This is a genomic window from Staphylococcus sp. GDH8C109P (genome assembly GCF_017893405.1).
Taxonomy (GTDB): domain Bacteria; phylum Bacillota; class Bacilli; order Staphylococcales; family Staphylococcaceae; genus Staphylococcus; species Staphylococcus cohnii.
Genome location: NZ_JAESMX010000009.1, coordinates 576,716 through 621,658 on the forward strand (window position 1 = coordinate 576,716; position 44,943 = coordinate 621,658).

Annotated in this window: 33 protein-coding genes and 1 riboswitch (1 of these 34 running past the window's edge); of the genes, 11 read left to right on the forward strand and 22 right to left on the reverse strand. The window is 33.3% G+C overall.

Translation table 11 applies throughout. The features are described from left to right. Positions 1-294, forward strand: the 3' portion of a protein-coding gene (locus KA867_RS04510; RefSeq protein WP_210137142.1) for an NADPH-dependent FMN reductase. It extends 273 nt beyond the left edge of the window; the window shows 294 of its 567 coding nt (coding positions 274-567); its start codon lies off the left edge, out of view; the stop codon is at positions 292-294. A gap of 194 nt (positions 295-488) precedes the next feature. Here the strand turns inward: KA867_RS04510 and KA867_RS04515 are convergent, their stop codons facing one another. The 11 genes from KA867_RS04515 to KA867_RS04565 form a co-directional block, all read right to left on the reverse strand. Continuing rightward, positions 489-13,304: a GA-like domain-containing protein gene (locus KA867_RS04515; protein ID WP_210137143.1), complete on the reverse strand. Its 12,816-nt coding sequence runs from the start codon at positions 13,302-13,304 to the stop codon at positions 489-491. Between the two features lie 289 nt (positions 13,305-13,593). Beyond that, entirely contained in the window at positions 13,594-14,580 is a 987-nt protein-coding gene (locus KA867_RS04520) for a choloylglycine hydrolase family protein (RefSeq protein ID WP_210137144.1), read from the reverse strand. 127 nt (positions 14,581-14,707) lie between these two features. Beyond that, entirely contained in the window at positions 14,708-15,241 is a 534-nt protein-coding gene (gene nrdG / locus KA867_RS04525) for an anaerobic ribonucleoside-triphosphate reductase activating protein (RefSeq protein ID WP_210137145.1), read from the reverse strand. Beyond that, positions 15,238-17,088 carry an anaerobic ribonucleoside-triphosphate reductase gene (gene nrdD, locus KA867_RS04530; protein ID WP_210137146.1) on the reverse strand — a complete coding sequence of 617 codons (1,851 nt, stop codon included), beginning with the start codon at positions 17,086-17,088 and terminating at the stop codon, positions 15,238-15,240. Before nrdD ends, nrdG begins: the two co-directional genes overlap by 4 nt. A gap of 165 nt (positions 17,089-17,253) precedes the next feature. Beyond that, complete coding sequence (locus KA867_RS04535; protein WP_210137147.1) at positions 17,254-18,252, reverse strand: ThiF family adenylyltransferase; 999 nt, start codon at positions 18,250-18,252, stop codon at positions 17,254-17,256. Further along, positions 18,252-19,019: a thiazole synthase gene (locus tag KA867_RS04540; RefSeq protein WP_210137148.1), complete on the reverse strand. Its 768-nt coding sequence runs from the start codon at positions 19,017-19,019 to the stop codon at positions 18,252-18,254. The genes KA867_RS04535 and KA867_RS04540 overlap by 1 nt, the downstream gene beginning before the upstream one ends. A gap of 1 nt (position 19,020) precedes the next feature. Beyond that, a complete protein-coding gene (thiS, locus tag KA867_RS04545; RefSeq protein ID WP_019469161.1) occupies positions 19,021-19,221 on the reverse strand; it encodes a sulfur carrier protein ThiS in 201 nt (66 codons plus the stop codon). Between the two features lie 44 nt (positions 19,222-19,265). After that, on the reverse strand, positions 19,266-19,853 hold the full coding sequence (locus KA867_RS04550; protein ID WP_210137149.1) for a thiamine phosphate synthase: 588 nt from the start codon (positions 19,851-19,853) through the stop codon (positions 19,266-19,268). Positions 19,854-19,927: 74 nt separating this feature from the next. After that, positions 19,928-20,041: riboswitch (TPP riboswitch) on the reverse strand. A gap of 152 nt (positions 20,042-20,193) precedes the next feature. Further along, entirely contained in the window at positions 20,194-21,681 is a 1,488-nt protein-coding gene (gene xylB / locus KA867_RS04555) for a xylulokinase (protein ID WP_210137150.1), read from the reverse strand. A gap of 326 nt (positions 21,682-22,007) precedes the next feature. Continuing rightward, positions 22,008-22,931 (reverse strand): AEC family transporter, encoded by a 924-nt coding sequence (locus KA867_RS04560; RefSeq protein ID WP_210137151.1) that lies wholly within the window; start codon positions 22,929-22,931, stop codon positions 22,008-22,010. Positions 22,932-23,218: 287 nt separating this feature from the next. Beyond that, complete coding sequence (locus KA867_RS04565) at positions 23,219-23,389, reverse strand: hypothetical protein (protein ID WP_210137179.1); 171 nt, start codon at positions 23,387-23,389, stop codon at positions 23,219-23,221. A 642-nt stretch (positions 23,390-24,031) separates the two neighbouring features. Between KA867_RS04565 and KA867_RS04570 the strand changes: the two genes are divergently transcribed. Further along, positions 24,032-24,853, forward strand: coding sequence for an AraC family transcriptional regulator (locus tag KA867_RS04570; protein ID WP_210137152.1), 822 nt, complete (start codon positions 24,032-24,034; stop codon positions 24,851-24,853). A 49-nt stretch (positions 24,854-24,902) separates the two neighbouring features. Here KA867_RS04570 and KA867_RS04575 read toward each other — a convergent pair whose 3' ends face one another. The 3 genes from KA867_RS04575 to KA867_RS04585 all read right to left on the reverse strand — a co-directional run bounded on the left by KA867_RS04575 (position 24,903) and on the right by KA867_RS04585 (position 27,498). Continuing rightward, a complete protein-coding gene (locus KA867_RS04575) occupies positions 24,903-25,469 on the reverse strand; it encodes a DUF4064 domain-containing protein (protein WP_210137153.1) in 567 nt (188 codons plus the stop codon). Between the two features lie 121 nt (positions 25,470-25,590). Further along, a complete protein-coding gene (locus KA867_RS04580; RefSeq protein WP_210137154.1) occupies positions 25,591-26,043 on the reverse strand; it encodes a MarR family winged helix-turn-helix transcriptional regulator in 453 nt (150 codons plus the stop codon). 21 nt (positions 26,044-26,064) lie between these two features. Next, entirely contained in the window at positions 26,065-27,498 is a 1,434-nt protein-coding gene (locus KA867_RS04585; RefSeq protein ID WP_210137155.1) for a YhgE/Pip domain-containing protein, read from the reverse strand. Between the two features lie 308 nt (positions 27,499-27,806). Between KA867_RS04585 and KA867_RS04590 the strand changes: the two genes are divergently transcribed. Together KA867_RS04590 and KA867_RS04595 are read left to right on the forward strand one after the other, a co-directional pair. Then, complete coding sequence (locus KA867_RS04590) at positions 27,807-28,985, forward strand: hypothetical protein (protein WP_210137156.1); 1,179 nt, start codon at positions 27,807-27,809, stop codon at positions 28,983-28,985. A gap of 12 nt (positions 28,986-28,997) precedes the next feature. Then, positions 28,998-30,215 carry a metal-dependent hydrolase family protein gene (locus tag KA867_RS04595; protein ID WP_210137157.1) on the forward strand — a complete coding sequence of 406 codons (1,218 nt, stop codon included), beginning with the start codon at positions 28,998-29,000 and terminating at the stop codon, positions 30,213-30,215. A 101-nt stretch (positions 30,216-30,316) separates the two neighbouring features. Here KA867_RS04595 and KA867_RS04600 read toward each other — a convergent pair whose 3' ends face one another. Next, positions 30,317-30,787: a peptide-methionine (S)-S-oxide reductase gene (locus tag KA867_RS04600; RefSeq protein ID WP_210137158.1), complete on the reverse strand. Its 471-nt coding sequence runs from the start codon at positions 30,785-30,787 to the stop codon at positions 30,317-30,319. A gap of 136 nt (positions 30,788-30,923) precedes the next feature. Here KA867_RS04600 and KA867_RS04605 point away from each other — a divergent pair, with 136 nt between their 5' ends. Both KA867_RS04605 and trhO read left to right on the forward strand, forming a co-directional pair. After that, a complete protein-coding gene (locus KA867_RS04605) occupies positions 30,924-31,142 on the forward strand; it encodes a hypothetical protein (RefSeq protein ID WP_040030347.1) in 219 nt (72 codons plus the stop codon). A gap of 297 nt (positions 31,143-31,439) precedes the next feature. Further along, positions 31,440-32,387, forward strand: coding sequence for an oxygen-dependent tRNA uridine(34) hydroxylase TrhO (gene trhO, locus KA867_RS04610; RefSeq protein ID WP_210137159.1), 948 nt, complete (start codon positions 31,440-31,442; stop codon positions 32,385-32,387). Positions 32,388-32,744: 357 nt separating this feature from the next. On the opposite strand, the gene KA867_RS04615 is transcribed toward trhO, so the two are convergent. The 3 genes from KA867_RS04615 to KA867_RS04625 form a co-directional block, all read right to left on the reverse strand. Then, positions 32,745-33,584: a YitT family protein gene (locus tag KA867_RS04615; RefSeq protein ID WP_210137160.1), complete on the reverse strand. Its 840-nt coding sequence runs from the start codon at positions 33,582-33,584 to the stop codon at positions 32,745-32,747. Positions 33,585-33,954: 370 nt separating this feature from the next. Further along, positions 33,955-34,665: a transglycosylase family protein gene (locus tag KA867_RS04620; protein ID WP_210137161.1), complete on the reverse strand. Its 711-nt coding sequence runs from the start codon at positions 34,663-34,665 to the stop codon at positions 33,955-33,957. Between the two features lie 570 nt (positions 34,666-35,235). After that, complete coding sequence (locus tag KA867_RS04625; RefSeq protein ID WP_210137162.1) at positions 35,236-35,964, reverse strand: transglycosylase family protein; 729 nt, start codon at positions 35,962-35,964, stop codon at positions 35,236-35,238. Positions 35,965-36,402: 438 nt separating this feature from the next. Between KA867_RS04625 and KA867_RS04630 the strand changes: the two genes are divergently transcribed. Next, positions 36,403-37,071, forward strand: coding sequence for an RluA family pseudouridine synthase (locus KA867_RS04630; protein WP_210137163.1), 669 nt, complete (start codon positions 36,403-36,405; stop codon positions 37,069-37,071). 131 nt (positions 37,072-37,202) lie between these two features. Here KA867_RS04630 and KA867_RS04635 read toward each other — a convergent pair whose 3' ends face one another. Further along, positions 37,203-37,865: a transglycosylase family protein gene (locus KA867_RS04635; protein ID WP_119535476.1), complete on the reverse strand. Its 663-nt coding sequence runs from the start codon at positions 37,863-37,865 to the stop codon at positions 37,203-37,205. Between the two features lie 390 nt (positions 37,866-38,255). Further along, complete coding sequence (locus KA867_RS04640) at positions 38,256-38,762, reverse strand: YfiT family bacillithiol transferase (RefSeq protein WP_210137164.1); 507 nt, start codon at positions 38,760-38,762, stop codon at positions 38,256-38,258. A 299-nt stretch (positions 38,763-39,061) separates the two neighbouring features. Between KA867_RS04640 and KA867_RS04645 the strand changes: the two genes are divergently transcribed. Then, entirely contained in the window at positions 39,062-40,588 is a 1,527-nt protein-coding gene (locus tag KA867_RS04645) for an SLC13 family permease (RefSeq protein ID WP_210137165.1), read from the forward strand. A 154-nt stretch (positions 40,589-40,742) separates the two neighbouring features. On the opposite strand, the gene fadH is transcribed toward KA867_RS04645, so the two are convergent. Next, a complete protein-coding gene (gene fadH, locus KA867_RS04650; RefSeq protein ID WP_210137166.1) occupies positions 40,743-41,507 on the reverse strand; it encodes a 2,4-dienoyl-CoA reductase in 765 nt (254 codons plus the stop codon). A 501-nt stretch (positions 41,508-42,008) separates the two neighbouring features. On the opposite strand from fadH, the gene lqo reads away from it, so the two are divergent. From lqo to KA867_RS04665, 3 genes are all read left to right on the forward strand, one after another. Continuing rightward, positions 42,009-43,499, forward strand: a complete 1,491-nt coding sequence (gene lqo, locus KA867_RS04655; protein ID WP_119535479.1) for an L-lactate dehydrogenase (quinone) — start codon at positions 42,009-42,011, stop codon at positions 43,497-43,499. A 225-nt stretch (positions 43,500-43,724) separates the two neighbouring features. Further along, positions 43,725-43,826 carry an SE2200 family small protein gene (locus KA867_RS04660; RefSeq protein WP_019469251.1) on the forward strand — a complete coding sequence of 34 codons (102 nt, stop codon included), beginning with the start codon at positions 43,725-43,727 and terminating at the stop codon, positions 43,824-43,826. Between the two features lie 143 nt (positions 43,827-43,969). Beyond that, complete coding sequence (locus KA867_RS04665; RefSeq protein ID WP_210137167.1) at positions 43,970-44,179, forward strand: helix-turn-helix domain-containing protein; 210 nt, start codon at positions 43,970-43,972, stop codon at positions 44,177-44,179. 179 nt (positions 44,180-44,358) lie between these two features. On the opposite strand, the gene KA867_RS04670 is transcribed toward KA867_RS04665, so the two are convergent. Then, positions 44,359-44,943 (reverse strand): ABC-ATPase domain-containing protein (locus tag KA867_RS04670; protein ID WP_245355910.1); only part of this gene is annotated, 585 nt, incomplete at its 5' end.

The following is a 44,943-nucleotide window of genomic DNA, read 5'->3' on the forward strand; positions in this document are numbered from 1 at the left end:
TTTGATTTACTACCAGTTAATGCATTTAAAGATAAAATAGTAAGCATACTTGCAACTGCTGGATCGCCAAAACATTATCTCATTCCTGAAACACAACTAAAACCAATATTAGGTTATATGAAGGCACATATCATGCAAACTTATGTATTTATAGAAGAACGTGATTTTTCAAATGGTGAGATTGTAAATGATGACATTTTATTCAGGTTAGATGATTTAGTTTTATCTACATTACGTACTTCAAAAGCATTTACACAAGTTTTAAAAGAAGAAGAAAATCAATATGACTTCTAAATCGTTACTATCAATCTATTAAATTTAACAATTATATTTAAAGACTTATTTTGTTTACATGATTGAGAACAAAATAAGTCTTTTTTATTACTACATATAATTAATTTTCATTAAAAAAGCACTTTGGAGATTAGACTTTAATCTAATCATTCCAAAGTGCTTATAAATTCAATGAAACATTTTAAGTTTCAAACTTAATGTTCTGTGTTTTTATCACTTTTTAAATATCTTCTATAAATCATCATTAATCCTAAAATTCCAAACAGAATTTCGAATGCATAAGGATTCTTTTTGTCTAATCCAGTATACGGTAAATTCATATTGAAGTTATTTTCATTATTTAGATTTTTAAATGATTTTTTATTTAATACTTCAAGGTTGTGACGATTATTTTGAACATTAAATTGATTTGAATTTATGCCTAGCGATTTACTATTTATAGTCGCTTGTTCGTCATTTTCAAAATGACTTGTATTATGTTTATCTTTCACTTTCTCCGCATCCAATGTCTGTTTCTCACCTAATATACTGTTACTATCTTTATCATTTACTTTTGTCACTGCTGTGATTTTATCTAATTTAGTCTGTAATTCATTAATATTTGCTGTACCGCTTGGTAAGTTACTTATTTTTTCTTTTGCAATTCGTCTTAATGAATCCAATTTTTCAATTAGTTTGTCTAAATCAGCTTGCTCACTAGGCGTAATCAGACCATCTTTTCTAATCTCTTTTATCTTATTAATAATTTTTGTTTGTGCATTTTTAGCGTCTGCAATTGCTTTTTTGGCTTCTGATACTTGTTTTGTATCTTGAACACCATTACTATCTGCGTCGTTCACTTCTGGCGACGTTGCAGATACAATTTCGTCTAATCTTCTTTGCAATTCTGCTTTATCTGCAGTTCCATTCGGTACTTTGGCTAGCTTATCTTTCGCTGCTTGTTTTTCTTTATCTAATTTTTGAATCAACTTATCAATTTCTGCCTTTTCTTTTGGAGTTACTAGGCCATCTGATGTAATATCTGCCAACTTAGTATCCACTGCTGTTTTTGCTGATTCTGCCGCTTTGATTGCTTTATTTACCTCTGATACTTGTTTTGTATCTTGAACACCATTACTATCTGCATCGTTCACTTCTGGTGACGTTACAGAAGTAATTTGATTCAATCTTGTTTGTAACTCTGCTTTATCTGCTGCGCTGTTCGGTACTTGGGCTAGCTTATCTTTCGCCGCTTGTTTTTCTTTATCTAACTTTTGAATCAACTTATCGATTTCTGCTTTCTCTTTTAGATTTACTAAGCCATCTGATGTAATATCTGCCAGTTTAGTATCTACTGCTACTTTTGTTGTTTCTGCTGCTTTGATTGCTTTTTCTGCCTCTGATAATTGTTCTGCATCCAGGACACCATTGCTATCTACATCGTTCACTTCTGGTGATGTTACAGAAGTGATATTGTCTAATCTTCTTTGTAACTCTGCTTTACCTGCTATGTTGTTCGGTACATTGTCCAATTTCTCTTGGGCTGCTTGTTTCGCTGTCTCTAATGTTTGAATTAACGCATCTACTCCAGCTTTTTCATTCGGTGTTATTAAGCCATCGGATATGATTTCAGTTAATTTATTATCTACTGTTGTTTTGACTTGTTCGGCTACTTTGATTGCTTTTTCTGCCTCTAATAATTGTTCTGTATCCAAGACGCCATTACTATCTACATCGTTCACTTCAGGTGACGTTACGGAAGTGATATTGTCTAATCTTCGTTGTAACGCATCTTTACCTGTTGTGCTGTCCGGTACAGCATTCAATTTTTCTTTTGCTGCTTGTTTTATTACTTTCAGTCCCAAGATTAGTCTATCGATTTCCGCTTTTTCACTCGGAGTCACTAAACCATCAGCTGTGATTTCAGAAAGCTTTGTATCCAATTTTTCTTTTACTTGTTCCGCATCCTCTATTATATGAGATGCTATTAACAATTGTTGTGTGTCTAACACACCATTGCTATCTGCATCATTTACTTCCGGTGATACTACGGATGGGATATTATCTAGCCTTGTTTGTAGATCATTTTTACCTGCAGTGCTGTTTGGTATACTATCTAATTTTTCTTTCGCTGTTTGTTTTGCGGCTTCTAAAGTTTGAATTAACGCATCTACGTCTGCTTTTTCATTTGGAGTTACCAAACCATCAGCTGTGACTTCAGTCATTTTATTATCCACTAATGTTTTGACTTGTTCGGCATTTATCACTGCTTCAGTCGCTTCTGACAATTGCTCTGTATCTAACACACCATTGCTATCCGCATCGTTTACTTCTGGTGATACTACGGATGTTATTTGGTCTAATCTTCTTTGCAACACATCTTTACCTGCTGTTCCGTCTTGTACCTTATCTAATTTTTCTTTTGCTACTTGTTTTGCAGTCTCTAATGTTTGAATTAACTGATCTACTTCAGCTTTTTCGTCTGGTGTTACTAAACCATTTGATGTTACCTCGGACACCTTAGTATCTACCGCTGCTTTTGCTTGTTCCGCATCCTCTATTGCCTTGCCAGCTTCCGAAATGTGTTGGCTATCTACATTACCGTCACTATCTACATCATTCACTTCTGGTGATACTACGGATGCAATTTGATCTAATCTATTTTGTAACTCTGTTTTACCTGCTGTGCTATTCGGTACACTATCTAATTTCTCTTGTGCTGCTTGTTTCACTGTTTCTAATGCTTGGATTAGCGCATCTACTTCGGCTTTTTCGTCTGGAGTTACTAAGCCATCGGATGTTACATCTGCCACTTTTGTATCCACTGCCGTTTTTGCCTGTTCGGCATTCACTACTGCTCGCGTTGCTTCGGACAGTTGATCAGTATCTAAGACGCCATTACTATCTGCGTCTGTTACTGTTGGTGAAACTGCTGATGTGATTTGACTCAACCTTGTTTGTAATGCATCTTTTCCAGTTGTACTATTCGGCACACTATCTAGCTTGTCTTTTGCCATTTCTTTTGCAGTTTCTAATGTTTGAATTAGCGCATCTACTTCTGCTTTTTCGTCTGGAGTTACTAATCCGTCTGATGTTACATCTGTTAATTTCGTATCTACCGAAGCTTTCGCTTGTTCAGCATTAGCCACCGCTTGTGATGCTTCGGACAATTGTTCTGTATCTAACACGCCGTTACTATCTGCATCATTCACTTCTGGTGACGTTACAGATGTGATGTTGTCCAATCTTGTTTGTAACTCATCTTTTCCTGCAGTGCCGTTTGGTACACTGCCTAGTTTTTCTTTCGCTGATTGTTTTGCAGTTTCTAATGTTTGGATTAATGCGTCTACTTCGGATTTTTCATCAGGTGTTACTAAACCATCTGATGTTACTTCGGCTAATTTATTATCCACCGCTGTTTTTGCTTGTTCCGCATTCTCTATTGCTTTGTCTACTTCAGAAACATGTTGATTATCTATGTTACCGTCACTATCTACATCATTCACTTTTGGTGATACTACGGATGGTATTTGATTCAATCTATTTTGTAACTCTGCTTTACCTTCTGCGTTGTTCGGTACACTATCTAGTTTCTCTTGCGCTACTTGTTTCGCAGTTTCTAATGTTTGAATTAACGTATCTACTTCTGCTTTTTCATTTGGAGTTACCAGACCATCTGCTGTGATTTCAGTTAATTTCGTATCCACCGATGTTTTTACTTGTTCAGCATTTGTCACTGCTTGCTCTGCTTCTGACAATTGGTCTGTATCTAACACTCCATTACCCTCCGCATCATTTACTTCTGGTGATGTTACTGATGCGATGTTGTCCAATCTTGTTTGTAAAGCTGTTTTACCGGCTGTACCGTTTGGTACACTATTGAGTTTTTCTTGCGCGGTTTGTTTCTCTATTTCTAATGTTTCAATTAACGCGTCTACTTCTGCCTTTTCATTCGGTGTTACTAAGCCATCCGATGTTACATCTGTTAACTTCGTATCTACTGTTGTTTTTGTTTGTTCAGCATTTGTCACTGCTTGAGACGCTTCGAATAATTGATCAGTATCTAAGACTCCGTTACTATCTGCATCATTTACTTCTGGTGATGTTACTGATGCGATGTTATCTAATCTTGTTTGTAAGTCATCTTTACCCACAGTATTGTTTGGCACATTGTCTAGTTTTTCTTTTGCTGCTAGTTTCGCAGTTTCTAATGTTTGAATCAATGCATCTACGTCTGTTTTTTCGTCAGGTGTCACCAGGCCATCTGATGTTACATCTGTTACCTTATTGTCCACTGCTGTTTTCGCTTGTTCCGCATTCATCACAGCTTGAATTGCTTCAGACAATTGATCTGTATCTAAAACTCCATTACCATCCACATCATTTATTTCTGGTGATGTTACTGATATGATATTATCTAATCTTGTTTGTAAATCAGTCTTGCCTGCGGTACCACTTGGTACGCTATTTAGCTTATCTTGCGCTGCTTGTTTTGTAGTTTCTAATGTTTGGATTAACGCATCTACTTCGGATTTTTCGTCTGGTGTTACTAAACCATCCGATGTTATATCTGCTAATTTATTATCTACAGCCGTTTTCGCTTGTTCAGCGTTTGCTACCGCTTGCTCTGCCTCGGACAATTGGTCTGTATCTAAGACTCCGTTACCATCCGCATCATTTATTTCCGGTGACGTTACTGAAGTGATATTATCTAATCTTGTTTGTAAATCTGTTTTACCTGCGGTACCACTTGGTACGCTATTTAACTTCTCTTGCGCTGCTTGTTTTGCAGTTTCTAATGTTTGGATTAATGCATCCACTGCTGCTTTTTCATCCGGTGTTACTAGACCATCCGATGTTACATCTGTTATCTTATTGTCCACTGCTGTTTTTGCTTGTTCTGCATTCACTACTGCTTGCGTTGCTTCAGACAATTGATCTGTATCTAAGACTCCATTACTATCAGCGTCGTTCACTTCTGGTGATGTTACAGATGTGATATTATCCAATCTTGTTTGTAACTCATCTTTACCCTCAGTACCATTCGGTACATTATTAAGTTTCTCTTTAGCTACTTGTTTTGCATTTTCTAATGTTTGAATTAATGCATCTACTTCTGTTTTTTCGTCAGGTGTCACCAGACCATCTGATGTTACATCTGTTACCTTATTGTCCACTGCTGTTTTCGCTTGTTCCGCATTCATCACAGCTTGAGTTACTTCAGACAATTGATCTGTATCTAACACACCATTGCTATCCGCATCGTTTACTTCTGGTGATGTTACAGATGTGATATTATCCAATCTTGTTTGGAGCGCATCTTTACCCTCAGTACCATTCGGTACATTATTAAGTTTCTCTTTTGCTGCTTGTTTCGCGTTTTCTAATGTTTGAATCAACGCATCTACTGCGGCTTTTTCATTCGGAGTTACTAGACTATCTTCTGTAATTTCAGTCAATTTCGTATCCACTGCTGTTTTCGCCTGTTCGGCATTTACTACTGCTTGCTCTGCCTCTGACAATTGGTCTGTGTCTAGCACACCATTATCATCCTCATCATTTATTTCCGGTGACGTTACAGATGTGATGTTATCTAATCTTGTTTGGAGCGCATCTTTTCCTGCTGTACCGTTTGGTACACTATCTAGCTTTTCTTTAGCCGTTTGTTTCGCAGTTTCTAATGCTCGGATTAACGCGTCTACTTCTGCTTTTTCATCTGATGTCACTAATCCATCTGCTGTGATTTCAGTTAACTTCGTATCCACTGCTGTTTTTGCTTGCTCCGCACTCACTACTGCTTGATCTGCCTCTGATAACTGTTCTGTATCTAACACACCGTTACCATCCACATCATTTATTTCTGGTGATGTTATTGATGTGATATTATCTAATCTTGTTTGTAAATCAGTCTTGCCTGCGGTACCACTTGGTACGCTATTTAGCTTATCTTGCGCTGCTTGCTTCGCTGTTTCTAATGCTTGGATAAACGCATCTACTTCGGATTTTTCGTTCGGTGTCACTAAACTGTCTGTATTAACCTCAGTAACTTTTGTATCAACTGCAACTTTGGCTTGTTCAGCATTCGTCACTGCTTGCTCTGCTTCTGACAATTGATCTGTATCTAACACGCCATTGTTATCCGCATCGTTTACTTCTGGTGATGTTACAAATGTGATATTATCCAATCTTGTTTGTAACTCATCTTTACCCTCAGTACCATTCGGTACGCTATTTAGCTTATCTTGCGCTGCTTGTTTTGCAGTTTCTAATGTTTGAATTAATGCATCTACGTCTGTTTTTTCGTCAGGTGCCACCAGACCATCTGATGTTACATCTGTTACCTTATTGTCCACTGCTGTTTTTGCTTGTTCCGCATTCATCACAGCTTGAGTTGCTTCAGACAATTGATCTGTATCTAGCACTCCATTACTATCCGCATCATCTACTTCTGGTGAGGTTACTGAAGTGATATTATCTAGTCTTGTTTGTAACTCTGTCTTACCTGCTGTACCATTCGGTACGCTACTTACCTTCTCTTTTGCTGCTTGTTTCGCTGTTTCTAATGTTTGAATTAACTCATCTACCGCGGACTTTTCATCTGGTGTTACTAAACCATCTGACGTTACATCTGCTAATGTACTATCTACTGCCGTTTTTGTTTGTTCAGCATTCGCCACTGCTTGCTCTGCCTCTGACAATTGGTCTGTATCTAAGACTCCATTACTATCAGCGTCATTCACTTCTGGTGATACTACTGAGGCGATATCATCCAATCTTGTTTGTAATTCATCTTTTCCTGTAGTGCCGTTTGGTACACTATCTAGTTTCTCTTTAGCTACTTGTTTTGCATTTTCTAATGTTTGGATTAATGCATCTACTTCTGCCTTTTCCTCTGGTGTCACTAGACCATCTGCTATGATTTCAGTTAATTTCGTATCCACCGATGTTTTTACTTGCTCAGCTTTTGTTACTGCTTGGTCTGCCTCGGACAATTGGTCTGTATCTAGCATACCATTGCTATCCGCATCGTTTACTTCTGGTGATGTTACAGATGTGATATTATCCAATCTTGTTTGGATCGCATCTTTTCCTGCTGTACCGTTTGGTACACTATCTAGCTTTTCTTTAGCTGTTTGTTTCGCAGTTTCTAATGCTTGGATAAACACATCTACTGCTGATTTATCATCTGGTGTTACTAGACCATCTGCTGTGATTTCAGTTAATTTCGTATCTACTGCCGTTTTTGCTTGTTCGGCATTTACTACTGCTTGCTCTGCCTCTGATAATTGTTCTGTATCTAACACGCCGTTACTATCCGCGTCTGTTACTTCAGGTGACGTTATAGAGACGACGTTATCTAGTCTTATTTGAAGATCATCTTTTCCTGCTGCGCCGTTCGGTACACTATTGACCTTTTCTTGAGCCGTTTGCTTCGCACTTTCTAATGCTTGGATTAACACATCTACTTCAGATTTTTCATCTGGTGTTACTAGGCCATCTGCTGTAATTTCTGCCACTTTTGTATCCACTGCCGTTTTTGCCTGTTCGGCATTCACTACTGCTTGCTCTGCTTCGGACAATTGATTTGTATCTAGCACGCCGTTACTATCCGCGTCTGTTACTTCAGGTGACGTTACAAATGCGATGTTATCTAATCTTGTTTGTAAATCAGTTTTACCTTCGGTACCACTTGGTACTCTATTTAGCTCATCTTGCGCTGCTTGTTTTGCAGTTTCTAATGTTTGAATTAACGCGTCTACTTCAGACTTTTCATTCGGTGTTACTAAACCATCCGATGTTACATCTGTTAATTTATTATCCACCACTGTTTTTGCTTGCTCTGCATTCGCTACTGCTTGAGACGCTTCTGATAATTGCTCAGTATCCAAAACACCATTACCATCCACATCGTTTACTTCTGGTGATGTTACAGAGGCGATGTTATCTAGTCTTGTTTGGAGCGCATCTTTACCCGCAGTACCGTTTGGCACACTATTGAGTTTCTCTTGCGCGGTTTGTTTTGTGCTTTCTAATGTTTGAATTAATTGATCTACTTCTGCTTTTTCATTTGGAGTTACTAATCCGTCTGATGTTACATCTGTTAATTTCGTATCTACTACTGTTTTTGCCTGTTCGGCATTCGCTACCGCCTGCTCTGCCTCTGATAACTGTTCCGTATCTAAAACGCCGTTACTATCTGCATCATTCACTTCTGGTGATGTTACAGAGGTGATGTTATCTAGTCTTGTTTGGAGCACATCTTTACCCGCAGTACCGTTTGGCACATTGTCTAGTTTTTCTTGTGCTGTTTGCTTCGCATCTTCTAATGCTTGGATTAATTGATCCACTATCGTTTTTTCATCTGGTGTTACTAATCCATCTGCTGTTACATCTGCTAATTTATTATCTACCGTTGTTTTCGCTTGTTCAACGTTTGTCACTGCTTGTTCTGCCTCTGACAACTGAACTGTATCCAAGACTCCGTTACTATCTGCATCATTCACCTCTGTTGATGTTACTGATGTGATATTATCCAATCTTGTTTGTAACTCTGTTTTACCTGCGGTACCACTTGGTACGCTATTTAGCTTCTCTTGCGCTGCTTGTTTCGCAGTTTCTAATGTTTGAATTAACGCGTCTACTTCTGCTTTTTCGTTCGGTGTCACTAAACTGTCTGTATTAACCTCAGTAACTTTTGTATCAACTGCAGCTTTGGCTTGTTCAGCATTCGCCACCGCTTGTGATGCTTCGGACAATTGTTCTGTATCTAGCACTCCGTTACCATCCGCATCATTTACTTCTGGTGACGTTACGGATGTGATATTATCCAATATTGTTTGAAGTCCGTCTTTTCCTACTGTACCATTCGGTACATTATTGATTTTCTCTTGTGCTGCTTGTTTTGCAGTTTCTAATGTTTGAATTAATGCATCTACTTCAGCCTTTTCCTCTGGTGTTACTAAGCCATCCGATGTTACATCTGCTAATTTATTATCTACCGTTGTTTTCGCTTGTTCCGCATTTGTCACTGCTTGATTTGCCTCGGACAATTGGTCTGTATCTAGCACACCATTACCATCCGCATCATTTACTTCTGGTGACGTTACAGATGTAATATTATTCAATCTTGTTTGTAAATCAGTCTTGCCTGCGGTGCTTGCTGGTACACTATTGACCTTTTCTTGTGCCGTTTGCTTCGCTGTTTCTAATGCTTGGATTAACGCATCTACTGCGGCTTTTTCGTCTGATGTCACTAAACTATCTGATGTTACATCTGCTAATTTATTATCTACCATTGTTTTCGCTTGTTCAACGTTTGTCACTGCTTGTTCTGCCTCTGACAACTGAACTGTATCCAAGACTCCGTTACTATCTGCATCATTCACCTCTGTTGATGTTACTGATGTGATATTATCCAATCTTGTTTGTAAGTCATCTTTACCTGCTATACCGTTTGGTACACTATTGAGTTTCTCTTTAGCTCCTTGTTTTGCAGTTTCTAATGTTTGGATTAACGCATCTACTTCTGCTTTTTCGTCTGGTGTTACTAAACCATCTGCTGTGATTTCAGTCAACTTCGTATCCACTGCTGTTTTTGCTTGTTCAGCATTTGTCACTGCTTGATTTGCCTCGGACAATTGGTCTGTATCCAAAACACCATTACCATCCACATCGTTTACTTCTGGTGATGTTACAGAGGCGATGTTATCTAGTCTTGTTTGGAGCGCATCTTTACCCGCAGTACCGTTTGGCACACTATTGAGTTTCTCGTTCGCCGTTTGTTTTGCAGTTTCTAATGTTTGAATTAACGCGTCTACTTCTGCTTTTTCATTTGGAGTTACTAATCCGTCTGATGTTACATCTGTTAACTTAGTATCTACTGCTGTTTTCGATTGTTCAGCGTTTGTCACTGCTTGATTTGCCTCGGACAATTGGTCTGTATCTAAGACTCCGTTACCGTCCGCATCGTTTATTTCCGGTGACGTTACTGAAGTGATATTATCTAATCTTGTTTGTAAATCTGTTTTACCTGCGGTACCACTTGGTACGCTATTTAATTTTTCTTGTGCCGTTTGCTTCGCTGTTTCTAATGCTTGGATTAACACATCTACTGCTGATTTATCATCTGGTGTTACTAGACCATCTGCTGTGATTTCAGTTAATTTCGTATCTACTGCCGTTTTTGCTTGTTCCGCACTCGCCACTGCTTGCTCTGCCTCTGACAATTGTTCTGTATCTAGCACACCATTATCATCCGCATCATTTATTTCTGGTGATGTTACTGATGCGATATTATCCAATCTTGTTTGAAGTCCGTCTTTTCCTACTGTACCATTCGGTACATTATTGATTTTCTCTTGTGCTGCTTGTTTTGCAGTTTCTAATGTTTGAATCAATGCATCTACTTCGGCTTTTTCATATGGTGTTACTAAACCATCCGATGTTACATCTGTTAACTTATTATCTACTAAAGCTTTTGCTTGTTCCGCACTTGCTACCGCTTGCTCTGCCTCGGACAATTGGTCTGTATCTAACACACCATTGCTATCCGCATCATTTACTTCTGGTGATGTTACTGATGTGATGTTATTGAATCTTGTTTGTAAATCAGTCTTACCTGCGGTACCGTTTGGTACATTATCTAGCTTTTCTTTAGCCGTTTGTTTCGCTGTTTCTAATGCTTGAATCAATGCATCTACTTCGGCTTTTTCATCCGGTGTCACTAAATTATCCGCATTTATTTCAGTCAATTTTGAATCTACTGCTGTTTTTGCTTGTTCCGCATTTGTCACTGCTTGTTCTGCCTCTGATAATTGTTCTGTATCTAACACGCCGTTACTATCTGCATCATTCACCTCTGGTGACGTTACGGAAGTGATGTTATTTAACCTTGTTTGTAAATCAGTCTTGCCCGCTATAATATCTGCTACATTATCTAATTTCTCTTTCGCTGTTTGTTTCGCAGCTTCTAATGTTTGAATTAACGTGTCTACTTCTGCTTTTTCGTTCGGTGTCACTAAACTGTCTGTATTAACCTCAGTAAGTTTTGTATCAACTGCAGCTTTGGCTTGCTCGGCATTCATTACTGCTTGAGATGCTTCTGATAATTGTTCTGCATCTAAGACTCCGTTACTATCCGCGTCGTTCACTTCTGGTGATTCTACTGGTGTAATATCATTTATTCTTTCCCGTAGTACATCTTTATTTGTGATTCCGTCTGGTAGAGCATTTAACATTTGCATTGCTGATGTTTTGGCTTTTTCAATATCTACATTCATTTTATCAATTTCAGCTTTTTCAGATGGGTTCACTAATTGATCTCGCGTTACTTCATCTAGTTTTGTTTCAGCTTGTTGTTTTAATCGTGCTGCTGCTGTGATTGCATCTTCTACTTTTTTAATTTTTGCTTTTTTTAAAGCATCATTTATTGTTTCAGCCACTTCTTGAATATTAACAGCTTTGTTAGTAATATTTACGCCTCTTAATACATTTGTATCTAAAGTATCACTTAGTATATAGCCAAACAATTTATCTTTATTCACATCAATATATTGATTGGCATCAAATGAAATGTAAAACTTAACTGTACCACCTGAGCCGCCACCTCTATCAGGGTCTCCATTTCTACCACTATCTGGACGTGTATATGAATAATATCCTAGACGATCTCGTTGTAGAACAACTCTTTGTCTGCCTTCATAAACTGCTATAACTTGTTTTATTTTTTTATTGAGACTATCATTAGGTCTTATAGCATAAGTTTCAAATCTGTATGTCCCTCTACCTTTTTCTTTTGACAATTCCATTGTTGCAATTAACGCTTCACCATCATGTAACACTTCATCTTTTACGATACCAAAATCGTTTTTAGTTACATCATTTTGATTTGTAAATGTGTATATAGCTTGATAATTCGGATTATCACGATTAGCAGCTAAGTTTTTCATTTTATATAGTAATTCGTTTATATTATTCGCTTGACTCGCTGTGAGTCTTTTATTTCTTGCTACAGAATAATCTCTATTAAAAATCCTGTCATAAGCAGATTTGTTATTTTTTAATGAAGTTTGTCTAATAATATTTCTCAGAAATAGTTTTCTTTCTTCTTCAGTTAGTTCTGTTCTATTTTTTTCTACTTCATTAAATGCCACCGTAATATTATCACCGGATCTCACAGTATTATAAGAGAGTCTAGGTCCAAAATAATGATGGTTATTGCTTATTTCATTATAATATCTATTTCTATCGACACTTCTAGCTACCCGAGTTTTTGGAATATATTGCTGCGCCGGTCGTCTGTCATTTTTAAGATCTTTTTCATTCGTACTTAAACTTTTTTCTGTTTCGCTTTTCTCTATATTAATGTTAGACGCTTCTACTTTCATTTCAGTGACTCTATTTTCGATAGATGTCAAATTTTGATTGACCTGTGTTTCATTTTCGTCCAATTTTGATTCACTTTTTATTGTAGTATCTGTATTTTCGAGTTTTCCGGTACCCGTTGGTTTTATATCTGTATCTGTTTTTTCAGTATCCAATGGTTTTATTTCGTCATCATGTTTTATAGTTTCAGGTGTTTTTTCTTGTTTAACTTTTGGTATATCAGATTCATTTACACCTGAATGCTTTGGTTGTTCTTTATTTTCAATAATAACATTGGTATTGGACTCTAATTGTTGTTGAATTATATTAGTGCCATCCTGAATTGATTTTGTATCTTTCGAAACACTTTCTTTTTCTATTTCTTTATTTTCAATATCAGCTTGAGTTGTTTGCTGTATCGTGTCATTATTTTTTTCTTTTTCTAGTATATTATCAGAATTTAAATCATTCTTTGTATTCTCTATATCTACTTTAGGAGGTATTTCTTTTACTTCTGGTTGTTCTTTTTGTAAAGTATCAGCTTGGGCTTCTTCACTGTGGTTAAAAATTAAAAAACTACCTAAAAGCACTGAAGCCGTTCCAATCGTAAATTTACGTATGGAATATCGATTGTTTTTCCTAGCCATATACTCTTTAAATATCCTCATTGTTATCTAACTCTCCTTTTCGATAGTAAAATCATTTTTTTGTTATTAAATCTAATGCAATTTATCCTTCTTTAACCATTATAATTTCAAATTAAATACCCAACACTACTTATAATACGTCAGTAAAAAAATTGAATTTTTAAGTAAAATAGTGAGATTAAAACGTTTTATCATCAAAAATAATTCTTACTAAACATAAAAGAGACACATAAAAACAGTGGTTTTTATGTGTCTCTTATTAGTTATTTATTATTTAAAGTTCATTCAATACATGTGCTCGCTTTGAATCTTAATTCAAACGAGTTATTGCTAATCCTTCAGTTGGCTCAAAAATCGTCATTTCTTTTTTATTTAGTAAGTCTTCTGATAAGTGTAATTCAGTAATTTTATTAGAATTATACCATTTGATATAGAACGTGCGTGTCGTTAAATTTAATACGGTTTGATACAAAGTATAATGTAAATCATTTTCTTCATCTCTAACTGCACCTTTAGGTATACTCATGATTTCTAATAATTTAAAAGCATTAAGTATATCTTGTTCTGGACAATTTGTTGCTTCTTCTAAATAATTTTTCAAGTAAGCAATACGAATAAATCTTTCTGCTGATGTATATCCACCTGGTAAGCCATACGTGCCACCTTCATTTCCCAAGGATTTCAAATTAATATTAGCAAAATTTCTTTCTTTTGGTTTTTGAGGTGAAATGTTTATGTAATTCTTTAAATTTTCATAATGCCAATTCAAATCAGGATTGTTTGTCAAAACGGCAACTGGATTGTCGTTAACTACTATTTGACCTTTATCAAAAGTAAGCTCTACTGTTCTACCTGTATCATCAGAAATATGATAATGTAACGGCGGAACTTCAGAGAGATCATTTAAAGTATGGGCCACAACATTAACAGATTGGGCATTTATTATTAAATCAGCTATGTTTTTGTTATAACCTAATATCCAATTTATTACTTCATTTTGGGCAATATTCATATAGCCTGCTTTAGTTTCATTTGCGTAAGAAGCGTAGCCTCTGAAATATTGTACTGAAACGCCAATGCCATGCTCATTAACACCGTCTCCAAATAAAAAACCTTCCATATCACTCCCTGAACCTACAAAGCCATATAATGTTTTGCCTTTATATTCTACACGTGACTCCCAGTAATAGTGACGTGGTTGAACTGCTGGGTTGCCTTTTAATTGATAAACAAAATCCATTGTTCGACCTAATATAGCTTGATGATTCTCAGACATAAATGAAAAACCTGTACACATTGCTTATACGCTCCTTTAATAGCACTTTACTAAATCTATTTTTGTCTTAATTATGATTGTAATTAACTTTATATCATAATAATAGCAATTCGCTTCAATTTCAGGAAATAGTTATGCAATCATAATCCTAAATTATATATTCATGAATTCTATCGCTAGCTAGTGATTTTTGCACATCGATGACACGTTGGTTTAATGAACCTTTGTAATGTAAATTGGGTTTGTATAAGTGATGAATGAAAGGACCGTCCACGAGTACATCTATATTTTTTAATAATTTATTTCTTTGAGATTGATCATTCCTTAAGTATTCAAATAAAAATCCTGTCCATACCCATAAAGTTTTTTCATGTCCGAAACGTTGTCTAAATGCATGCGCACATTTGAGTGTTATATCTAAGTTGCAAAATGGCTCCCCACCTAAAATACTTAAACCTTCTATATAATTGGGTTCGCAATTTCTTATTATTTCATTCAAAATTTCATCATTAAATTTTTCACCATATTTAAAATTTTGTGCTGCTTTATTATAGCAATTTAAACATGCAAATGGACATCCTGAAACATATAAACTACATCTCACACCTTCGCCATCTACGAAACTTTGTGACTCTATTTTGGCAATATAACCTTGTCCATTTATGATATTTAATATTGTCATATCGATTGATCTTTCATATGTTTTACTCTTGCACAAATTTCTTTATGTCTACCTTCGATTGTAGGACGTTGCACTGGATTTCCTAAATAACCACATGTTCGTTTTACTACATCTACGGTTTTAGGATCACTGTTCCCACATTCCGGACACTGATATCCTGATGGGGTTGTTTTAAAATCACCTTTAAAATCACATAAACGACAATGATCTATAGGGATATTTGTTCCTAAATAACTAATTTTGTCATATGAATAATCCCAAACCGCTTCTAATGCTTTAATATTATGATCTAATTTTGGATATTCACAATAGTGTATGTAACCACCGCTAGCATAAAATGGATAATCTTTTTCAAAATCTATCTTTTCAAAAGGTGTAATATCTTTTCGCACATCGTAGTGGAACGAATTTTGATAATACCCCTTACTCGTAATATCTAATATATCGCCAAACTTTTCTTTATCTAATCTACAAAAACGATCTGTTAAAGACTCACTTGGTGTACTATAGATACTGAACCAAATATCGTAGCGGTCTGTCCATTCTAATTGATAAACTTTTATAGCTTTTAATATTTGAAGCGTAAATGCCTTACCTCTTGCTGTTTTTTCCCATTCAGGACCATAAAACACAGTAGCTGCTTCATACAAACCTATATAACCAATCGACAGGGTGGCACGTTTGTTTTTAAATAGTGACATCACACTATCTTCATCACTTAAACAATGTTTAAAAGCGCCATTTTTATATAAAATGGGGGCGTTATCAGGTGTAGCTTGTTCCATACGTTTAATGCGATAAACTAATGCATCGTGCATAATTTGCATTCTTTCATGAAATATTTCCCAGAATTGTTCCATATCACCATTTGATTCTATAGCTATTCTAGGTACATTAAGCGTAACTACCCCTAAATTACATCTTCCATTATTTTCTGCTTCACCTTGGTTATTTTTCCATTTTGGTAAAAAAGAACGACAACCCATTGGCGCTTTAAAATCACCTAAAATTTCTACAGTTTTATCATAATTTAATATATCAGGATACATTCTTTTTGTAGAACACTCTAACGCTAATTTTTTAATATCATAATTAGGGTCATCCTGACTAAAATTCACCCCTTTTTTAATGGAAAAAACCAGTTTAGGAAAGATGGCTGTAATACGATCTTTTCCGAGTCCTTTTATTCGTGTTTTCAATATAGCTTGTTGAATCTTTCTACTATATTCATCTAAACCCAGACCAAAACCAAGAGTGACAAATGGCGTTTGTCCATTTGAAGTATAAAGTGTATTTATTTCATATTCTAAACTTTCAATGGCATCATTAATATCTTGTGTGATTTGATGATCAACATAAGCATCAATCTGTGCCTCTTCAACAAATTGTTCCGCTAATTTTCGATGTTTTGCTTCATTATATTTTACATAATCACTTAATAATTCATCTACGCTATCAATGGTACAACCCCCATACTGACTACTAGAAACATTAGCGATGATTTGAACTAGTTGAGCTGAAGCTGTTTGAATTGATTTTGGAGATGTTACAGATGCATTGCCAATTCGAAAACCATGTTTCAACATATTTTTAGCATCAATTAAACAACAGTTAGTGAGTGGTTGAAAAGGGTGATAATCTAAATCATGGAAATGTATATCACCACTTTTATGTGCCTCTGCTATATGTTTAGGCAATAAGTAGTCTAAAGCATATGATTTAGATACAACACCTGCTGTTAAATCTCTCATTGTAGAAAAAGTGGCACTATCTTTATTCGCATTTTCGTTAATAACTGTCGGATCTTTCGTAATAAGTTTCGTCAAATCTTGTTCTAATTTATTCATTTTACCCCTTCTTTTCTATATATTGTATATAAACATAATTTATGCCACAATATATAGTGTTTCAATGTTAAGAAAGGCTGTTAACAAATATGTCATAAACTTGTTACGATTTAAGAAACATTAATTTTTATTCTAAAATTTTTGTTTTTGAGAAATGTAAACGTCCTATTTTATGCTTTTAGCAAAATGTGTATATAATGCTTGCGCTTGTGCTTCATCTTCTAACCCATAAACATTCATACGACCATCTTTAAAAAGAGTAATATCAGTGTCGTTATAAGAAAGCAATTTAGCAAAACTATTTGCTTTTTTAATTTTTGCAGGTAAATAATGCGCATATTTAAACATTTTTTCATCGAAACGAAGCAAAAATGTATCACCACATTGAGACTCTACGTTTGTATGCTGAGGTTGATTAAGTAAACTATATTTCTGATGTACGCAAATACTACAATTGTCATTTTTAAGTTGGTTGATATTCACTGTATGATACTGAATTGAAAAAGTATCTATCGTTATTAATTTTTGAGAGAATTCAGCTGCTGTTAGCCAACGCAATAACTCTGAGACTTCCATGCTAGCTACTTGGTATATGACTGTAGGCAACACACCATTAATAGAACAACTTTCTGCAGATTCAGGTATCTTATCGAGCACACATTTTAAACATGGCCCTTTATAATCAATGCCATAAATGGTGCCTTGACTTCCAATTGCAGCCCCATAAATCCAAGGTATCGAAAATTTATGACATGCTTCGTTAATCAAGTACCTAATTTTAAAATGATCCATGCCATCCATGACGATAGCAGGATTAGATTTTCTCAAAATGTGTTCAATGTTGGTGCAAGTTATTTCTTGGTATAATGCGTTGATTTTAATATTAGAATTTATATCTAATAAATGTTTTTTTAATGCTTCTACTTTAGGTACCATCATTTGTGCATCATTTTCAGTATAAGTGGCTTGCCTATGTAAATTTGATAATTCTACAATATCCATATCAATTATTGTAAGTTCGCCAACTCCCATACGTGACAATATTTCTGCACAATGACTTCCTAATGCTCCAGCTCCTACAATCATCACGTGTGTTTGTTCCAATTTACGCTGACCATTTCTTCCAAAGTTCTTATAACGTATTTGACGGGAATACCTTTCCATCATAAAAATCCGATTCCTTCTGTTGGACTTGAAGCTTGAGCTGTATACTTAACTGGTATTCTTCCTGCTTGATAACTCATTCTACCTGCTTGAATGCCCAATTTCATAGCTTCGGCCATTTTCCCTGGATCTTTCGCACTAGAAACTGCTGTGTTTAATAGAATGGCATCGGCACCTAATTCCATAGCATGACATGCATCTTTTGGTGATCCTACACCTGCATCAACTATTACAGGTACCTTAGCGCGTTCAATAATATAACGTAGATTTAAAGGATTATTTATTCCTCTTCCAGTACCAATAGGTGAAGCTAGCGGCATAATTGCATGCACACCTAATTCTTCTAGACGTTTAGCAAGTACAACATCATTTGAAATATAAGGACACACTGTATAACCTTTTTCGAGTAAAACTTTGCATGCCTCATATGTTTCTAAAGGATCGGGTAGTAAGGTTTCCTGGTCACCTATCACTTCAACTTTAATCATGTCACAAAGATTGGCGTGATTAGCAATTTCTGCAATTCTTATTGCTTCCTCCGCTGATGTTGCACCAGCAGTATTAGGAAAAGTAACAAAGTTTGATAAGTCAACTTTTGCTAAAGGATTAGGTAATTTCTCATCATATAAGTTCATTCGACGCACTGCAAAAGTTAAAACCTCTGTTTCAGATGCATCTATAGCTTCCTTTTGAATGGCTTCTGTTTCAAATTTACCTGTACCTAATAACAATCTTGAATTGAATTCAAATTTTCCTATTTTAAACATTTTATCCGCCTCCTACAAATTCTAATAATTCTAAACAATCTTTATCATTAACGATATAATCTTGAAATTGGTTTTGTTTAATTAATTTTTTATTATGTTCAACAATTACTCTCTTTTCGTCTAAACCGAGTGTCTGCAATATTTCTTGTATATTCAAAGGATTTTCAAATGTGAAATTATCACCATTAATAACGCAATGCATCATGATTCATTCCTTTCTCACTTATTGATAAGTAAATGATTAAACTATGTTGCTTCATAATTTAACCATGCTTTGTGTAAGGCTTGTACTGTTTTTATTGAGTGATTAAATATTGAAATACCTGCGATACCTTGAAACCCCTTAGGTAAATGAGACATCGTTTTTAAATTAATGCCGCCTAATGCGACTACAGGAATATCAGTTTTCAATGCCTCATTGATTTCAGTTAACGATTTAGGTGCTAACCCTTTTTTAGACTTGGTTTCAAATACGTGCCCATAAAGTACAAAATCTAAATTTAATTCTTCTGCATATTGAATCGCCTGGCGACTGTGTGTAGACATACTTATTTTTATGTCTGAACAATATGATTTCAAAGCATGAATTTGTTCATCACTTTCTCTAAAATGTATACGTGATAAGTCGCAAGATTGGAGAACATGATAATCACTGTGAATAATAATTTTATCTTTCGGAAAATGCTGTTGCTTTAGTTGATTTATCCATTCTATCGTCTCAGAAGTACACATCGGTGATCTGACGATTAGGTAATCTATATAAGGTTCAATTTCGCAATAATTAATGCAACCTTGCTTGGTTAATTTATGATAACTGGTAATCGCAATAATCATAATAATCACTCCTAAAATAAAAAAACGTTATTTTTCCAAATAGGAAAAATAACGTTAATGTGAACGGACAAATATGGTTTATAACGCCACTTTTCCTACGCCAGTACAAACTGGATCAGGTTCAAGGAATTCTAGCGTCTCACGCTAGTCTCAGCCTTTTTAACATAAAGGCACTTCCAGTGGTTAAACTTAGCTCTATTTAATTAATGTGAATTTTACATTTAATTCATGTTTAACTTAACGTAAAAACTGTATTATTTCAACCTTATATATTTTTAGCTTATTATTTTCTAGGAAATATCATGTACAAATCATGCATGATTGCTACTATATCATAACTTTAGTGAGATATTTTTAATAATTCCTTTGTTATTTCTTTAGTCTCATCGTAAGTTTTTTTGTATATTGCAAAATATTTCATATATTGCTTATGATGTTCTAAACTGGGTTCAAATACTTTATCGTATTGAATAAATTGTTGAACCATTTCAGCGACATCATTAAACCACCCTACACCTTTTGCTGCTATCATCGCTGCACCCATACTCGGTCCTTCTTCATGTTTTAATTTATATACTTTTGCGTTAAAGATATCTGCTTGTAACTGAAGCCAAAAATCACTTTTAGCTCCTCCACCAATAGAAATTATTTCTTTAATTTTTTTATCGTTTTCACGTAAATAATAGAAAGATTCATATAATGCAAAAGTGATGCCTTCAATCACAGCACGAGCCATATCTTTATTAGTATGCATATGACTTAACCCAATAAAACTTCCTCTAATGTGACTATCACCATGGGGTGTACGTTCTCCTGATAAATATGGCGCATATATTAAACCATTACTCCCCAGAGAAGATTGTTTAGCTTCATCCAAAATTTGACTATAAGTTAAACTTGGCATAATGTTTTTTTGAAACCATTTTAAACTATCGCCTGCAGCTAATATAACACCCATTGCATAAGATTTTTGAGGGAGCACATGATTAAAATGATGTATATTGTGACCATAAGTCCCTGTATTCTCAGAATCACACGCTAATATAACACCAGAAGTACCAATACTACATAGTGTATCGCCCTCACTAATAACACCTGCGCCTAATGCACCACAGGCATTGTCACCACCTCCAGCATATACTGCGACATCTTTATCTAAACCTAATTCATCTGCAACTGAATTATTAAGGTACCCTACAAAATCTTGTGATTCAATTAAATTTGGACAAAGTTGGTATACACCATAATATTCACAAATATTTTTATTCCAACACTTATGTGCTATATCCATTAACAATGTGCTTGATCCATCAGAATATTCCATATTTATCGTATCTGTGAATTTAAATCTCACATAATCTTTAGGCAGTAAAAATACATTTGCTTCAGACCAAATCAATGGTTCATTTTCTTTAACCCATAACAACTTCGTTAATGTAAAACCTTCTAAAACAGGATTATCCATGACATATTCACCAAATTGTTGTTTTATTTGTTCACACTGAAAAGTGGATCTTGTATCATTCCATAAAATGGCATTTCTAAGTGGTTGAAATTGATGGTCAAGCAACACTAAACTATGCATTTGGCCAGAAAATGATATACCTTTAACCTTCATATCTGCTAACTGTTCTGAATTCAATAAGTACTTTATACAATCTTTAGAGGCTTCAAACCAGTCTTCTGGATTTTGTTCACTAAAACCTGTTTGTTGATTAATAACATGGATAGGTTCACTAGTACCATCTAAAACGTCACCTTTTTTATTAATAGCAATGGCTTTCACAGAACTTGTACCGATATCTATGCCTAATACAATCTCTTTCACATATACCATCCTTTAATTTATAGTTATTTTTAAACTATTTATCTTCAATGTCATTCACGTTATATTTATAGCACAATATATTTGAAAATAAAAATTATCTTTATAAAGAAAATATTTTCAATTTAATTTTTATACATCAAACAAGCAACAACAATGAATGATTCACCCTTTTATATTAAGAAATGCAATGATACTGTTTTCAATGTTTTAAAATACATTAGAGTTCATACAAACTTATTAAATTTAAAACAAAATGCACCGAGATATCATTTTTTCTCAGTGCATAAAAGTATAAGTAATGATAATGCATGTAACCTTTTAAGTATCTAAAATAGTAATTTAGACGCGTAAATAACAACCACCACAGTAATTGAGCTTAATAAAGTAGATAAAAAGACAAGTTCCGCTGCAAGTTCTGGGTGATTGTCATACTCCTGAGCAATCACAGAACTATTTACTGACGTCGGCATTGCTGAGGCAATAAACAATGTTTGCGCAATCACGCCTTCGATACCCATGATTTTTATAATTATTAATGCGATGACGGGTCCAATCACTAAGCGTACAAATATAAAAATATATGATAATGACCACTTGAAAGTAAAGTTTATATTGGCAATTTGTGCGCCTAACATAATTAAAGCAATTGCAATCATCGCATCTGCTACATAATTCGCTGGCGTCCAAATAAATTCCGGTATAGGGATATCAGCATAATTTAAAATAATTGCAAATAGCAAGGCGTATAATACTGGCATTTTAAAATAACCTAACATCGCTTTTAATTTTCCAATTTGTGCAGACTGTATTGCGAAAATACCATATGAAAAAGTGAAAATATTTTGTAATGATAGAACGATAACTTGTACTGACATCGCTAGTGGATCACCCTTGAACACTAGGTCATTGACTGGTACACCATAGTTTCCAGAATTAAAAAATAATACACTGTTGGTTAGCGTTGTAGCCTCACCTTTATCCCTCTTGTTTATTAAAGTTAAAACTTTTCCCACTATATATAAAAATATTATGTATATTATGAAAAACACTACAATATAGAATAATAAGCGCAGTTCAAAATTTGTTTTATAAAATTTTACAAAAATAAATCCTGGAACAAACACATAGATATTTAATTTAGCTAAAGTCTTTAAATCTAGAGTGAACTTTTTCTGTAAGATAAATCCCAATACTATCATTATAAAAATGGGTAACAATACACTCTGTAATATATAAATCATTTCACTCATCCTAGAACACTCCCTTGTAAGAAACTTTAACACTAGACATATTCATTTGTATTTAAGCTAAATTTAGATGCCTGACTTTTAAAACTATATTGTTTGTATACTTTAAAAATATAAAAATTAGGAGTGAAATAAAAATTGATAAATTAGAAATCAATTTCATATTTCAACTCCTATATCGTATCAATAAAAATTCTAAATTTTACTAAGGTTACAGTATTTTAATTTGTACATCATTTAATGGATTTGCTTTATTATTTAGAAAGGATTTATAACAATAAGAAAATATGTTATTCGTCTTTTCGGTTGTTTTCATCGCTATTAGTAGTATTATTTATCTGTTTTTGTTCATCGCTATTATTTTCTTGCTTTCTTTTGTTTCGTTTTTTTTCTTCCAAAATTGACATAACTATAAAGCCAACAACTAATAGCGGTGTAAGTATACCAATCATCATCATCATTTAGCTCACCTCATTCGTTCATTTCAATTTAATGGCTATATTAACCTTTACTATCAATTTACATGTTTTTATTACCTTCCTCAATAGAACAACCTATTTTAATTTAGTTTAATAATTATCCCTATTCGTTTTTTACTTGATATTACACCAATTCGTGTTCGACATACTACTTTTTGCTCGCTTATTTGTCTAAAATGTAACTTTAGTTGCTCACATTGCATCTTTTATAAAATCTAAAAGTCTTAGATATATTGCTAAATCATAACGATAATTACCAGGGCAATTTCATTATGAAATGCTGAACATACTTTCAATTATTTAGTACTTCAATATTATTCACGAATTGTTCGGATTTATTACTATTTTAGCGGCCCATTATAGAATATATTATAAACAGATGCAAAAATTATCCATTTTTTTAGTTTTAGAATTTCATTTTTTTATAATTACGCAACATTAATTGACTTATTAAATTTAAAAAGAGTACTATTTAAATAAATGAAATTAAATTCAAGTATATCTACATTTCCTGAATGAATTTATTGTGCACGCTCTCAATACCTTAATACTTAATCTGATTCTCATTTTACTATAAATCATTTCCAATTTTACTAGCTGACATTTAAGGAAAGGAGGAGTTTAATGAATTATAACCAAATCATTTATGATGAAGGCGATAAATTAGAACATTTAAATACACCTAACTTTTCCAATATATATTTAGTCATTTCAGGTATGATTCATTTCCAAAAAGTTAAATCAAATTTTATATTTCATCGAGGCGATGTATTTGTAGTATATGATTTTGAAGAAAACCTCATTATCCATCGAGAAGGTATGCTTGCTTGTATTTCAGTAAATAATTTAAGTTATCATCGTTTCACCCTAATCAATCAAGAAAACTTTCTAGAAAAATATAAATTAAGTAAATTGATCACTGAAACATATATTGCAACTTTAAAAAACATTTTAGAAAACAATTCATTTAATGGTGACATCGGAGTTATTAAATTAATCAATTACCTCAATTCATCCCAAGCAAATATATACGGACAGTTGACTTACTCAAATAAATTAATTAAAAATGTTGTAGAATATATTAACCAACATTACAAACAACCATTAACGCTTAATTTACTAGCCCAAAAATTTTACGTAAACAGTAGTTATTTATCCAGAGAATTTTCAAAAAAAATGAATATTTCGTTAATCAAATACATTAAAAAAGTTAAAATCTATAGTTTATCTAGAGAGTTATTAACGAATGGTAATAGTGAATCCATTTGGGTAGATTATGGGTTTCGTTCGTACAATACTTATTTGAGAGATTTCAAAAATGTGATGCAAATGACACCTAAAGATTTTATAAAACAACATTACTCTAAAGGTACAAATACAAAGATAGAACCACATCAATTATATAACCAGCTCCAATTAATTTTAGATACGATTAAATCTGAATAAAATATAAAAAATCCAAGTTTACCTATCAAAGGCAAACTTGGATTACGAATTAATATTTATATTTATTATCCTCATCAGTATCGGAATAATTTTCTTTGATTTTTTGTTGTTCGTTCTCTTTTTGATCATCGGATAATACAAATGAGTTATTATGTTCATTTACCTGTGACCCATCTTTGATATAGGGATTTGCATCATCTTCTTTATCTCTACTATAAACAGCTTTTTGTGGCTTTCTCACAAGTAACATGATACCTGCTACTAACCACAATATTGCGGTAATCCAATTACCAATTAATGAAATAACACCAACAATGATTAATAAAATACCAGCAGCTTTTGCTTTTTTACCAATTAACACTGCACCGATGATTGCTACTATAAGTAACACAATAGATAATATAAGTCCTGCAGTTACCAACCCACTTAACATATTAATAACCGCTTCTCCATTTTCATATGTGATCGAACTATCGTCTTCCATCATTGCTTGTATCATTGCATTTTTATTGTCACCATTTCCAACTAATGGTAAGAATATCGCAAGTACAATTACGCCTAGTAGTTGTATACCAATACCAATCCAGGCAAGTATACGTTCAGCAGTTCTTTTCATTATGGTTCACCCCTAATCGAAAATTTATGTTTTTAGTTAATGTATATTTAAAATTATATCATTTAGTATACGCATCCTGTTATTACAAGTCCATGTAAAACACATTTAATTTCCTAGGTAATTATTTACTTTTTCTAAAAGCTTCATCAATTCGTTCCAATTGATTTACAAAATCTTCTATTTCTTCAAGTGAAAATTGGTTACCTAAGCGATTTTTTACTGATTCTGTCATTGCAGAAGTCGCTTGCTTTAAAAATGTTTCACCTTCTATGCTTAATTGAACTAATTTTATTCTTTTATTATTTGAGTGTGCTCTTTGCACATAACCCATTTCTTCAAGTTTACCTATTCTTTTTGATGCAGCTGTTTTAAATATATTTTGCAGTCCAGCCAACTCATTAATCGTAACTTGCCCTTTTGTTTGAATAATTCTCATCGCTTCAATTTGTTCTCTTGAAAGTAAGTTTGTGAGAGACGATTCGTTCACCATTTCAATAATTTCTTTGTTTAAATACAACATCACTATTTGAAATTTGGTTATCGCTTTTTCAATCGATGCATCTACATCATTCATAATCTTATCCCCCTTGATAAATTACTTAAATTCGATAGAAAGTGGTAACTTGTCGCGTTTATTGAACCATAATAGAACTAAATATTGTAAAATCATCATTACGATGATGATACCGATAAGTAAAGCTACAACAAATCCAAAATCAAAGTGACCTGCATTAGTGAATATCGCTTCTCTGTATCCTTGAATAGCATAAGACATTGGTGAAAATGGATGTATCCATCTATAGAACGTTGCGGAAAGTTCTATTGGGAACATACCTTCACTTGCACTTAATTGTAAGATTAAAAGAATCATTGATATAAATAGTCCTATTCTATCTAAGAATAACGTTAAGAACGATGTGATTGTAATTGCTGCAATAGCCCATAACAATCCTACTAATATAAATTTCCAAACATTACCAACTGACATGTTAAACACAAACAATACCCAACTGCTCATGAACAGTGCAGACAACGCACCCTGAACGATATATAATGCAAATTTCCCTATAGCTTGTCTCATTGAAGTTGTAGATTTATTAATCGTTTTTCTCAATGGATAAATCGCACTAAACGATAGCGCACCAACAAATAAACTTACACTTGCCATATAAGGAACAATCGTTGCACCATATTCATCAGCATTCGTCGGATTATTTTCATTTACTTTTGTAACATCATTGAGTGCCTTTTCATTTTCGGATTCAAATGAAACATTATTTTGTTGACTAACTGCATCATCAATTTTTGATTTTAGTTCGTCATTATTTGCTTGAAGTTCTTTCAGCCCATCTGTTACCTGTTGATTTCCAGATAATAATTTTTGAGCTGGTTGGCCTACCATTGGTGCCATTTGTTGAATTCCGTCTGTCACTTGTTGATTACCATCAATAAGTTGCGTTTCTGCATCTGACATTTGCCCTAATGCGTCAGATGTATCTTGGTAACCTGATTGTGATTTTTTAGCACTCGCAAATAATTCATTCAAGTAGTTAGATCTTATATTATCTTTTATAGATTCAGTCACTGTATTAATAGCTGAATTTGCAGATTGACTGCCTGTATAACTAGAACCAGGATTTACTTTGGTTTCTAGATTTATTTTTTTAGGATTTTCATCTAAAATCGTCGTTGCATTTGATGAGGCATTTTTGGGAACAATAATAGTTCCTACGCTTTCACCTCTATTCAATTGCTTATTCGCTTCTTTTTCAGAAACAACTTGAAAATCAAACTTATCATTATCTTTTAATTTATCTACTAAATCATCGCCAATAGTAATATCTTTATTATTAAGCGTTGCTTTTTCATCGTGGTTTACAACAGATATTTTTAGATTTTCTGTCTTATCGTATGGATCCCACATTGAACCAACAAACAAGGCTACATATAGCAATGAAATAAGTGATATTGCAATTAAAGATACCACTAACATTTTATTTTTAAATATAAATTTAAATTCATTCAACATTTTTCCAACTACCTTCCTTTAATTGTACATCCCATGTACTATAAATTAAAAAAGACTAAAACAATACACATTTGTCTTAGCTTAGCACGCATGACCTTCTATTTATAAGGGTGAAAACATATTAGTACACCCCATGTACATTTTTATATCATACGCTCCTTAAAATTAAATGTCAAACCTATTTCTCAAAAATTTCTTTGGTGATTTTGAACAAAAATATATTCTGAAAATTCTGTATTTACTGTTAATTTTACTCTTTATTAATGCTATGATACTTACTATCACTTTAATTAGGGAGGGAAATTATCATGTGGAGTGAACCTATTATTTCAGCAACTGCTTTATTTGCGTTAATTGCTTTGGGAGAAGTTATTTCAACATTAACAAAAGCACGCGTGCCAATGCTTTTGACTGCAATGGTCAGTTTTTTATTACTTAAATGGGCAGGTATATTTCCTGAAAATATTCTTGATTCAGCTATTTTACCTTCACTAGGTGCACTAGCAATAGCACCTGCTATTATGCATATGGGAACGATGATGCCTTTATCAACGTTAAAAACACAGTGGAAGGCAGTGATTATTTCACTTTTCGGCATTATAGGCTCAACAACAATGATTTTAATCATCGTATCTTTGGTTTATGATTTTCGTATTGCCGCTTCTGGTGTTGGTCCAATATCAGGTGGTATTGTTGCATTGCTAATTACAATTGATAAGTTAAAGGAATTAGATTTAAGTTATTTAATTGTTTTACCAGCACTTGTGCAAGGTCTACAAGGTGTTATCGGATTACCATTAAGTTCTGTAATCATGAAACGTTACGGTAAACACTTTTTACAACAAGAGTCTAAAAATTTACAAACTGATACTCATGAAGAAGCATCAGCAATTCAAACATCAACAGCACATACTTTACATGATAAATATCCTATTTTACAAAATAATACTTTAAGATTATTTATTATGTTTGTATTAGCTAGTTTAGCTTTTTTAATTGGAGAAGTGACGCCAATTCATTTTACACTTATCAGTTTATTCTTTGGGATTGTTGGGCTAAAACTAGGTTTATTTGAACAAGCAGAATTAGAAAAAAACAAGTCATTTACTTTAATTCTTGTTATTATCATGCTGATTGTCATCGGTTCTATGGGAGATATCACACCACAAGATTTATGGCATCACCTACCAGCTATCTTGCTCATTTTATTAATAGGTACGATAGGTATTCTAATCGGAGGCGCAGTTGCTGCAAAACTGATTGGTTGGCGATATACGAAGGCACTCCCAGTGGCGTTAACTGCATTGTATGGTTTCCCTGGAGATTACATGCTATGTGAAGAAGTGAGTCGTAGTTTAGCCAAAAACAAAAAAGAACATGATGCACTTTTCAAAGAATTACTTAGTCCTATGTTAATAGGTGGATTTACTTCCGTTACGATAGCTTCCGTGATTTTAACAGGTATTATTATGAATTTTATTAATTAGGAGGAATTTTAAATGCTTATAAAAAATATAAACCTTATAGATGGTACTGGTAACGCTATTCAACAAAACGTTGATGTAATTATTCAAGATCATCGCTTTAAGACTATTGGACAAAATTTAAACCATGCAAATCATGAAATCATCGATGGTACTGATAAATATTTATTACCCGGCATGATAGATAGTCATGTTCATATTATGGAAGAAATGAGACCGTTGGCGGACAAATTAGCTACGCCATTTTCTTATACATTCTATCGCGCTATAGATCATCTTAAACGTACAGTAGATTGCGGTATCACTACCGTACGTGATGCACTTGGTGCTGATCAAGGGATTAAAGAAGCTGTACAAAATGGTTTGATACTTGGACCACGTATGCAAATTAGTGTCAATGCATTAACAATTACTGGTGGCCATGGCGATAAATTAACGAAATCTGGTATAACTATGCCAAGTTTTATTGAAGATTATCCAGGTTTACCTACAGGGATTTGTGATGGTGTTGAAGAAGTACGTAAGAAAGCAAGAGAAATGTTACGTGCTGGTGCAGATGTAATCAAAGTTCATGCAACTGGTGGTGTAACAAGTCCAACAGACCATCCAGACTTCACACAATTTTCTATTGAAGAACTTAAAGTTATGGTTGAAGAAGCACAATTCAGAGGTAATAGAAAAGTTATGGCACATGCGCAAGGCCTACAAGGCGTTAAAAATTGTATCGCAGCAGGTATTCATTCTATAGAACATGGCATATACCTAGATGATGAAGCAATCGAAAAAATGAAGACACAAGGTATCTTTCTCGTGCCGACTTTACTAGCACCTGTTTCAGTTATTGAATTTGCAGATGAACTTGGTATGTCTGAAAGCTCTGTTAAAAAGTCAAAAGAAGTTTTAGAGGCACATACAACAAGTTTTACTAAAGCTGTAAAAGCAGGCGTAAAAATCGCTATGGGCACAGATGCTGGTGTATTTAAACATGGTACCAACTTACGTGAATTAGAGTTAATGGTTGAATATGGTATGACACCAATGCAAGCTATAGTAGCATCCACTAAAACTGCCGCAGAATGTCTAGGTTATGATAATGAAATAGGTACAATTGAAACAGACAAAAAAGCTGACTTTATAATCGTAGAAGATAATCCTTTAGAACATATTGGAATATTAAAAAATCCTGATAATATTAAAATTGTAGGTATTGATGGTGAAATTGTGAAAAGATAATGATATCTTTTATATATTAAAAACAAAGCCTCGTTGTATATCTAAAGAATGATTGAAGATATACAACGAGGTTTTAATTTAAAATTCACTTTGTCTTGTCACTATTTATATTTATTAACCAGTGCTTTAGGTAAATGACAGTAATCATTTGGAAATCTTGATAATCTGTCTTGATGTATTTCTGCGCTTTTAACATAATTAGTTAATGGTAATACCTCTATGGCAATAAGGTGATGGTCTTCAATTGCATCTATGTATGCTTGTGCTTCTTTTAAATGTTTTTCATCTTCACTATATAATCCGGTTCTATATTTTAAACCAATATCTTGGCCTTGTTGGTTTACACTGTAAGGGTCAATAATTTCAAAAAGATACCCCATTAAATCAGTAACAGACACTTTTTCAGGATCAAAAGTTGTTTTAATGACTTCTACATAGCCGTCGTATGCTTCATCAAGCGTATGCGTAATACCATTTGCCCTACCACCTTCTGTTTGAACAACACCTGGTAATGTCTTAACGAATGCCTGAACACCCCAGAGACAGCCTCCTGCTAAATATACAGTTTCCATTCTATCCCCTCCTGATTTAATAACATTATTTAATAAAAGTATAGACACCACGAGCGTATGACGCAAATGCGCATATATTTATGATTTATTTTTTGTTAATAGGGAAAAATTATATTAGAGAATAAGGAGGTATTATATGCCTAAAGTTAAAGAAAGATTATTAGAAGATATTGAAGAAAAGCCTTCAAGAACCGACAGTGATTTTAATTCTGAAAAAGAAATGCAACAAAATGCTTTTGAACGATTAGGCAAAGATGTAGTGATTATAGAAACGCTTTCTATTATGAATATTGTCTTTGCAATCAGTACAATTAGTTTAGTAGTTGCACTTATCTTTACCAATAAAAATAAATAAATTTATATACATGCTCTTTTCATTGCCAATAACAAACTTGAAAAGAGCATGTTTTTTATTAATAATCTAATATTCTCCAAAATAATTTTTACAATATTTAGTTTTACAAAATTTTTAAATTGAATATTGTTCCTTTTTTGTTACAATATAGTGAGGAGAATTTCGTCCTTTTATAAAAGCATATAACAACTATACATTTATCATATCATTATAGATTGTAGCCGCACGATACTATTAAACTATTAATTTTATATAAAACTATTATAAACAGAAAAAAATTTAGAGGAGAATTGAATTATGGATTACAGAGTACTATTGTATTATAAATATACAAATATTGAAGACCCAGAAACATTTGCTACAGAACATTTAGATTTTTGTAAAGATTTAGAGCTTAAAGGACGTATCTTAGTATCAACTGAAGGTATTAATGGCACTGTTTCCGGAACAGTTGAAGCAACAGACAAATATATGAATGCATTACAATCAGATGAAAGATTCAAAGGAATTACTTTCAAAATTGATGAAGCAGAGGGGCACGCATTTAAAAAAATGCATGTTCGTCCTAGAAAAGAAATTGTGGCATTAGATTTAGAACAAGATGTTAATCCTAAAGAACTTACTGGTAATTATTTATCACCTAAAGAGTTTAAAGAAGCCTTATTTGACGATGACACAATTGTTATCGATGCGCGTAATGATTATGAATATGATTTAGGACATTTCCGCGGTGCGATTCGACCTAATATTACTCGCTTTAGAGATTTACCAGACTGGATTAAAGAAAATAAAGATCAATTTATGGACAAAAAAATCGTTACTTATTGTACTGGTGGCATTCGCTGCGAGAAATTCTCCGGTTATCTATTAAGAGAAGGTTTTGAAGACGTAAGCCAGCTTGAAGGTGGTATCGCCACTTATGGAAAAGATCCAGAAACAAAAGGTCAGTATTGGGACGGTAAAATGTATGTATTTGACGAACGTATTAGTGTAGACGTCAATCAAGTTGAAAAAACAGTTGTAGGTAAAGAATGGTTTGACGGTACACCTTGTGAACGTTACATCAATTGTTCAAACCCTGAATGTAACCGTCAAATTTTAGTATCTGAAGAAAATGAAGCACGTTATTTAGGTGCTTGTTGTCATGAATGTGCTGAACATGAAAGTAATCGCTATGTTAAAAAACATGACATTAGTGATGAAGAAAAGGCAAAACGCCTGGAAAATTTTAAACAACTTGTATAATTCAAGTATGCGCTGAAATTGAAATTATATGTAAATATTTTATGATTTTAATTTGTATCAAGCTAACTAAAAAATGGCAATTTCTAATTTTATTTAGAAATTGCCATTTTTCTTTTATTAGGTGCACAACTTGCCAGAATTACATGCACTAACTGTATTATTTCCCACATTATACAGTATTTTCACAGTGACCATTGTCATCTTTTTATCCCGCGTTTTATTTTAAAAATTAATATTAGAAGTACACTTTCCCTATAACAAACTAGAATATAAAAAATACCAGTCTCTTATTTATAAATGAAAGACTGGTATTTCCAAACTTTTGTAATTAATTAGCAATTATTTTCTTATCTATGCTTATTGTAATTTCATAAATCCATTTCCTAGGACATCTCGCACATCATGGATGACTAAAAAGGCATTTTCATCATGACGGTTTACAATCTTTTTAATTCTAGCTAACTGATTTTGAGGGACAACGACGTAAAGTACATTCGTTTCTTTTTGTTGATATCCTCCTACACCATTTAACAGTGTGGAACCACGCCCTGTTTCTTCATTAATTTGCTTACTAATGTTCGCGTTAAAATCTGAAATAATAGTAATTGCTTTTTTAGGATTAAATCCTTCTATGACAAATGACATACTTTTTTCAACGATAAATAGCATAACAATTGTATAAAGTACATTTTGAATAGGTAAAACGAGTAAGAAAGATAAAACAATCAATGAATCAAGAATAAATAATGCTTGTGATGTTTTAATTTCACTATATTTGTTTATGATTTTTGCAATAACTGAAGTACCACCCAATGTACTACGGGCAGATATAACAAAGCCTGTACCAATACCAATTAACACTCCTGAAAAAATAGTATTGATAAAATCTGACTCTAAATTCAAATTAAAAGATTCAGTAACACCTAAGAAAAATGAACTCGCAACCACAGTAATCAATGTATAAAGTGCAGTTGTTTTACTTAAATATTTCCACCCTACACCAATTAATATGATGTTAATAATAAGCGTCGTCAATGCCGGAGAAAGACCTAAAGTATATTTAAGATTTAAAGAAACACCAACTGTGCCACCTTCTCCTAAATTTGAAGCCAAAACGAATGAATTAACACCTATTGCAATTAAAAAAGTACCTATAAGACAAAAACAAATATTTTTTAGATGAATTTTATATACCATTGAACCCACACCTCTTTCTATAGATGAATTAAATTTTTGAACACCATTTCTTAACTATACTTCGTTCATTTTGCTTTCAACACAAAAAGAAACTTCTTAGCAATAGCTAAAAAGTTTCAGAATTACATTTTCAAACTATAATTTTTTTAATACAGAAGACATAATAATAAAAATACGTAAGTTTTTCAACGTAAGCGGGTTATGATTATTTATAGATAGATAATATTTACTTAAATTTATCAAAAGATACTTTATATTATGCCTTTATTCAATCATTACGCATGTTTCTTTAAAAAATAAAAATCCCCAGATTCTATAATAAGAACCTAGGGATGGATGATATAATATTTTAAAATTGAATATTACCTTATTATGCAGTAACCCATTGTGAAGCACCTGCAGATTCATATAAATCCATTGCTGCTTGGTCTTGAACTGATTCTGGTGCTTCAGTTGGAGATACACCTTTATATTCAGATGGTGCTACTGAATCCCAAGTACTTTGTAAGAATTGATATTTACCTGCTGCACCTGAAGATGGGTTAACAGCTTTAAGGTCGCCGCCAGATTCACGTTGCGCGATTTGTTTCAAGTGGTCATTCACATTTACAGATGAACCACTTGATGCTTCACTTGAACTATCTGTTGATTGTTGTGATGAAGCAGCTTCTTGTTGTGGTTGTTGTGTTTGCTCAGTTTGAGGCGCTTTTTCTTGTGCTGGTTGTTCTGATGAAGCTTGTTGTGTTTGACCTTGAGATTGTGGTGCTTGTTCTTGTTGCCCTGCATCATTTGTTGATTGTGCTGATGTTTCACCTGATCCGTTTGAACCTTCACCATAGCTCCATGACCAATTTGTGCCATCAGATTCAAAATTATAATTTGTGCCGTTTTGACTGAAATTATAATTATATGAACCATCATGTAATGCTTGTGCATTCAATTGTTGTGGATTATTTTGTGCTTGTTGCGCTAATTGTGCTTGATCAATACCTTGTTCAGATGCATCCGCTGAATTTCCTGCTGCGATTCCTGTTACGCCAAGTCCTACTGCTAATGTTGAAGCTAATACTGTTTTTTTCATTATTAATAAATCCTCCCAAAAGATTATACTTTTAAATTTATGTTTTAATTTGTGTTTTCGTTTTTTGCAAAATTACTTTTATCAAATTTGCTAGTTCCCACTGTAACATCCAAAAAGTACTTGTGGGTTACAGGGAAGTTAAAAAAACAGTTAGATTTTTTACGTCCTCATGACATAAAAGTTTATTATTACACTGTTCAAAAAACATTAGAATACTATCACCATCGTCTTAAGGCTCATTATTTTTTCTATTTTATTGTAATGAGGTTGTAATAAAAACACTTTTTATTCAAGTATTGTAATATTTAGTTCATCATTTAATAAGTTGACAATTTTTGTAAAATTTATTTTTTTAATTGTTTATTTAAATAGTTTTTTACTATCAATTTAATGCTTTCTATTAATTTTTCAAAAACATCTCTATTGCTTTTGAAAGTATATGTTTTTTCTCAATATAAAAAGGACTAATCCATGTTCTTCACGGATTAGTCCTTTAATTAAAGAATGAGCTTTATATCTCACACTTTCTATGCGTATATATTAATGTTTTAAAATTAAACTTTTAATAAATTAAGCAGTAACCCACTGTGAAGCACCTTCAGATTCATATAAATCCATTGCTGCTTGGTCTTGTACTGATTCTGGTGCTTCTGTTGGTGATTGACCTTTATACTCATCTGGTGCTACTGAATCCCAAGTGCTTTGTAAGAATTGGTATTTACCTGCTGCACCTGAAGATGGGTTAACAGCTTTAAGGTCGCCACCTGATTCACGTTGTGCAATTTGTTTCAAGTGATCGTTTACTTCTACTGATGAACCACTTGATGCTTCACTTGAGCTATCTGTTGATTGTTGTGATGAAGCTGATTCTTGTTGTGGTTGTTGTGTTTGCTCAGTTTGAGGTGCTTGTTCTTGTGCTGGTTGTTCTGATGAAGCTTGTTGTGGTTGTGCTTGTTCTTGTGTTTGTTGTTGAGTTTGTGGTGCTTGTTCTTGTTGTCCTGCATCACTTGTTGATTGTGCTGATGCATCATTTGATCCGTTTGAACCTTCACCATAACTCCATGACCAATATGTGCCATCAGATTCAAAGTTATAATTTAAATTATCTTGATTAAAGTTATAGTTATAAGCACCTTCGTGTATTGGCTCAGCATTCAATTGTTGTGGATTGTTTTGTGCTTGTTGCGCTAATTGTGCTTGATCGATACCTTGTTTAGACGCATCTGCTGAATTTCCTGCTGCGATTCCTGTTACGCCAAGTCCTACTGCTAATGTTGAAGCTAATACTGTTTTTTTCATTATTAATAAATCCTCCTAAGAGATTATACTTTTAAATATTTAAATTTGTGTTTTCTGTTTTGCAAAATTACTTTTATCAAATTTGCTAATCCCTACTGTAACATCTTAAAAAAGCTTGTGGGTTACAGTGAAGTTAAAAAATATCTAGAATTTTTACACCCCAATTACATTAAATACTTACTTCAATTCCATTCAAAAAACCAGCACATCAACCATGAAATATAATATTGCTTTTATAAATATGTAATACTTATGTAATTAGTGCGAAAATAATATTCACTTATATCATTATAAATGGTTATGTTTTATGGCTTTTAAATATAAGAAAGATTGAATTTATATCTAACCACTGATAATATATTAATTTGGTTTAATTTTAATAATTTCATTTTAATATTCATGAAAATCTATCAATACATAAAATGTTGGAGGAATTAAATGTTCGACAATATTCTTTATGAAGATAACCATTTATTAATGGTAGAGAAACCAACCAATGTTCCTGTACAAGAAGATAACTCAAGAGATCAGGACTTGTTGTCCATTTTAAAAAATTACATAAAAGTTCAATATAATAAACCGGGAAATGTATACCTTGGACTCGTGCATCGCCTTGATCGGCCTGTTGGAGGTACAATCGTTTTCGCTAAAACATCCAAAGCAGCCTCTAGGTTATCTAATGAACTTAGAAAACAAAAATTAAATAGAACATATCTAGCAATTACTCATGGTATACCTTCAAAAAAAGAAGGTGAACTTCGTGACTATTTATGGAAAGATAGAAATAAAAATATTGTTTATGCAGTTGATGCCAAGAAAAAAGATGCTAAAGAGGCAATTTTGAATTATAAAGTTATCAAAACAATTAACGATAAAACCTTGGTTCAAATCCAATTGAAAACAGGTCGTTCACATCAAATTAGAGTACAATTCGCAAATCAAAACCTACCATTATATGGTGATCAAAAATACGGCCAGAAATTTAATAAGCCCGGGCGACAAATTGCACTTTGGGCATCAAAACTCAGCGTCAAACATCCCACTAAAGATGAAATCATTTCTGTAACTTCGACTCCAAATAAAGGTATTTGGAATGATTTTATATAACTTACTTCTTAAATAACTGTAAATTTATCCAATATATTAAAAAAGCTATGAAAGAATCTCTACTAAAAGATTCCTTCATAGCTTTTATTAGTGTTTTACACTTATATTTTCAATTAAAATTATACTTCAGATTATGCAGTAACCCATTGTGAAGCGCCAACTTCATTATAAAGTTTTACAGCTGCAGCATCTTGTACTGATTCTGGTGCTTCTGTTGGAGATACACCTTTATATTCAGCTGGTGCTACTGAATCCCAAGTACTTTGTAAGAATTGATATTTACCTGCTGCACCTGATGATGGGTTAACAGCTTTTAAGTCGCCACCTGATTCACGTTGCGCGATTGCTTGTAAATGTGAATTAACGTTTACTGAAGAACCACTTGAAGCTTCATTTGAGCTTGATGATTGAGTTGAAGCTTTTGTAGTTGCTTCTTGTTGTGGTTGTTGTGTTTGTTCAGTTTGTGGTGCAGTTTGTTGAGCTGGTTGCTCAGTTTGTGTTTGTTGTGGTTGTTCAACAGTTGAAGCGTTAGCGCTTGAACCTTCACCATAACTCCAAGACCAAGTTTGTCCATTTGATTCAAAATTATAGTTTAAGCCATTGTAATTAAAGTTATAACTATATGAACCTTCTTGTACTGGTGCTGCATTTAATTGTTCTGGGTTAGATTGAGCTAAGTTTGCTAATTCTGCTTTATCTACACCTTGTTCTGCTGCGTCAGCTGAGTTACCTGCTGCGAATCCTGTTACACCTAATCCTACTGCTAATGTTGAAGCTAATACTGTTTTTTTCATTTTTGATTAAATCCTCCTACAAGTTTGTTTTTTATATTTTTAAGATTTATTTTTACTGTGATATTGAAACCAACTATTTTTTGTAAAATTCAATGCTGTTTCAACCAATTTCCAGTAAATACTATATCATCCCTAAAAACTTTGTAGGTTACAGCGAAATTAAAAAACCCCCGTACATTTTACATAATAATTACATAAAATTGAATGAAAATTAAAAGATATTTTGTAAAAAAACCTATTACTAAAGTGAATAAAGTACTTTTTAAACTTATTTTTTCTGTAACATAATTGTAATTAGTGTGACAATTATCCTAGTTAGTCAGTTTGCTATTGTATATATTTAAAAAACCGTTCAATGATTAATATTGAACGGTCTTACCATTATATTCATTATGATAATGCTATTTTAATATGTGCTAAATGATGTTCTTCGTGCCAAGCTAATTTAGCAACTTTAGTAGCAACAGATATTTCTCCGCTTCCTTTTAATGTAAATGTACGACTCAAATCACTTTCTGTTAAATGATTGCCAATAGCTAAAATACGTTCATTTATACCTTCTAACGTTTTGAGGGAACATTCTATAGGCAGTTGACTATCAGCAAGTTTTGCCCACTCATCTTGAATAAAAGGATCCACAACTGGATTCGTATCTGTTAGCGCCAATTTTAAGCGTTGAAACATATTTAATTGGGAGTCTGCTATATGATGAACGAGTTGTCGCACAGTCCAACTTTTGTCTCGATATTGCTTGTTTAACGCTTCATCATTTAAATGAGCTACAGTTTGTCTCAGTCTATATGCATACGACTCAATTTCGCTAAGCCATTTTTGGATATCGTCTAATGTTACTTTATTTGGCACTTCTAATTCACCAATTGGAAATCTAACATCCATATTAATCACCTTTTTTATTTATTAAATATTTAATAGCATTTTTAATTTTCCATTAGTACTGCTATTGCCTATTTATGACTATTTAAACTTTCATACTATTTATTCTAACAGCTAGGAATGAAGCTGCTCATATTCATAACAATATCATTCTCCCTAGTTATTACCATAAAACTTATAATATTAGTGAAGTGACAAATGCATAATTAGTAAATTTTTATGAACTTTCCTAAATTATAATGATACAACTTAATAAAATTTGTAATATTATTGTGAAGGATTTAACAAGGGAGTGGAAATTTATGAGTAAAATTTCATCTACTAAGTCTACATCTAATTTCAAGCCATTTTGGTTAATCACAAGTATGATTATTTTAATCGCTATTTTGTTATTGCCTACACCAGAAAGTTTACCGCTTATGGCTAAAAGTGCATTAGCAATATTGCTATTTGCAGTCATATTATGGGTTACTGAAGCAGTGACTTATCCAGTTTCCGCGGTCATGATTGTTGGACTCATTATTCTATTAATAGGTTTCAGTCCGGTGCAAAATTTATCTGAATCGCTAGGCTATCCTCAGTCAAATGGTGAAATATTGAAAGGAGATTCACTTTTCGGAACAGGTAATGCTTTAAAACTTGCATTTAGTGGATTTTCTACCAGTGCATTAGCTTTAGTTGCAGCTGCTCTTTTTTTAGCAACAGCTATGAAAATTACACAACTTCATAAAAGACTTGCACTAATTGTACTTTCCGTGGCAGGTAATAAGACAAATCGTATCGTGATTGGAACGATATTAGTAGCAATTTTTTTAGCATTTTTCGTTCCCTCTGCTACTGCACGAGCAGGTGCTGTTATTCCTATATTATTAGGAATGATAACAGCATTCGGCGTTGCTAAACAAAGTAAATTAGCTGGACTTTTAGTTATCACAGCTGTACAAGCAGTTTCTATTTGGAATATTGGTATTAAAACGGCAGCTGCACAAAACATTGTCGCAATTAACTTTATCAATGATCAGTTAAATACTGATATATCGTGGGGACAGTGGTTCTTATATGCTGGGCCATGGTCTATGTTAATGTCAATTGCGCTTTATTTTATCATGCTTAAAGTCATGCCCCCAGAAGAAAAAGAACTTTCAGGAGGCAAATCATTAATTCAGCAACAGTTAAAAGCTATGGGACCTATAACTTCTAAAGAATGGCGACTAATTGGCATATCTATCATTTTATTAATACTTTGGTCTACCGAAAAGATATTACATCCTATTGATTCATCTTCAATCATTTTATTAGCGTTGGCTATTATGTTAACTCCTAAAATTGGTGTCATGTCCTGGAAAGAAGCTGAAAGTCGTATACCTTGGGGAACAATTATTGTATTTGGCGTGGGCATATCTTTAGGAAATGTCCTATTAAAAACCACAGCCGCCCAATGGTTGAGTGATCAAACCTTTGGTATCATGGGTTTAAATCACTATCCCCTTTTAGTAACAATTGCATTAATTGCGCTATTCAATATTTTAATACACTTAGGTTTTGCAAGTGCAACAAGCTTAGCATCAGCGCTAATACCAGTATTTATTTCACTAACCACAACGTTAGACTTAGGAAATCAGTCTATTGGATTTGTACTCATACAGCAATTCGTTATCAGCTTTGGTTTCTTATTGCCCGTAAGCTCACCACAATCAATGTTGGCCTATGGCACAGAAACATTTACTGTTAAAGATTTTTTAAAAGCAGGTATACCTATAACCGTTATCGGCTATTTACTAATTATTTTATTTAGTGCTACTTATTGGCATTGGCTCGGATTAATTTAATGCAAAAAGTATTATTTTCTATAATAATCTCGACATTACTAACATTTTTGAGTGAATGAACCATTATAATGAATAACAGGCTGAGACAATTAATTTGTCACAGCCTGTTAATATTAATAAATGCTATATAAAATGATACAAACACTCTATTTTGTTAAAACGCGTTTTGATTAAGCCATTGACCCCCGTCCATTGTCATACAAGCACCATTAATGTAATTGGCTTCTTCCGAAAATAAAAACTTAGCTAATCCTGCAATTTCTTCTGGCTGGCCCATGCGACCTAATGGTACGCTATCCAATGTTTGTTGGCGTGCGTCTTCCGACAAACTAAGTTTTCCAGAGCCTCCTGTATTATCTATAGGGCCTGGAGCAATAGCATTTACGGCAATGCCATACTTTGAACCCCACTCTACAGCGAGCGTTCTTGTCATAGCCAACACACCCGCTTTTGCACTAGCAGAATGTACAACACCTGGCCCTGAACGCCAAGCATAAGTTGCTACCATATTGATAATACGTCCATGATGGCCTTGTTCAATCCATTTTTTCCCAACAGCCTGTGTGCAATGCCAAGTACCATTTAACACAATATCTACGACAGAATTCCAACCATTCGTCGTTAGTTCTTCTGCAGCACATATAAAGTTGCCAGCTGCGTTATTTACCAAACCATCTATCTTTCCAAAAGTATGAATGGCTTCATCCACTGTATATTGTACGCGTTCAACATCACGAACATCCATATCAATGCATAAAATTTGTCCTTCTCGCTGTTCGATTTCCTTTTTAGTTGCTTCTAAACGTTCTAACGATCTACCTGTTATAACGACATTCGCACCTTCTTCAGCAAATCGTTTCGCCATTGCTTTCCCCATACCACTACTTCCACCTGTAACCATTACCACTTTATCTTTCATTATAGCGTCTCCTTTACCCTTTAAATTCGTAAGCGCTTACATTTTATTGATAAGTATAACAAAGTTTCCCCGATTTTTCTTATAAAATGATAAAGACCTATGATGGATAAACATCATTTTATATCTATGTTTCATATGAAACATTTTACTTATTTAATAAGTGGATTGATAAAAACAAGTTCATAAACACAATTAAGACCCTAATTTTTATTTCTAACCCTTTTATATTTGATTAAGATATATATAATTGAAATTGATAGAAACTTTAATGTAATATTACTATGTAATAGTTTTTATTATTTACTTTAATGATTTATACTTGAAATATAGGGTAAATTATTATAAGTATGCTCACATATTCCAAATAGGAATGTGTTATATGATTAATATGTATTTTTACATGTGAGAATCGCGTAATATAATAGTAAATAAAGACATAAGATGAGTGACAAAGTATGACAATTTGTTACTGATGTTATTAAGAATGAAAGGTGAGGAACTATGGCTAAAACTGAGTCAAAAGACGTCATTCTTATTGGCGCCGGTGTATTAAGTACTACTTTTGGTTCTATGCTTAATGAGCTTGAACCAAATTGGAACATTAAACTATACGAACGTTTAGATCGTCCTGGTGACGAAAGCTCAAACGAACGTCATAACGCAGGTACAGGACATGCTGCACTTTGTGAATTGAACTATACGGTTCAACAACCTGATGGTTCAATTGATATTGAAAAAGCAAAAGAGATTAATGAAGAATTTGAAATCTCTAAACAATTCTGGGGCTATTTAGTTAAAAATAACTATATCGAAAACCCTAGAGAATTCATTCATCCATTACCACACATTAGTTTTGTAAGAGGTAAAAATAACGTTAAATTTTTAAAAGACCGTTATGAAAAAATGAAAAACTTCCCTATGTTCGATAACATCGAATATACTGAAGACATTGAAGAAATGAGAAAATGGATTCCATTAATGATGCAAGGTCATAGCGCAAGCGACATTATGGCTGCCAGCAAAATTAATGAAGGTACTGACGTAAACTTTGGTGAATTAACTCGTAAAATGGCGAGAAACCTTGAAAAAAATCCAAAAGTAGAAGTTCAATACCATCACGAAGTACTTGATTTCAATCGTCGTAACGATGGTAAATGGGAAGTTCAAATCCGTAACGCAAATACTGGTGAAACACAAACTCAGTTAGCTGATTATGTATTTATCGGCGCTGGTGGTGCTGCTATCCCATTACTACAAAAAACAGGTATCCCTGAAAGTAAAAACTTAGGTGGATTCCCTATCACAGGTCAATTCTTAACATGTACAAATCCAAATGTGATTGAAGAACATGGTGCCAAAGTGTATGGTAAAGAACCACCAGGCACACCACCAATGACTGTGCCACATTTAGACACACGTTTCATTAATGGCCAAAAAACATTATTATTTGGACCGTTCGCAAGTATTGGTCCTAAATTCTTAAAATATGGTTCAAACTTAGATTTATTTAAATCTGTTAAACCAAGTAACATCACAACATTATTAGCAGCGGCAGCGAAAAACTTACCGCTACTTAAATATTCATTTGACCAAATTTTAATGACAAAAGAAGGTTGTATGAACCACTTACGTACTTTCTATCCAGAAGCACGCGATGAAGATTGGCAATTATATACTGCTGGTAAACGTGTTCAAGTGATTAAAGATACTGAAGAATATGGTAAAGGCTTCATCCAATTCGGAACAGAAGTTGTAAACTCTGAAGATCATTCTGTAATTGCATTACTTGGTGAATCACCAGGAGCATCAACATCTGTATCTGTTGCATTAGAAGTATTAGAGAAAAACTTCTCTGAATATAAAAATGATTGGGAACCTAAGATCAAAAAAATGATTCCTTCATATGGTAAATCATTAATTGAAGATGTTGATTTAATGAGAAAAACACGTCAACAAACTTCAAAAGATCTTGAATTAAATTATTACGAATAAATTTTTGATTGCTTAAGTGTAAAATTAAAGTGAACTGAGATTAAGATAGTGTTAAACACTTATTTATGAACCTACAATAATAGTTTATTTTCAAAACACATCTTTCAAGATGTGTTTTGAAAAATTTTATCATTACTAAATGTTTATTGGTTCTTTAATCTTTGTTTCATTGGTATTTTTTAGAAATACTTTGTTATCATTGATTCACTTAAAGGAGCGAAATGTATGAAAAAATTATTAATTGTTGTGGCTGTAGGCGCATTAGCATTTGCAGGTCTTAAACGTTACCAACAACATGTAAACAAAGCACCAAATATTGAATATTAATAAATTATGTAAGCCAACAAAGGTATAACTTACCTATGTTGGCTTTTTTATTATTGTTATATAAAAATACGATTATAAATGTTTTTAAATATGGTGCATTCTTACAGGATGAGTTTGATTATACCGTTTAGGAGATTAGATAAATGATTGTAGTTAGATTAGATCGAATATTAGCCGATAGAAAAAAGAAACTCAGTGATTTAGCAAATGAAATTGATATTACTGTAGCAAATTTATCGAATTTGAAAACAGGCAAAGCAAAAGCAATACGTTTTTCAACATTAGATGCCATATGTAAAGCGCTCGATTGTCAGCCTGCAGACATTATAGAATACACAGAGTCTGAGGAGTAAACCAAAATTTATTTAAATTGACAAGTCATCTTATATTGATCATAGTTAAACCCTTGGCTTAATCCCACATAGCAGTCAGACTCCCGTTTGTATTAGTTCAGACTAACCGGGCGTCTAAGATTATATTGAAACAGAAAACAGGAGTGGAACTTACTTATTACTTGTTCCACCCCTGTTTTTTAATATGTTTTAATATTTAATCCTCTATAGCGATTGAGTGCACCACAGAATTCTTGTTTTCTCGGCAATGCTAAATTACCAGGATGTCCTTGGTGCGGCGAAATGATATCTAACCCCTTTTCACTAATCAAATCAAAAATTTTATCAGCTGCTTGAGATATCGTATCTTGTTCATTCAACAAATTACTTTGATAATAATCTATCATAGTTGCTATGCAATTTGTTTGGCTGGCATCAACAAGTTGTTCTAATCCTGAAATATTGATTCCTTCTTTACCATATAAAATCGTATGCATACCTTTTACTTTAAAACGCCGTTCTTTACCTTTATTTGAAAAACTAGATTTCAGTGGTATTCTTTGCGAAGTTTGTCCGAATTGGCATAGTGACGCTTCATCTTTTGAACGACTATCTTCGCTAGCAATTGCTTTAGCTTTACGAGTAACGTCTTTTAATACATATTCATCCATCATTAATACTTGATCAGCCACATCGAAGTAATCACCAGAGCCTCCTACAATTAGAATTGTTGAAACATGATAATCATGGTATAGAGATTTTACGGTTCTGTTGCAAAGTTGAAT

Coding starts and splice junctions, on each gene's coding strand:
- KA867_RS04595 (WP_210137157.1), top strand. CDS start 28,998: ATGCTTATAAAAAATATAAACCTTATAGATGGTACTGGTAACGCTATT.
- KA867_RS04635 (WP_119535476.1), bottom strand. CDS start 37,865: ATGAAAAAAACAGTATTAGCTTCAACATTAGCAGTAGGATTAGGTGTA.
- KA867_RS04540 (WP_210137148.1), bottom strand. CDS start 19,019: ATGTTTAAAATAGGAAAATTTGAATTCAATTCAAGATTGTTATTAGGT.
- KA867_RS04575 (WP_210137153.1), bottom strand. CDS start 25,469: ATGAAAAGAACTGCTGAACGTATACTTGCCTGGATTGGTATTGGTATA.
- KA867_RS04515 (WP_210137143.1), bottom strand. CDS start 13,304: ATGAGGATATTTAAAGAGTATATGGCTAGGAAAAACAATCGATATTCC.
- nrdG (WP_210137145.1), bottom strand. CDS start 15,241: ATGACAATATTAAATATCATAAATGGACAAGGTTATATTGCCAAAATA.
- KA867_RS04590 (WP_210137156.1), top strand. CDS start 27,807: ATGTGGAGTGAACCTATTATTTCAGCAACTGCTTTATTTGCGTTAATT.
- KA867_RS04600 (WP_210137158.1), bottom strand. CDS start 30,787: ATGGAAACTGTATATTTAGCAGGAGGCTGTCTCTGGGGTGTTCAGGCA.
- KA867_RS04585 (WP_210137155.1), bottom strand. CDS start 27,498: ATGTTGAATGAATTTAAATTTATATTTAAAAATAAAATGTTAGTGGTA.
- KA867_RS04615 (WP_210137160.1), bottom strand. CDS start 33,584: ATGGTATATAAAATTCATCTAAAAAATATTTGTTTTTGTCTTATAGGT.
- KA867_RS04580 (WP_210137154.1), bottom strand. CDS start 26,043: ATGAATGATGTAGATGCATCGATTGAAAAAGCGATAACCAAATTTCAA.
- KA867_RS04660 (WP_019469251.1), top strand. CDS start 43,725: ATGAAAAAATTATTAATTGTTGTGGCTGTAGGCGCATTAGCATTTGCA.
- nrdD (WP_210137146.1), bottom strand. CDS start 17,088: ATGAATAAATTAGAACAAGATTTGACGAAACTTATTACGAAAGATCCG.
- KA867_RS04570 (WP_210137152.1), top strand. CDS start 24,032: ATGAATTATAACCAAATCATTTATGATGAAGGCGATAAATTAGAACAT.
- KA867_RS04560 (WP_210137151.1), bottom strand. CDS start 22,931: ATGAGTGAAATGATTTATATATTACAGAGTGTATTGTTACCCATTTTT.
- KA867_RS04565 (WP_210137179.1), bottom strand. CDS start 23,389: ATGATGATGATGATTGGTATACTTACACCGCTATTAGTTGTTGGCTTT.
- KA867_RS04645 (WP_210137165.1), top strand. CDS start 39,062: ATGAGTAAAATTTCATCTACTAAGTCTACATCTAATTTCAAGCCATTT.
- thiS (WP_019469161.1), bottom strand. CDS start 19,221: ATGCATTGCGTTATTAATGGTGATAATTTCACATTTGAAAATCCTTTG.
- trhO (WP_210137159.1), top strand. CDS start 31,440: ATGGATTACAGAGTACTATTGTATTATAAATATACAAATATTGAAGAC.
- KA867_RS04625 (WP_210137162.1), bottom strand. CDS start 35,964: ATGAAAAAAACAGTATTAGCTTCAACATTAGCAGTAGGACTTGGCGTA.
- KA867_RS04620 (WP_210137161.1), bottom strand. CDS start 34,665: ATGAAAAAAACAGTATTAGCTTCAACATTAGCAGTAGGACTTGGCGTA.
- KA867_RS04535 (WP_210137147.1), bottom strand. CDS start 18,252: ATGGAAAGGTATTCCCGTCAAATACGTTATAAGAACTTTGGAAGAAAT.
- KA867_RS04550 (WP_210137149.1), bottom strand. CDS start 19,853: ATGATTATTGCGATTACCAGTTATCATAAATTAACCAAGCAAGGTTGC.
- KA867_RS04640 (WP_210137164.1), bottom strand. CDS start 38,762: ATGGATGTTAGATTTCCAATTGGTGAATTAGAAGTGCCAAATAAAGTA.
- KA867_RS04605 (WP_040030347.1), top strand. CDS start 30,924: ATGCCTAAAGTTAAAGAAAGATTATTAGAAGATATTGAAGAAAAGCCT.
- fadH (WP_210137166.1), bottom strand. CDS start 41,507: ATGAAAGATAAAGTGGTAATGGTTACAGGTGGAAGTAGTGGTATGGGG.
- KA867_RS04520 (WP_210137144.1), bottom strand. CDS start 14,580: ATGTGTACAGGTTTTTCATTTATGTCTGAGAATCATCAAGCTATATTA.
- lqo (WP_119535479.1), top strand. CDS start 42,009: ATGGCTAAAACTGAGTCAAAAGACGTCATTCTTATTGGCGCCGGTGTA.
- KA867_RS04630 (WP_210137163.1), top strand. CDS start 36,403: ATGTTCGACAATATTCTTTATGAAGATAACCATTTATTAATGGTAGAG.
- KA867_RS04665 (WP_210137167.1), top strand. CDS start 43,970: ATGATTGTAGTTAGATTAGATCGAATATTAGCCGATAGAAAAAAGAAA.